Source organism: Roseibium sp. AWQ4_254 (assembly GCF_056161025.1).
Genome location: NZ_JBSWYH010000031.1, coordinates 1 through 56,865, shown reverse-complemented (window position 1 = coordinate 56,865; position 56,865 = coordinate 1). Strand labels below are relative to the sequence as shown.

Genomic DNA, 56,865 nt, shown 5'->3' with positions numbered 1-56,865 from the left:
CAGCTGGTCCAAAAGGTCTTTGTCGATGCTCATACGTGGGTCTCCTCATCTCAGAGCTACCACGCCAGGGCACAGAATTCCGGACAGTCTCATTTCGATCAGAGAATCGTTCGCTCGTGAACAGACCAAAAAGCTCTCGCCGCTGTAAGAGCGATCAGCTATGAGACCTCATGCGCCAACGGATAAGAAGCGGATGATCTTGTTGCAGATCTTGCCCTATATCCGTATTGCGCCTTGATCTGTGCTTCGCCGAAAAACCTCCAAAACCGGTCAGATCGGTCTCTATCAATTGTGGATGGTATTACTCCATCCCGGCATCCGGATCGGTGCGCGTCTCTTGCGCATGCAGGATGGCGGCTGCAAGGGTTTCCGCCTTCTCTGCCCCTGCCAGCACGAAACGGCCGTCAATAATGAAACAGGGTACGCCTGAGACGCCCATCTCCTGTGCCTTTGCGATTTGAGCCTCGGTCTTGTCCAGATCCGTGTCCATCTCCAGCAGCTGCTCGACCAGGTCCGACTGCATCCCGGCCTCTGCGGAAATCCGGACCAGGGTCTCCGCCTGTGTCAGATCTTCCCCTTTGACGAAATAGGCATGGAACAGCCGTTCCACCACATCATGTTGCACATCATCAGCACGGGACCACAGGATCAAACGGTGGCAGTCCAAGGTGTTGGGCGAGAGTTTGATGGCGTCGAAGGCGAAATCAATACCGTCCTCCCGGCCGGCCTCCCGGATCCGGCTGTAAACCTCTCTGGACTGGTCCGGTCCGCCGAATTTGTCGTTCAGATATTGCTGCCGGTCCTTGCCTGTGCGGGGCAGGGTGGCATTCAGCTGAAACGGGTGCCAGCGCACCTGCACAGGCACCTGAGGCAAGGATCTCAATGCCGCATCCAGCCGGCGTTTGCCGATATAGCACCAGGGACACATGACATCCGATACCACATCAACCGTCAGCGGAGGCGTTTCATTCATAGAAGATCCAAGCGTTGTTCACGGCCAAGCCCGTTGGCCAAAGTTATGATATTCCCCATTCTTGACCTTACCAAAGCCAACAGGAAACAGAGGTATCTTGCCAGCTAATGGTCCCGAACGGTATGGCTCAGGATCGAATGGATGCGTTTCTGGAGCCGCGCCGTGCCGGCTTCGTTCTTCAGAACGGCCACCGGCCCGACATCCTTCACCAGGCACACAAGATCCTCGTCCCTGCTTGTGGCATCCGCAATCGACAGCAATGTGGCATGAATCTCCTCAAGATCATCGTCTGAGGCCACTTCGATGCCGAAATTGTCCGGCTGAAGCCGCATCTCCCACAAGTCCAGCCCGCGCACAGCCAAAGCTTTGCTGCAAGTCTCAAGATAGCTTAAATAATCTTCCGCTTGAAGACCGCCTTCGGCAATTTGCCGGCGCAGCCAAACTTGACTTTCTGCCAGGACCTTGTCCGCCAGGCGGCGGCGTTTGCCGAATTTGATCGCTGCCGTGATCCGCTGCACCAGGGTTTCCGTGCGGTTATCGCCAACGAGAACATCGGAGGCACCGTTGCGGAACAAAAGCGCCGTGTCTTCCTCGCTCTCACAGACGGCCAGAACCGGCAACCCTGCAAAGCGCGCGTCCCGGCGGATCTGCTGGATCGCTTCAATGGCATCGTCAAACGACGCATCAATCACAACCGCGTCGAACGCCCGCATGGCCATGAATTCCACCGCCATCTTGCCATCAAACGCGCCAACCACCTCGACCTTCTGCGCCCCGGCATCTTGCCACTCCAAAAAGCGGCCACTGACCCCAACCACCATCAGGCTGCTGGTTCCCGAATGGTGCGGAGCAGATCCAAAGCCCGGGATGCGGCCGAAGATCGAGCGCCGCAGCTGCGCTTCCTCAGACCGCATCAGGGCGCGCTGATGAATACAGATAAGCATCAGTAAAACGTCATCCGGAACAACCCGGTCGATGATCGCCGTTGCCGACACTCCGTCAGGGAGAACATCCTGGCCATCGGTCAGAATGTAAAACGGCACCTCACAGGGCAGCCCGGAGGAGCAGGAAATCAGCCATTCAAAAAACGGGCCGCGGGCCTCCATCTCAAGCGAGGCGATATCGACGACGATGGCGGCAGGCAACGCTGTGGGCAGCTGGCTTTCCCGTTCATACATGTCAAGAAGCGAAATATCGAGATCTTCCGGCCCCCCGGATTGGATGCTGCGCCTGGGACGCCGCCCTGCATACCAGTAAGGTCCGCGCCACGACAGTGACGTTTCATAATCCATGCCCAATCCCCATAAGGCACCCGCTGTTTTCGATCCGCAAATGCGCAGTCCGCAAAGGAAGTTAAACAAAAGCCATTTAACGGACGCACCAAAAGGCTCAATATTGAAAATCAAACCTTTTGAATGGTCACATACCCCACCAGACCGTCCGAGCAGTCTAAAACATGATGCGTTCCTGTGAACGCAAAAAACGACACGAGCGCTTTGATCCTGATCACCTTTTTGTTGCCGGGCCGTTTCAGGCCGGCCAGATGCCAGGTTCAGGCGACTGCGGCCGGAAGTCTCTGCGTGCGCATCGTCAATTTATCCCGGCAAATGGTTCCGTCGGCATTGCGCGGCAAGGATTGCAGGATCAGTACCCGATGCGGGATCTTCGCAAGATCCACGCCCTCCGCATCCAGGTAGGCAAAAAACGAAGCCGCATCCGGCACATTGGTGCGCTCCGGCACAAGGGCCGCATACATGCGTGCACCCAGAACCGGATCTTCCACGATGAAGGCCGCAGCCTCGCGGATGCCCGGATAGCTTGAATAAATTACATCAATGGTTTCAAGATTGCCTGTTCCGAGCGCATAGACACCCGGAATGCCAAATCCGGCAATCCCCCCATCTACCCGTTCCACCTTGATATTGGTGTTCAAGAACCCGGTGCCTTCCCAGCGGACCCGGCGCTGATCCCCGTTCAGCGTATGCCATCCGACTTCCGGAACCATTGGTCCCTTGACAAGAAGGGTCTGAGTTGGATCGTCGCTCTCTCCGGTAACGTCAATTTCCAAAAGGGCTGGCCCGCTTTCACACCCGTTCGGCCCGCTATGCTTTCCCAGCGCAGTGGCCTTCATCTTGGCCGACGGTCCGCGCGCCTTGGCAACAAGGGCAAATTCGTCGGCAATCTGAACGTCCACCAGCCTGCGGCGCGCCACAAAGGTCGTCGGGTGGGGGGCCGAGATGTTCCAGGCAGCCAAAACCGCTGTATCCGAGCTTTCCAGTTTGCGGTCCAGCGTTTGAGCCAGCGGCCCCGGCGTCAGCACCACATCAGCTGCAATGTCGTTGGCATGAGCCGCCAGATTTGCCAGAGAGGTAGGATGGTGCAGATGAAGCGTGCTGCCGGTCATCAGGAACGGCACCAGTCCACCGCCAAGCCCGGTCAAGCCGCTCAGTGAATAGGGGAGCAGCAAGGAGCTACCATCCTGGATATGCGCTTCATTCACGATCATCTGGGACGCTGCCATCCAGTGATTGTGACACCGGCTGACAGGCACATTTTCCTCGCCGCTGCGGCTCCAGCAAATGGTTGCGGTATGATCCGCCGGATCGGGGCGCTGCTGCGGGGTGAAAACCAGATCGTCTCCCATTTCGGCGAGCATCGGCCCTAACTCGATCAAACCATCGGGCACTTCCTTGCCAAGGCCAAATACAAATCTCAGGGAAAAAAGCTCTGCTGCCACATCGCGTGCGGCGGCCCCCACATCCCGGGTTTCCACTCGGTCGGCAGCGATAAAGCCTTTCGCGCCGATGGAATTGAGAGCCTCGACAACATTTTTCTGGCGCCAATGCAGCGGCAGGGGAGAGATGATCAGGTCTGCCCGCAAGGCCGCAAGCACCGCCACAACCGTATCGACGGTGTTGGGCGCCTGCACACCGATGACATGGTCCGACGACAGCCCGACCGTGCTGAAAAAAGCGGCCAGCTTGTCGATTTCCAGATCGGCTTCCGCATAGGTCAGACGACGCGGCTCGCCGCCGGTCCATTTGGCCCTGTCGGGCGCATCCACCAACGCAAGCCGGTCAGGATGGGCCTGTGCAGTTTTTCGGAAGAGTTCGTCAAGCGGTACATCGGACCAGGCTCCGCTTTCGTGATACTCGTTGATCAGATGGTCTTGGGTGACTTTCATATCTTTCTTGGTCCATTGGTCCGATTATTGAGCGGTCGCTGACCACCAGGTGTCAAATTCGTGTCCGTAAAGGGAATGATGCTGCGGCGGCTGAACCCTTTTCCAGTGGGCGACCCAATCCGCAGACACATTATAAAGCGGCACCGCATAGGCGCCGGAAATCAGGACCCGGTCAAATGCCCTGACCGCGTCCACAAACGCTTCCCGGCTGCGTGCGCCGACAATCGCATCAATCAACGCATCAATGGCCGGTTCCCGGGCGCCAACAAAATTGAAGGACCCCTTGGCGTCCGCGGCTTTGGTGCTCCAGCGCCCATATTGCTCTGCGCCGGGAGAAAGAGACGCGTTCCAGGTGTTGAACACCATGTCGAACTCGCGCTTTGTCCGGCGGTCCTCAAATTGAGACGGGTCAACGCTGCGCACACTTGCCTTGATGCCGAGTAGCTCAACCGTCCGGCCATAGGCCAGGGCCAGCTTTTCCTCATCTTCATTTTTGGCAAGAATTTCAAAGGCCAGCTGTCGGCCAGTCGTGTCGTTGATAAGCTTGCGTTCCTTGAGGCTATATCCGGCGGCCTTGAACTGGGCGAGAGCGGCCCGTAGCACCTTGCGGTCCCGCCCGGAGCCATCCCCATCCGCCGGCCGCCAGGTTCCGGCCAGCACATCCGGATCGACCGCACCGGGGAAGGGAGCTAGCAACTCCATTTCCCGCTCGCTCGCCGGACGGCCAATCGAGGAGAGCTCGGAATGGTCCCAATAGCCGGCGGTCCGCGTGTAAAGGCCAAAATAGAGGTTGCGGTTCACCCACTTGAAATCGAACAGCATACGCAGGGCCTTGCGCACGCTTACATCGGAAAACTGTTCCTTGCGGGTGTTGAAGGCAATTCCCTGCATTGGCGCGGGCACGCCGCGCGGGATCTCCATCTTGACAACGTCGCCGGAGGTGGCCGCCGGAAAATCGAAACCCTTGGCCCATCTTGCCGGGTCCCGGAAATTCAACGCATCAATCAGCCCCTTCTTGAAAGCTTCCTGAAGGGTTGTCTCGTCCCGGTAATACTCGACCCGGATCTGATCGAAATTGTCGAAACCCGCTTTCACCGGCAGGTCTTTCGCCCAATAGTCCGGGTTTTTCTCGTAAATCACCTGACGGCCCGGCGTGATCTCCTTGAAGACATAGGGTCCGGATCCGATTGGCGGTATCAGGGAAGACTTGTCGAAATTTTCTGCATCCGTGTGCTTTTTGGAGAACACCGGCGCCAGAGCGATCAGCAGGGGAAGCTCCCGGTTGTCACCGTTTTCAAACACCAGCTTCAGGCGGTTGGGCGCAGTCACTTCCTTGGTTTTGATAGCTGCATACCAGTTCCGGTAGGGCGGACGTCCCTTGTCCCGGATGATGTCGAGGGAAAAAATGATATCGTCCACCGTCACAGGCGTTCCGTCGGAAAAGCGCGCATTTGGATTGAGTTCAAACTCTATCCAGTCCCGGCTTTCGGGCATGCGGACCCGTTGGGCAATCAGGCCATAAAGTGAAAACGGCTCCGCATAGGAGCGCACCATCAGGCTTTCCAGAATATTGTTGCCGAATAGCCGTTCCCGAATCCCTCTTGCGGAGGTCCAACCCCCTTGAACAATAAAGGAATTGAGGCTGTCGAAGGTGCCCTGGACACCAAGCGTCAAGATGCCCCCCTTGGGAGCGTCCGGATTGGCATAGGGAAAGGGTTCGTCAACGCCGAGGGCAGGGGATCCATGCATGGAAACTGCATGGGTCCAGGGAACGGTTTCATCGCTCGCCAGGGCCGGTCCGGCGCCCGCAAAAAGTCCCGCGCAGACGAGGGCAAGCCCCCGCAGCCCGAGGCGCAGGGGGCAGGTGTGAGAGGCTAAAAACGCTAACAAACGCATCACCATTGCCGGAAAGTTCCTTGATTCTCAGAGCCGAGGGTAACACAAGGCCAGCCCGAACGCGCCCGTAACAAGTGCCAAAGACCGAGATATTCAGATTTGAATCGAACCCGATCGATGCGTTGCAAATCGGTCACCCTCTCGCCTCAATTCGATGCGTTACCTGCGTTTTACGGATCTTAGGTTCGAACGGGCCTTGCGGATATGATCCGGATGGCTCAGAACAACGCGAAGATTTCGCATACGCACGATTGAGGACGTTTCGATGACGAGTGTTTTGAAAAGAGGATTGTTGGGATGCGCAACGGCGGCATTCGTAGCCTTGTCTTCTTTTGCAGCTGCTCCAGCAATCGCTCAGGAAGCTAAAAGCCCCTGGACGAAGGCATGTAACACCAATCCGAATACGAAGAAGGAAATCTGCTTCATTTCGATTGAGTTGCGCACCAATACCGGTCAGTTCCTGAGCAACATCGCAATTCAGGAAGTCGCCGGCGAAGCCCGTAAGAAGCTGCTCGTGGCCGTGCCCGTCGGTGTGTTGCTGCAGCCGGGACTGCGCATCCAGATCGATGACAGCAAGCCTGTGACAGCCAAATACAGCATCTGTGCACCCAATGCCTGTTACGCCGAAATGGCGATTGACGACACGTTCATCAATGCCATGAAACAGGGTGGTGAAATGCGGGTTGCGCCGTATAACCAGCAGGCCAAGGAAATCGTTTTCAAGATGACCCTGGTTGGCTTTACCAAGGTCTATGACGGTGCGCCGATGGATGTCGGCGAGCTGCAGAAGCGTCAGGAAGAACTGCAGAGCGAGTTGCAGAAACGGGCAGATGAAGCCCGCCAGAAGCTGATCGACGCGCAAAAAGCGAGCGAATAAACGCTTCGAAAGTGATGCGTTGGAGCAGTTCTCTTATCTAGGGGATTGCTCCTGACGCTTCGGATAAAACAAAAAGGCCGGAACAAAGTGTTCCGGCCTTTTGTGGTTCAAAGCGATGGTAACAGAGGGCAAAACGCGCGTCAGTGGATCTCGACGCTGCGCGGCAGATAGGACCCGTCAGTCTGTTCTTCAAAGATCTCTTCCACCTGCGGATGGCGCACGGGTTCTCCCGTCATGTCCGGCTCCAAATTCTGTTCGCTTACATAGGCGACATATTCCGTCTCCTCGTTTTCCGCGAGAAGATGATAAAAAGGCTGGTCGCGCACAGGCCGCACGTCCTCAGGAATGGCGTTCCACCATTCTTCCGTGTTGCTGAATGTCGGGTCAACATCGAAAATAACGCCCCGAAAGGGGTAAATCCGGTGCCGGACGACCTGACCAATTCTAAATTTTGCCGTTCGCATGGATACTTGTCCGCCTACTGCATGCAATGCCGGGATACCGTGTCAGCATCCTGCTTGCAAGCACTGTAAAGCAAAACACTATACAAGAGGCCTTGCGAAATTCTAAAACCTCTAGTGTGTGGCCGATTCGCCATCCTTGGCCTCAACCAGCTTAGCCAGATCAACAATCACCTTGGCCTGTTTCCAGGTGGCATCATCCTGCATCTTCCCGTCAATCATCACAGCACCCGTGCCATCGGGCATGGCATCAAGGATCTGCCGGGCAAAGGAAACTTCCTCCGGATCCGGCGAAAAGACATTTTTGGCAATCGCGATCTGACTGGGGTGCAGCGACCAGGCCCCCAGACATCCCATCAGGAACGCGTTGCGGAACTGGCCTTCGCAGGCATCCGGATCGGAAAAATCTCCAAAGGGCCCATAAAACGGCTTGAGGCCGAAAGACAGGCAGGCATCAACCATCTTGCCAACCGTGTAGTGCCAGAGGTCCTGCTGGTAATGTGTCCGGGCGCCGGACCCGTCCGCATCAGACAGAACCGCATAGTCGGGATGACCACCGCCGACGCGGGTCGTTTTCATCCCTCGGGAGGCGGCCAGATCCGCCGGCCCGAGGCTCATGCCATGCATGCGCGGGCTGGCTCCTGCAATGGCCTCGACGTTCTTCACCCCTTCGGCAGTCTCCAGAATGGCATGAATAAGAATCGGTTTTGACAAACCCGCCCGGGCTTCCAACTGGGCCAGAAGCTGATCAAGATAGTGAATGTCCCAGGGACCTTCCACCTTGGGCAGCATGACAACATCCAGCTTGGCGCCAACAGCCCCGACAATCTCCTGAATGTCGTCCAGAAACCAGGGGCTATTCAGGCAATTGACGCGGGTCCAGAGCCCGGTTCCGCCAAAGTCGTTTTCCCGCGCCATCTGAATGAAGCCTTGCCTTGCATCGGTTTTGGCATCCGCAGGGATGGCGTCTTCCAGATTGCCAAGCAAAACATCCACCTGATCGATCAGCGCCGGCACTTTCGAACGCATCTTCTCAATATGCGGTGGAACGAAATGGATCATCCGCTCAAGCGCAACTGGTATCTCGCGAAAGGGCTCAGGAGCCCCAATGGCCAGGGGTTTGTAAAATGCGCTCGGGGTTTTCATGAAACTGCCTTCCTCCTCCAAAACAGGCCAGCAGGCCCGTTCTAGCTATAGCGCTTATGCTGCGCTGCAACCATCCCCCGATAGGCGAATGCGGAAATGGGCTGCCGTTCAGGAAAGGCGGCTACGGGACTTGGCGGCCTCTCTTTGGGCCTGCCGTCGGGCAATGCTCTTGCCGGGCGGGGCCCACTTCTTGTGGATCCACATCCATTGGTCCGGATGCTCGCTGATCCAACCCTCGAAAATCTCGTGAAAGCGGGCTGTCGCGACCCGGATGTCCTCTTGCCGGTCGTCTGTCTTCGGCACGGTTATTGCCTTGGCCTCCACCCGGAAATGCACTCCCGTTGTGCGCACCACACGGCCGACGACGATGGGCACATCGCAGGCCCTTGCAAGGGACGCTGGAAAGGCATTCGCATAGGCCATCTGGCCAAAGAAAGGCACCTGAATACCGCGGGCTTCCCGAAGGTCGCCCATCATGGCAACGACTCCGCCATTTTTAAGGGTCGCCAGGATTTTCCGGGCAGCTTCATGCCCCTTCGACAACAGCCCCCCCTGATAAAGGTCTTCACGCAACTCCCGCAGCGCCTTGTCCGCTTCCGGATTGCGCAGGGCCTGATAGACACCGGTTATCTTGACGCCGCGCTCAACGGCGGGCTGCACACACAATTCCCAATTGCCGCTGTGAAACGATACCATAAGGCAACCATGTTTGCCTGCCAAAACATCCGAGGTGACCGCATCCGGCACTGCTTCAAAACGGTGCGGCTGCTTCAAAAGCCGGTCAATATGGAAAGTTTCCGCCGTAACCCGCCCGAGATTGTCCCACATGCCGCGCACAACCGCCTCGCGTTCCTGCGCGCTCATGGAGGGAAAAGCCAGTTCCAAATGCGCAAGTGCGCGCTTGTGACGGGCATTGAAGGGGGCAAACAGACGCCAGGCGCGCCCCATCAGAAAGGAGGCGACGTCAACAGGAATAAGCCGGAACAGAAAGATGGCTGTCTTAAGGGCAATGCCTTCCAGCCTGTTCTGAAACGCGAGGCGCTTTGGCTGCTGTAATTGTCTTTTTTTTCGCGTCATATCCCAACGGATGCTTTCAAAAACTGCGCACAAAGACCGGTTGTTGCGCTCCAAGGGAACGAGTGCGCCCACTTCCCCCCTTGCGGGACCCGTCCAGACCTGATTGGAATGCGAACCTGCTCAGTTGCTTCGCAAGACACGGGTCCCATATCCAAGCTCTCCGCGAGATGCAAGCATCTTGAGCTGGTCAAACCTCTTACTGACCATCACACGAGCTCTGGAAGTTGCATGCTGGACGTTATCTCTCTGGCTTTACCGTTTTTTGGAATGATCCTTTTAGGATTTGGCGCTGGAAAGCTGAAGGACCTGCCGGAATCCGGTCTGTCCTGGATGAATTTTTTCGTCGTCTATCTGGCATTGCCCGCCTTGTTTTTCCGGCTTTTGTCCGAAACCCCGTTTGAAGAATTGGCCAATGTGTCCTTCATTGCGGCCACCACCTTCACAACCTACATCGTATTCACGATTTCCTTTTGCATCGGAGTGATCGCCACCCGTGGCAGCATTGCAGAATCCACCATTTTAGGCATTGCCGGGGCATATTCGAATGTCGGCTATATGGGGCCAGGCCTGACGCTGGCGGTTCTGGGAGAACAAGCGACAGTCCCAACTGCCCTGATCCTGACGTTCGACAATGTGCTAATGTTCATTTTGGCGCCGTTGATGATGGCGCTTGCTGGGTCCAGAAATGCGTCTTTGTCCGCGACGTTCAAGCAGATCGCATTCAAGATCTTCACCCACCCGTTCATCCTTGCCACCATTGCCGGGGTCTCTGCGGCCGCCTTTCACCTGCGCCCGCCGGAGGCCATATCAACGCTGCTTCTATATCTGAGCAATGCGGCCGCGCCTTGTGCCCTCTTTGCCATGGGAGTGAATATTGCGCTGCGTCCCCTCGGACGCATCCCGGTGGAGCTGCCGATCGTGCTGAGCGTCAAACTGCTCCTGCATCCGATCCTGGTCTTCCTGCTGATGAGCTGGATCGGGGGCTTCGATCCGAACTGGATTGCAACGGCTGTGTTGATGTCGTGTCTGCCACCGGCCACCAACGTCTTCGTGCTCGCCCAGCAATATGGCACCTATATCCAGCGCGCTTCCAGCTTTGTGCTGATCGGAACGGCCGTCTCGATCGTCACCGTCACCGGCTTCATCTGGGCCATCACGACCGGCGTCCTGCCGATTCGCTAAAGGCCAACGGGCGGCCGTTAGCCGCCAGCGCCGAGGCGGGGAAGGGTCTGCCGCAACCCAGATCCCGGCGCCAGGCCCTCCCGCATCAGCAACCGGCGGAACGGCCCGACCCTGCCGGCCAGATACATGCCGGTGCTCCGCGCCAGTTGCACAGGCAGGAAGGGGGTCAAAAGCGACCGGTTCAATATGTCGACCCCGTTTGTCCTAACGCTTATATCGCGCCGACGCTTGTCTTCATAAGATGCCAGAACGGCCGGGGCTCCGGGATCCAGATCCCTCGACCGGGCCCGGGCAACGACCTCCACCACATCCAGAATATCCCGGATCGAGAGGTTGAGACCCTGCGCACCGATTGGCGGGAACACGTGGGCCGTTTCCCCGATCAGGACCAGCCGGGGGGCGGACAGCTTTGTGGCCGTCAAACCCGATAGCGGAAAGCTCTGCACATCCGACGCCAGCTTAAAGGCGCCAAGGACCGAATGGGCGCGTCTTTCAAGATCACGTTCCAGATCTGCAGGCACCATCTCCATTATCTTGCGGGCGCCTTCCGCGCTTTCAACGCAGACAATTGAAGACTTGCGGCCGGGAAGGGGCACAAGGGTAAAAGGGCCCGTTGGTGTGTGGAATTCGGTAGAGATCTGCTGATGGGGCAGGCGGTGTTCGACATTCAACACCACCGCGACCTGGGGGTAGGACCAGGTGCGTACCTCAATGCCCGCCGCCGCCCGCAACACGGACTTCCGGCCGTCTGCTGCGATAGCCAGACGCGCTTTGACCACCTTGCCGGACGCCGTTGTGATTTCGGCAAAGTCCTGAAGGTAACGCACGGACGCAGCCACATCGGTATGGATTGTCAAATTGGACTGGTGCGCGCTTCTTTCATCAAGAGCAGCATTCAGATCATTGTTCAAGATATTGAAACCAAACTCTTCAAGACCGAGTTCAGCCCCATCGAAAACAACTTCCGGCGCACGGAACAAACGCTGCGTGTCATCGATCATGCGCATCTTCTTCAGACTGGCTGTCTTTGCTTGCAGCCCGTCCCAGACACCAATTTCGTCAAGGAGCGCAATCGAATTTTGCCACAGGGCGGTTGTGCGCCCGTCAGTTTGCCCAACATCAGGCGCAACGAGACACACCGATGCGCCCAGTTGCGCCAGTTTCAAGGCTGCGATCCGTCCGGCCGGACCGCCCCCGACAACAACAATATCGTGGACGGTATCTTGGTTCTTCTTGGGCATGGCATTGACCTGAGTTGGGTGTATCCGTCAGAGACGTCTGTCCGGGAAAGTGCTCTTTTAGACCAGGAAATCAACGGGACCAAACCGCACAGGGGCGTCGTGGCGGAAAAACGGAGGGGATGCCCCGGTCCATGCGCCAGATCAAAGCCAGGCCTCAAAAAACATGCTTCGGTCTTGGCTTGCGCAGCACACCAGCCACGTCAGACAGACCAAAATGACTTTTGTTCCATCCGGTTTTGAAAAACCGGCCCCGCGCCGGACACGCTCCGAAACAGCTCAGGCCTGGAGTTTTCTGCTCCTTTTGGCTGGCGCCCTGTCGGTTCTTGGATGGTCCTACCTGGCCGCGATGATCGCCGACATGATCCCGTCCATGGATATGGCAGAAGCCGGCCCGGGCATGGGCCTCTTCAACACCTTCAACCTGTTCGATGGGGTGCCCGCAGAGGCACGGGCAGCGCTGGCAAGCCTGTGCCTGCCCACCAGTGCGACATTCGGCATGCCGTCCCAGGCCATGACTGGCCTCGACCTTCTGAAGGTCTTCCTCATGTGGGGGATGATGTCGATTGCCATGATGGTGCCGACTGCGTTGCCCATGCTGCGCGCCTATTTCAAGGCACTCGTGGCAAACGGGAACCCGGGCAAACAGGCACTGCTGCCATCCGCCGCGGCTTTGATCGGATATCTGACGGTCTGGCTGGGGTATGCCCTGGCCGCAACCTGCGCCCAATGGGCGCTTCATAAGGCCGGCGGCCTGACAGACATGATGGCCCCGGCCAGCCTCGCGCTGACAACATCGGTCCTGTTCGCCGCCGGGCTCTACCAGTTCACGCCGGCAAAACGGGCCTGCCTTGCAAGATGCTGGTATCCGCGCTGGGTCTTTGCCCACTCAGAAGACAGGACACCTGCCTCAGCTGGATATGCCGAAGGTCTCGTTCAGGGCTGGGCCTGTCTCGGCTGCTGCTGGGCGGTCATGACGGTCATGTTTGCTGTTGGTCTGATGAATGTGCTCTGGATCGCGATCCTCGGCCTGATAATGGCCCTTGAAAAGGCACTTACAAGCCGGGCCCTGCCGCTGGCGATCGGTATCTTTCTTCTGGTCTGGTCCGGATTTCTGGCCGCATCGATCTATTTCTGATCAAGACACCCTGTTTTCTTGCTGAATCACAAGAGGGGCTGTTTTTTAGGTTCACACTGTCATACGTTTGCAATATTAGTCCCCCTGCGCGGCAGCATGAAGCTTAGGCGGGGAAAAGCACATTTTGCTTGAAACCGGACACGAATACGACCTGCGCCGTGTTCTTTGAGTGTGAGGATACCTCGTGACGGACATTACCCCGGGCAAAACAGCGCCCGAACCCGCTCTGTTTCTGATCCATGTCCTTACGGCATCCGGCGCACCGATAGCGCTGGTCGCTCTCCTGGCGGGGGCTCAAGGAAATTGGGCTGAGATGTTCGCCTGGCTCGGCCTTGCCTTTTTTGTCGATGGAATTGACGGTCCGCTCGCCCGCCGTTTTAACATTGCCGAACGCCTGCCACGATGGTCTGGCGCCTCACTCGATTTTGTCATCGACTATGCCACCTATGTTTTCCTGCCGGCCTTTGCCCTGTCCTGGAGCCTGATGCTGACGCAGCCCTGGAACTGGATCTGCGGCGGTCTGGTCGTCTTCACCGGCGCGCTTTATTTCGCCGATAACGGCATGAAAACCCCGGACGGATCATTCAAGGGCTTTCCGGCTGGCTGGAACCTGGTTGTTTTCGGGCTGATGGTGATCTCCCCGTCCGAAGCCTTCACCATTGCGGCGGTCCTGCTCTGCTGTGCCTTGACCTTTGCCCCCGTGCGCTTTGTGCATCCGGTGCGTGTGCGCCGCTGGCGGATGGTAACGCTGCCGGTCACCTTGCTGTGGATGGGCCTTGCAGCGCTGGCGATTGTCAACGGCATGGTCTTGAGCGGCCCGTTGACGCTTCTGTTTACCCTGGCCAGCCTCTACCTCTTTTCGGTCTCTGCGGTCCAGCAGCTCATCGACCGGGTGGATTGAGGCGGACCGCTTTTTCTCAACATCAGATTTTAGGCACGGGGCTATTCGCCGCGGCCTGAACTTATTACTGTTCGGCAACGCTCAGGAGCCTGCGCCGCTCCAAAGACATCGATAGGTCACAAATAGAGGCAAAAAGCCTCCTGGAGGTTGGAATGATTCAGGCAATCTGTGTGCATGAGACGGGTGGCCCTGGCGTGATGCGCTGGGAACAGATTGAGGTCGGGCAGCCGGGCCCGGGAGAAGCGCGCATCCGCCACACGGCCATTGGCCTGAACTTTATCGACACCTATTTCCGCTCCGGGCTTTACCCGTCCCCGTCCGGCACGCCATTCACGCCGGGCAATGAAGGGGCGGGGATTGTTCAGACCGTGGGCGAGGGCGTTGACCATATCGCCCCCGGAGACAGGGTTGCCTATGTGGGCCCACTTGGGGCCTATGCCCAGGAGCGGCTCGTGCCTGCGGACCGCCTGGTGAAAGTCCCGGATGGCATCGATGACAAAACCGCCGCAGCCATGATGCTGAAGGGCATGACTGCCCAGTATCTTCTGCGCCAGACCTACAAGGTCGGCCCCGAAACAACCCTTTTGTTTCATGCTGCAGCAGGCGGCGTCGGCCTGATCGCCGGGCAATGGGCTGCCCATCTGGGAGCAACGGTGATCGGTACAGCAGGCTCTGAGGAAAAGATCGCGCTTGCCAAGGCCCATGGCTACCAGCACATGATCAACTACCGGACAGAGAACTTCGCCGACCGGGTCACGGAAATCACGGGCGGCAAGGGCTGTGACGTGGTCTATGACTCGGTCGGCAAGGACACCTATCCGGGATCTCTGGATTGCCTGAAACCGCGTGGCCTGTGGGTCAGTTTCGGTCAGTCCTCCGGCCCGATCGAGGATTTTAATCTTGGGCTCTTGGCCCAGAAAGGCTCTTTGTTCGCAACACGTCCGAGCCTTTTTTCCTATGCGGGAACCCGAGAGGAACTTGAGGCCTGCGCGCAGGACCTATTTGACGTTGTTCAAAAGGGCGTTGTTAAGATCGGGATCAATCAGGAATACCGGCTCGCGAATGCCGTTCAGGCCCATGAGGACCTGGAAGGCAGACGCACCACCGGAACAACTGTTTTGGTCCCCTAAAGGCCCGAAGGACCATGCTCTCGGCCCGCGTTCAGGACCTGTCACGCAATCTCTACAGCCCGGCCATGCGGTATTTCATGGCTGCGGCCCGGGCCGGGTCGATCCGCGCGGCTTCGCGCGAGCTGAATGTGGCGTCCTCGGCGGTCAACCGTCAGATCCTATGGCTGGAAGAAGCGCTCGGCCTGCAGCTCTTCGACCGGGTCGGACGCCGCATCCGCCTGTCCCAGGCCGGAGAGCTTCTGCTTGCCCATGTCCGGCGGACCTATTCGGACTTTGAAGGAACGGTTGCCGAACTCGACGCCCTGAAGGGCCTCAGGCGCGGCACCGTTTCGATCGCGGCCGTTGAAAGTGTCTCCGAAAAGCTGCTGCCCGCCGTGATCAGCGACTTCCGTAAAAGCTACCCAGGCATCCATGTCAATGTGACAATTGCTTCGGCGCAGGAGGCTGCCGCCAAGGTTGAGGCTGCCGAAGCCGATGTGGGCTTCACCTTTGATCCCCCGGAGACGTCAGCGCTGACGATAGCCTTTCAGCACGACCTCGTCATCGGCGCCCTGATGCGGCCCGATCACCCGCTGGCGGAGGCAAAGACGCTGAGCCTTGCCGACTGTCTGAAATACCCGGTGGCGCTGCCCTCGGAAGGCCTGTCCCTGCGCACCCGGCTTGACCTGGTGCGCGACCGAATACCGGGCGTGTCGAGAACCTATGTGGAAGCCAACTCCCTCCGGTTGATGCGCGCCCTGGCGCGGGAACAGGATGTCATCGGGTTTCAAACCCTGATCGGCTGCGAAGAGGACATTGCCACAAAGGCCCTGATCTTCAAGCCCTTGAACGATGCGCCGCTGCAGGCGGACAGACTGTGTGTTGTGACCTCGTCGTTGCGGGCGCTTGCCCTGGCGCCGGCCATGTTTTTCGACCACGCAGTGCTCGCCCTGAAAGACCACTTGCCTTGAATTGATGCCAAAATGGCAACATAACGACCGCAAATGAACGCTTTGGTTCTCGGCCGTTTTAAGGCACATTTTTCATGACAAGATGCAGCCAGGCGCTGCGTGAGGGAGATACTTGATGGGGCGTTTGACGACGCATGTACTGGACACTGCTCTCGGAAAGCCTGCACAGGGCCTGAAGATCGAGCTATGGGCCTTTACGGAAGAGCCGGCCTTACTGGCCACACACAAGACGAATGACGACGGCCGGGTCGACGGCCCTTTGCTGGAGGGCCAGGCCTTTCTGACCGGCACCTATGAATTGCGCTTTTTTGCCGGAGACTATCTCAAGATGACGGGGCAGGATCTGCCCGAGCCCCTGTTTCTGGACATCGTTCCGGTCCGCTTCGGCATTGCTCAGGCGGATAGCCATTACCACGTGCCTCTGCTTTTGTCGCCATTTAGCTATTCCACCTACCGGGGGAGCTGATTGATGCGCGACACGATCCGATTTTTGAAAGCTGGCCAGATCGTTGAACTGGAGTCTGTCGGCCCAACGGAAACCCTGCTGGATTACCTGCGTCTCCGGCGTGGCGAAACCGGAACCAAGGAGGGCTGCGGCGAAGGCGACTGCGGCGCCTGTACGGTTGCCCTGGGGCGGCTGATCGACGGCAAGCTGGTCTACCAGCCGGTCAACAGCTGCATCTTGCTTCTCGGCATGATCGATGGTGCGGAACTTGTCACCGTGGAAGATCTTGTTCAGGACGAGCGGCTGCATCCGGTTCAGGCGGCCATGGTGGATCTCCATGGCTCTCAATGCGGCTTTTGCACCCCCGGCTTCATCATGAGCCTGTTCACGCTCTACCATGCCGAAGGGGTCGAAAAGTCCCGCCGGGCGGTGACCGAATGGCTTGCAGGAAACCTGTGCCGCTGCACCGGCTACCGGCCCATCGTGGATGCCGCGATCCAGTCGTGCTTTGACATTGCCGATGATGCCTTTTCCTGGCGCTCTAACGAAACCCGGGAAAAGCTGCAACAATTGGCCGACAGCCGGGACATTTTCATCGGCACAGGCGACAGCTTCTTTTCTGCTCCGGCAACGCTGGACGGATTGGCAGCACTCTATGGACAGAACTCCGGAGCGACACTCGTGGCCGGTGCGACCGATGTGGGCCTATGGATCACCAAACATCTCAAGGACCTGCCCAAAACCATCTGGCTCGGGCGCATTGAAGGTCTTGACCGGGTGGAGGAAAGCCCGTCCGGTGTCCTGATGGGGGCAACAGCCACCTATGCCACAACGGAAGCCGCCATGTCCCGGCTGTCGCCCGACCTCGGCGACTTGTGGAAACGCATCGGATCCAAACAGGTCCGGGCCTCTGGCACCATTGGCGGGAATATCGCGAACGGGTCTCCGATCGGCGACACGCCGCCCGCTCTGATCGCCCTTGGAGCCACTCTGGAGCTTCAGGCACTTGATGGCTCACGCGCACTGCCGCTTGAAGACTTCTTCGTGGCCTATGGCCAGCAGGACCGCAGGGAGGGTGAATTCGTGACCGGGCTGTTCGTGCCGCGCCTCGCCGCGAACCAGGCCTTCCGCTGCTACAAGATTTCCAAACGCTTTGATCAAGACATTTCAGCGGTCATGGGTGCCTTCAAGATGACCCTTGAAGATGGCACCATCGTTGCTGCCCGCATTGCCTATGGCGGCATGGCAGGAACCCCTATGCGCGCAGCCCATGCGGAAAGAGCCTTGACCGGGGCAAGTCTGGAAGATCCCGCCACCTGGGGCGCGGCCATGCAGGCGCTTCTGTCCGATTTCAGACCATTAACCGACATGCGGGCCAGCGCGGAATACCGGATGGAAACCGCACGGGCCCTGCTGGCAAAGGCGCTGATGGAGATCAGCGGCACAGCGCCTGAAGATGTCCGTGTCCTGAAACAGCGGGGGGCAGGCCATGACCGCGCCGCTTGAGCCTGCTGTCACTGAGACCGCGTTGAAAGACCCGCCATTGAAACATGTGCGCAAGGCGCTGCCCCATGACAGCGCGGCAAAACATGTCACGGGCACGGCAACTTATATCGACGATATTGTGGAACCTTCCGGCACGCTTCATGTGGTGCCGGGCTGGGCCCGCAACGCTGTGCGCGGGGAAATCCGCTCGCTGGATCTTGAAGACGTCAAGGCAACGCCCGGTGTCGTGGCCGTTCTGACAAGCGCCGATATTCCCGGCACCAATGACTGTTCGTCAGCCTTCGGAGATGACCCTGTTCTGGCTGAGAACGAGATCCTCTTTTTCGGTCAGGTCATGTTTGCTGTTGTGGCGTCCTCCCGCGAAACCGCCCGTAAGGCAGCCTTGAAAGCCCGGATCGATGTTACGGCGCTGACGCCGATTTTGACCGCTGAGGATGCGGCAGCCTCAGACACAACGGTCCTGCCGGATTACCAATTCCGGCGCGGATCGCCGGAAACCGGACTGCAGGCGTCCGAAGAGGTTCTGAGCGGCAGCTTGCAGATCGGGGGCCAGGAACATTTCTATCTCGAAGGGCAGGTCGCCATGGCCATCCCTCAGGAAGATGGCGGCATGCTCGTGCATTCCTCCACACAGCACCCGACCGAGATACAGCACACGGTCGCCAAGGTCCTTGGGGTGCCGGATGCCGCCGTGACGGCGGAAGTACGCCGGATGGGCGGCGGCTTTGGCGGCAAGGAATCCCAGGCCAACCAATGGGCGGCCTTGGCGTCTCTTGCCGCGCGCAAGACCGGTAAGGCCTGCAAGCTGCGCCTTGACCGGGACGACGACATGATCATGACCGGCAAACGGCATGATTTCAGGGTCAATTGGAAGATCGGCCATGACGGTACGGGCAAAATCCGGGCGGTAGACATGGAGTTTCTGGCCAGATGCGGCTATTCCGCAGACCTTTCGCTTGGCGTCAATGACAGAACCATGTTCCACGCCGATTCCAGCTATTTCTACCCCGATGCCCTGATCCGCTCGCGGCGCCTGCGCACCGATACCTGTTCCAACACGGCCTTCCGTGGCTTCGGCGGCCCGCAAGGCATGCTGGCCGCAGAGCGGATGATCGATGCACTCGCCATACGCCTTGGCCGGGATCCGCTTGAGATCCGGAAACTGAATTTCTACGACGGGGAACACAACACCACGCCCTATGGTATGCCGGTTGAGGAATATGAGGTCATGCATGATCTCATCTCCAAACTGGAAACACGCTCAAACTACTGGGCCCGCCGGGAGGAGGTGGCTGCCTTCAACGCCTCCAGCGCAGTGCTCAAGAAAGGCTTGGCGCTGACGCCGGTCAAATTCGGCATTTCCTTCACGCTCAAACACCTGAACCAGGCCGGCGCGCTGGTGCATCTCTATACGGATGGCTCGGTTCACCTGAACCATGGCGGCACGGAAATGGGGCAGGGGCTGTATCAGAAGGTGGCCCAGGTCGTGGCCGAAGAATTCGGCGTTACTCTGGACAAGGTCAAAATCACGGCGACCAACACGTCGAAAGTGCCCAACACCGGCCCGACGGCCGCCTCTTCCGGCACCGATCTCAATGCCATGGCGGCCAAACGTGCCGCCGGTGAAATCAAGGGCCGCCTGATTTCCTTCCTGTGCGAACAGCACCAGTGCAGCGCCGATGTCATTCATTTCGGCGACAACAAAGTGCTGGTCGGAGAGAAGAGCTACACTCTGCCGGAAATCGCCAAACAGGCCCATATGGCACGCATCCAGCTCTCCCATGCCGGGTTCTATGCAACACCCGGCATCACCTGGGACCGGGACAGTGTCAGTGGCCGTCCGTTCTACTATTTCGCCTTTGGCGGTGCCTGCGCTGAAGTCACCATCGACACCATGACCGGTGAAATGACAGTGGACCGGGTAGATATCCTGCATGATGTTGGCCATTCCCTGAATCCGGCCATCGATCTTGGCCAGATCGAAGGCGGCTTTGTTCAGGGCATGGGGTGGCTGACGACGGAAGAACTGGTCTGGGATGAAAACGGCCGTCTGCGCACCCACGCACCGTCCACCTACAAGATCCCGGCGGCCTCCGACGTTCCGGACGATTTCACCGTTGAGCTTTATGAAGGCGACGGCAACCCCCAAGACACTGTCTACCGCTCCAAGGCGGTTGGCGAGCCGCCAGTCATGCTGGCAAATTCCGTCTTTTGCGCCATCACCGATGCCATCGCCAGCCTGAGGCCCGGAACGGTTCCGGCTCTGGACGCACCGGCAACGCCGGAAGCCATCATGCGGGCAGTTCAGGATATGCGCCGGAGACGGGAGGCCTGATGGCGGTTTGGGGTCACATTGCCGGATGCCTGGCCAAGGGGAGGGCCTGCGCCCTGGTGACCATCGTTGACGTTGATGGATCAACGCCCCGGGAAGCGGGAGCCCGCATGGTTGTGCGCCCGGATGGCGGGTTTTTCGGCACCATTGGCGGTGGCACCTTGGAATTTGAATCCATAAGAAAGGCCACAGCCGCTGCTGCAAAGGCTCAGCCAGGCCTTGATCTGCACTCCGTTTCACTCGGGCCGGATCTTGGCCAGTGCTGCGGCGGACGGGCGCGTATCGCAATTGAGGTCCTGACAGCCGATGCCCTTGAAAGCGCCCAGCTTTTCGCAGAACGTGAAGCATTGGGAACGCGTTTCGGAACCGTTACCGATCTGGTTGACGGGGTCCCCGCAGCTCGCGGTTTGTCAGAGACAGCTCCGGACCGTGCCTTTGCCCCGTTACGATCACCGGACGGCACGTTGATCCAGCTGTTGCAGCGTTTTGGGGAGGACCGCCAGCCTCTGGTCCTGTTCGGCGCCGGTCATGTGGGCAAGGCCCTGATCCTGGCCCTGGCGCCGCTGCCCTTTACCGTAACCTGGATCGACAGCCGGGCAGAGCAGTTTCCAGGACCGGTGCCCGCCAATGTCACCAAATGCTGCGTCGAAACACCCGCCAAAGCGCTGGACCGTGCCCCGGACGGCGCCTTTGTTCTGGCCATGACCCATTCCCACGCGCTGGATGAGGACATCATGGCGGCCGCATTGCTGTCGCAGCGCTTTGCCTATTGCGGCGTCATCGGGTCAAGAACCAAGAGGGCCCGTTTTCTGAAACGGCTGAAAACCCGGGGCCTGGACGAGACCCTGGTATCCTCCATGGCGTGCCCCGTTGGCAGACCCAGCATCCGGTCAAAGCATCCGGCCGCCATTGCTGCCGGTATCGCCTGTGATCTTCTAGAGCGCAGCGAAGCCGCTCATCAACAAGCCGTTGCGCCATCGGGGGTTGCACAAACATAACTCATGGTCAATAAGGCGGCATCCGCTCGGGGGACAGGTATTGGACACAGACGTTTCAGAACAGGCCGATAGCAGCATATCACCCGCGAGGGCCGCAGGCGAAGCCCTGCTTGAGGCTAAGGGGCTGACCAAACGGTTTGGCGACATTCTGGCCAATGACACGGTGGATCTTGTGATCAACAAGGGCGAAATCCACGCGCTTTTGGGGGAAAATGGCGCCGGAAAGTCCACTCTTGTCAAAATGTTCTACGGCTCCCTGGAGCCTGACGCGGGAAAGATTTCCTGGGCTGGCCGTGCAGCCGAAATCCCCAACCCGGCCGCCGCACGGGATCTTGGCATCGGTATGGTGTTCCAGCATTTCTCGCTGTTTGAAGCCCTGAGTGTTGTCGAAAACATTGCCCTTGCCCTGCCAAATCCGGGCAAGATGAGCAATCTGGCCAGGAGGGTCGAAGCTGTCTCGCGGGACTATGGGCTGCCGCTCAACCCCACCGACATCGTGGCCGATCTGCCGGTCGGCATCCGCCAGCGGATCGAGATTGTGCGCTGCCTGCTGCAGGACCCCCGCCTGATCATCATGGACGAACCGACCTCGGTTCTGACACCACAAGAAGCCGATCAGCTGTTTCTGACCTTGCAGCGTCTGGCTTCCGAAGGCTGCGCGGTGCTTTATATCAGCCACCGGCTGGAGGAAGTGCAGCGTATCTGCCACCATGCAACGATCCTGCGCCATGGCCAGGTGGTCAGCGAATGCGATCCGGCCAAAGAAACGCCCGCAACGCTGGCCAGCATGATGGTGGGCGCCGAAATTGCCTCGGTCAGTTCCAGGGACACCGCCCCTAATTCCGGCGAAACCCGGCTTTCCCTGCAGGGATTGAGCGCACCGGCGGCTACGCCCTTTGCCACACCGCTCACGAATATCTGCCTTGACCTGAAGGCCGGGGAAGTCGTCGCAGTCGCGGGAGTCGCGGGCAATGGCCAGGGCGAACTGTTTGACGCCATTTCCGGGGAAATGCCGGTCGCATCCAACATGATCCATCTGGACGGATCCGCCTGTGGCAAAAAATCCATAACCTGGCGCCGTCAGAACAATGCAGCCTTCGTGCCGGAAGAGCGGCTCGGCCACGGTGCGGTGCCGGGCATGAAACTCTCCCACAACGTTGTTCTGACCCGCCACAGCACCGGCGACGGCCTCAAGACCGGCGGCTTTGTGTCCGCCAGCCAAGCAGCCAAACTGGAGCAGCGGATCAAGCAGGCCTATGACGTGCGCATGTCGCATAGCGATCCGGAGGCACGGTCCCTGTCGGGCGGCAATCTACAGAAATTTGTTGTCGGCAGGGAACTGGACCGCAAGCCCGGTGTTCTTGTTGTCAACCAGCCGACCTGGGGCGTGGATGCGGGGGCGGCCGCCTTGATCCGGCAGGCCCTGATCGATCTGGCCCGCTCCGGGTCTGCCGTTCTCGTGATCAGTCAGGATCTGGACGAAATTTTCGAGATTGCGGACCGGATTGCCGTGATTTCGCGTGGATACCTGTCGGAGGCCGAACCTGCCTCCGGCATGACCCGTGAACGGGTGGGCCTGTTGATGGCCGGGGGCGCAGAAGCCCAAGAGGAGGTGGCCTGATGCGCCTGGAACTGGTCAAACGCAAGGAACACAGCCGCCTGATGACGCTCCTGTCGCCGCTGATTGCAGTTGCGCTGACCGCCCTGGCTGCTGCAATCATTTTCTCAATATCCGGCAATAATCCATTGATTGGACTTTATAAATTCTTTTTTGAACCCTTGACGCAAGCGTGGTCCCTTGAGGCGACCATCGACAAGGCAACCCCCTTGATCCTTATCGCTTGCGGACTGTCCGTCTGCTATCTCTCCAACAACTGGAACATTGGCGCGGAAGGCCAGTTTGTTGTCGGGGCCCTGTTCGGATCGGTACTACCGATCCTGTTTCCCTCCTTTGAAAACGCTGCAACCTTGCCACTGATGCTGGTCTTCGGTGCTCTTGGTGGCGCGCTCTGGGCGCTGATCCCGGCCTATTTGAAAATCCGCTTCAATACGAACGAGATCCTGACAAGCCTGATGCTGGTCTATGTGGCCGGTTTGCTTCTGGACTATCTGGTGCGCGGTCCCTGGCGGGATCCCGGCGGATATAATTTTCCAGAATCCCGGCTCTTTTCCAATGCCGCTACGCTGCCGGATCTCTTTGGCGGCGCCGTGAGCCTGTCGGCCCTGGTGACTGTCAGTGTCGTGATTGTGCTGGCGGTGGTGCTGGCCAGGACCCTTAAAGGGTTCGAAATCCGCGTCATGGGCGAGAGCCCCAGAGCCGGCAGCTTTGCAGGCTTCTCCGCCAAGCGCCTGACCCTGTTTTCCTTTGCGCTTGCAGGTGCTCTGGCGGGTCTTGCCGGCACAATGGAAGTCTCCGGCGCGCTGAACCAGCTGCTACCGACGATTTCACCCGGCTATGGCTTCACGGCAATTATCGTTGCCTTTCTGGGACGCCTCAATCCCGTCGGCATTCTGATTGCCGGATTCGTGCTCGCCCTGTCTTATATTGGCGGGGAGGGGGTGCAATCCTCCATGGGGGTGTCCAACGAGATCGCCAGCGTCATTCAGGGCCTGCTGCTGTTTTTCGTGCTTGCCTGCGATACGCTCATTTTGTACCGCATCCGTTTCGTGCATCGGCGCACGCAGTCCGGGGAGGCCACCCATGCTTGAAGCTGTTTTGCTGACGGTCATCACCGCCGCAACACCGCTCCTGATCGCCGCCATCGGGGAACTGGTGGTCGAACGGTCCGGTGTTCTCAATCTGGGCGTGGAAGGCATGATGATCATGGGCGCCGTGATCGGTTTTGCCGTCGCCAACCAGACCGGCTCCGGCACACTGGGGATCGTGGCGGCCATTGCAGCGGGTATGGCAATGTCTGCACTGTTCGGCTTTCTTGTTCTGGTGCTGGTGGCCAACCAGGTCGCAACCGGCCTTGCCCTGACAATCCTGGGCATTGGCCTGTCCGGGATGATCGGCGAGGCTTTTATCGGGGTGCCGGGCCTCAAACTACCGGATCTTTATATTCCTGGCCTGTCTGAACTTCCCTTTGTCGGCCCGGTCCTGTTCCAGCAGGACGTCATTGTCTATATCAGTTTTCTACTGGTCGCCCTGGTCGCCTATGGCCTGTTCCGTACGCGCTTTGGTCTGGTGCTGCGTGCGGTTGGCGACAACCATGGCTCTGCCCATGCACTTGGCTATTCAGTCATCAGCATCCGCTTTGCGGCCATCCTGTTCGGCGGCGCCTGCGCAGGACTGGCCGGAGCCTATCTTTCGCTGGCCTATACCCCTCAATGGGTGGAAAACATGACCGCCGGACGGGGCTGGATTGCGCTCGCCCTGGTCGTGTTTTCCTCCTGGCTGCCGCTGAGGGTCGTGATTGGTGCCTATCTGTTCGGCGCCGTCAGCGTGCTCAACCTCCATGCCCAGGCCCTGGAATTCGACATTCCCTCGCAACTGTTGTCGAGCTTGCCCTATCTTGCAACAATTCTAGTTCTTGTGCTGATTTCCGCAAACCGCAGACTGACGCTCGTGAATACACCCGCCTGTCTTGGCAAGCCCTTTGTACCTGACCGGTAAAAGCCCGCCTTCCGGTCCGGCCGGCTTCCAGAGGCGATCCTGGAGCGGCTCGAATTGAAGATCGCAAAAGAAAGACTGAACAACAGGGGAAACCAAATGAAGTCACTCTTGAAAGCAACCGCCGCCGCCTTGGCCTTTGCCGCTGCAGGGTCTGCGGCCCACGCAGCCGATGTGAAGGCCTGTTTCATTTATGTCGGTCCGGTCGGCGATTTCGGCTGGTCCTATCAGCATGACCAGGGCCGCCTTGATGTGGAGAAACACTTTGGCGACAAGGTCGAGACCGCCTATCTGGAATCCGTGCCGGAAGGGCCGGATGCCGAGCGGGCGATCGAGCGCTTTGCCCGCGAAGGCTGCAACATCATCTTCACCACTTCGTTTGGCTATATGAACCCGACGCTCAAGGTCGCAAAGAAGTTCCCGGACGTGAAATTTGAGCATGCGACCGGCTACAAGACAGCCAAGAATGTCGCGACCTACAACTCGAAATTCCATCAGGGCCGCTATATCATCGGCCAGATCGCCGCCAAACAGTCCAAGACTGGTGTTGCGGGCTATATCGGCTCTTTCCCAATCCCGGAAGTGGTCTCCGGCATCAATGCCTTCCTCCTGGGCGCTCAATCCGTCAATCCGGATTTCAAGGTCAAGGTTGTGTGGGTGAATTCCTGGTTTGATCCGGGCAAGGAAGCGGACGCGGCCAAGGCCCTCATCGATCAAGGCGCGGATATCATTTCCCAGCATACGGATTCCACAGCACCGCTTCAGGTGGCCCAGGAACGCGGCGTTCATGGGTTTGGCCAGGCGTCCGACATGATCAACTTCGCCAAGGATGCACAATATACAGCCATCATCGACGACTGGGGTCCCTATTACATCGAGCGCGTGCAGGAAGTGATCGACGGCACCTGGGAATCAAAGAGCACCTGGGCAGGTCTTGCTGAAGGCCACGTGGTCATGGCGCCTTACACGAACCTTCCGGCCGACGTCGTGGAAATGGCCAAGGCCACCGAAGCCAAGATCAAGGACGGCTGGGAGCCTTTCACCGGCCCAATCACCAAGCAAGACGGCACCGTGGCCGCTGAAGACGGCGTTACGCTGGACGATGGCGCAATCCTTGGAATGAACTGGTACGTTCAGGGCATCGACGACAAGCTGCCTGAATAAGCAGGTCACCGGTATGCGAGACCGGCCCGGCAACCGTTGCCGGGCCGGTCATAACTTTGAACGACAAAAGCCATTTGGCAGCAATTGGATGGCTTGCAAAGATAAGTAGAAAATCATATTTCTTCAAAGCGATAAATTTATTACACTCTTTGCATCACTTAGAAGCCACTCATTTCAAATTTGCGCGCGGTCTTGTGAAAGGGACACGCAGCATCCGTAACAGGATCATAGGTTGTGTTTGACAAAATCCCGGCAGTCCAAGCCACGCTGGCTGTTTTGTTGCTCACCCTCATAAGTGCACAGTACCAAGCACAGGCCCAGGATCTGGACAAGATTGTCCTGACCGTTTCCGGCAAACTCAAACAGGCCCATCCGATTGACTTGTCTCTCCGCATGCTGGAGCAGATGCCTCACAAAACGATTGTGACAACGACCCCTTGGCAAGACGGTCCCATTAGCTTTGAAGGCGTGCCCCTGGACGAGTTGATGCATCAGGCCGGAGCGGAAGGCACCGAGGCGGAATTCATCGCGCTCAACAACTATCGGTCCGTCCTGCCGATCCAGGACTTTAGTGCATTTGGTCCGATCCTTGCCTACAAGATGAATGGCTCTTACATGAAGATCCGGGACAAGGGGCCGCTCTTTGTCATTTACCCCTTTGATGACCGGCCCGAGCTGAAGACAGAGATCTATTTTTCCAGGTCTGTCTGGCAGGTCCGCTCAATCGTGATCGAGTGAAGCGACCATGAAACTTCGGCTTCATCCCTGGCACATGGTGTTTCTGGCCAGTTTTACGGTCACCATTTTAGTGTTCTGGACCTATTTTTACACGTCCTTCAGCCAGGACCGCACCCACAAACACTCGCTCGAATATGACACGGTCTGGTCGGCCGCCAACGGACGGAACGAATTCTCCAGATTTGCCGCTTCTGCCGCACGCTATCATCTCACCGGTGCACAGCGCGATCTGGAAGAGGCCGAGATCAACTATGAGATCCTGCTCGGGCGGTTGAATACCTGGGGATCCGGCGGCTTCAAAAGCCTGATTGCCAATTCGGACGGGCTGAACCGGGAATTCGAGGCGTTGAAAGACGCTGTTGCTTCTCTGGCCCCCATCGCCGAGACCCTCAAACAGGGAGATTCGGACGCCTTTGAGCAAACCATGCGCGGCATCCGCGACAAGGTAGATGTGATTGCCGGACGCTCCTATCAAACCAGTGTAGAGCGTTTTTCCGCAGAGCGGCGGACGATCCGGGATCAACTGATCACAGAAAAGCGTTTTGTGTTTGCGTTGCTGGTGCTGGCTACAGCCCTGATGGCGGTCATCATGCGCCAGAACTGGGGGCTAAGGCACGCCAATGACCGGATTGCGGGAGATGCGGAACGCCTGTCCTATGTGGCCAAACACGATGCCCTAACGGATATTGCCAACCGCTGCCTAGTCGAAGACCGGCTTAGGGAAGCCACCGATACCCTCGCGGACAGCGAGGTCCTTGTGGCGATCGCACTCGACCTGGACGGTTTCAAGACAATCAACGACACACTCGGCCATTCCGGCGGCGATGCGCTGCTCATTGCCCTGTCCAAGCGGCTGGTGGCCTTTACTCAGTCTCTTGCCGGTCACAACCTGGCCGCACGGGTCGGCGGCGATGAATTCCTGATCCTGCTTCGTTGCGCGAAAGTAGATCTGGCCCTGGAAGACACGATTGTTGCGCTTACCGAACTGTTCGCCAACTCGATTGAGACGCGGATCGGAAGTTTTCTCGTGGGCACCTCTATCGGCTATGCAACGGCCCACACAAGAGACGAGATCGGCAATGTTGTGCTCAACGCGGATCTGGCCCTGACACAGGCCAAGGCCGCCGGACGCGGCTCGGCCATCGCCTTTTCCGGCCCCATGCGGACCCAAATGGAACGCCGGCTGCGGATTGAACGCGATTTACCTGCAGCTCTCGAATGTGGCGACATCGAACCGCACTACCAGCTTCAATACAACATGATCACCGGTCAGCCGGTGGGGCTTGAAGCGCTGGCCCGATGGCATCATTTCGAGCTCGGCCCGATCTCTCCGGTCGAATTCATCCCGATTGCCGAAGCCAGCGGAGACATTCTGGCGCTTGGGCGTCTCATGCTGAAGAGCGCCTGCCGGGATGCGGCACTGCTGCCATCCGATATCAGCGTCGCGGTCAATTTTTCCATGATCCAGTTTCTCAATGACGACATGATCGATCTGGTCAAATCCGTCCTTGAAGAGAGCGGGCTGGCACCCCACCGGCTGAAACTGGAGGTCACCGAAAGCATCATCATGCGCAATGTCAAGACCGTATCCGAGATCCTGTCGCAGCTGCAGGCCCTCGGGGTCAGGATTTCGCTGGATGATTTTGGTACGGGCTATTCCGCCCTAAGCTACCTGTGCACCTTGAGTTGGGACGAAATCAAGATCGACCGGTCCTTTGTCCGGGCCTGCGAGGAATCGGCCAAAGCCGTCAACATTATCGGCGTCATGCAATCCATGGCGAACACAATGCAGGCGGAACTGGTCGTGGAGGGGCTTGAGACCCCGGAACAGGTTCTTCTGTTCAAGAAGCTTGGCTGCCTCTACGGGCAGGGGTTCCATTTTAACCGGCCAAGTCCCTTCCAGGATCTGAGCGAGACCCTGGAAGCCGCAAATTCAAACAAGACAGGCACAGCTCCAGAGCCCGAACCAGCGCTTTCCTGAGAACTCGACGCGCTCGAAACCGGCGCTTTGGGCGGATACCGCCCCAATGGGCCCTCAAACGACACAGGTATGGCTTGTCAGATCAGCGCCGGGACGCTTTGCGCACCCCTTTCTGAAGCTTTGACAGGACAAACGCCGCACATGCAGCCCCCGCCAGAAGCATGGCTCCATGAAAGGGCGAGGAAACAAGGTGCTGGACTGCGGCAGCCCAGCCGGTCAGATGCTCATGGGAACCAGCATGGGCAAAGGCGGGCGTTGACACTGCTGTCAGCGCCAGAAAGCTGAAAAGCCTTATCATTCGTCGATATCTCCTGCTTTGAGACGGGTTGCCAAAATCTCGATCAGATCGACATCGAGCCGTTCTGTCAGCGATACATAAGTGAATGTCATAGTTTCGCGCTCGCTCACCATGGTTCCCGGGAAGGGCATATAAACGAGTTCCCGGGATGCAAAGGCTGGCGACGCTGTGCCGATCTGCCAGTTCGAACTGATCCCGGCATCCACCAGATGCTGGATCAGGCCATCAGATCCGGGCCGGTGAAACGGCACCCCGGCAAGGCGCAGATAGCTTGTCTTGTCGGACGCTGAGCGGAAGCCGTCGATAAAGCTCGTTGCAAGGGCCTGCAGTTCATCCGCCCGTTCCGCGTCCGAGGCCCCATGAACATGGGAATGGAGATGATCCGGCCCCGCGTGATTGTGGCCATGCAGATGCATGTGGGGATCGTCATGAGGATGCGTATGGCTGTGGCTGTGGCTGTGGCTGTGGCTGTGAGGATGGTCGCTCATGGGATCACACAACCTCCGGACCGGCGGGAATGGTCACCGGTTTGTCGAGAATTGCCTTATGCGAACCCATCTTGCCATGGGAGACCAGCGTTCCGAGCACATCCACAATCACACGGGTGGCCAGAAGGGCGGTGATGTCCGAACAGTCGTAGGGCGGCGAGACTTCCACAACTTCCAGCCCGCAGATCCCTTCCTTGGCCACCAGCGAGACCAGCTCCAGGGCTTCGCGGGGCAGGAAGCCGCCCGGTTCCGGCCAGCCGGTTCCCGGAACAAAACCGCAGTCGACGCTGTCGATATCAAAGGAAATATAGACCGCATCCGCGTCTTTCCAGGCCAGCTCAAGCGCCCTGGCTGCCGTTTCAGCAAGGCCAAGCTCCTCCACATCGCGCATGGTGAAGATATTGGTGTTGCGCTCGCGGGCGACTTCCACTCCTTCACGCGGCACCTGCCAGCCGCCAATGCCGATCTGCACCAAATTGACCGCAGGAACATTGACCAGATCGGTCGCATGGAACCACGGGGTCGTGTGCATCCGCTCATCCAGATCCTTTTCCTGAATGTCGATATGCCGGTCGAAATGCACAATCCCGATCCGTTTCGAGGTGCATTGTGCAATGCCGCGCACACAGGGAAACCCAATGGAATGGTCTCCGCCGATCATGATCGGCAGCGCGCCGGAAGACGCCACATGGGAAACGGCCCTTGTGATCTGATCAAAGGTCTTCTCGATATTGGCAGGGATCGTGAAAATATCGCCGACATCGCAGAGCGTCATCTGCTCGCGCAGATCCACCCCCATTTCATAGTTATAGGGCGTATAAAGCGCGGAAATCTTGCGCACCCCTTGTGGCCCGAAGCGGGTGCCGGGCCGGTAAGTCGTGCCCCCGTCAAAGGGAATTCCGATGATTGCCGCATCATAGGCCCCGACTTGGGTCACATCTTCCACGTAAGGCGCCTTCAAAAAGGTGTTGATGCCGGCATAATGCGGCAACTCCCCGCGGGCAAAAGTCGGAATGGACTTGTCGGTGAGGCTGTCAGAACCGGTCAGCCCCATCCGGAGCGCCCAGGCTTTTTCCTTCTCCCAGGCAGCGGAGGGCAGGGCGCCTTCCTTTTCGGCGGCCTTCCAGCCCCTGAGTTGCAGCTTGTCGAAATCCGGATGGTGCTGGCGCCGGGAATGGCCCCTGCCGATTGAACCTGCGGCCATGTGCCCGGTGGAGCGGCCAAATCGATCGAAAATGTCCATGGTCGTTTTCCTCTGAAATATCCTAGTGTTTTGACGGGAACTGACCGCGCAGCGCGCCCGCAAGCTCCTCCGGAACCTGGTCCGGGCGACTCTTCTGCGGACTGAGTGCAAGGTCATAGGTGATGGTGGCGCCATAGGCCTGAGGCGCCTGTGGGTCGTGGCGGGTCTTGTCAAAAACCAACAGCCGCGTACCCAGCTTGAAAGCCTCGTGAATATCATGGGTGACCATGAAGACGGTCATGCCCGTTTCCTGCCACAGGCTGAGCAGGAGGTCGTGCATATCGAGCCGAATGCCCGGATCAAGCGCCCCGAAGGGTTCGTCCAGAAGAAGCACATCGGGCTTTTTGACCAGAGCCTGGGCAATGGCGAGCCGCTGTTGCATGCCACCAGACAGTTGCGCCGGGTATTTGGTGCTCGCGTCTGTCAAACCGATCCGCTCCAGAAGCTCATCAAGCTCAGAAAGCGCTTTTCGGCGGGCTGCCCCGAAGAACCGGCCGGTCAGCGGGGCGGTGGCAAATTCTGCCCCGAGGATCAGGTTTTCAGCAACCGACAGATGGGGAAAGACCGAGTATTTCTGAAACACAATGCCCCGGTCCGGGGTCGGTTCGCCAGGGAGCGGGGCGCCGTTCAAAAGGATATTGCCGCGGCTCGGGTGCTCCTGGGAGAGCAGCATGCGCAGAAAGGTGGATTTGCCGCAGCCCGAGGCGCCGACAATGGTGCAAAACGCCCCTTGTTCCACATTCAGGTCCACCCGCTCCAGGACAGGAATACCATCATAGTCTTTCCAGACATTGGCAAAGGACACGGCCGCAGGCTTGCTCACAGGCTGTCTCCTTCAAGATGTTTCCAGCTAAAGACGGCGCGTGACAGGCTGCGCAGCAGGTAGTCCATGGTAAATGCAAGCAGGGTTATCCAGGCGACATAGGGAAGAATGATGTCCATCGCCATATAGCGGCGCACCAGGAAAATCCGGTAGCCGAGCCCTTCTGTTGAAGCGATGGCTTCCGCCGACACCAGAAAGATCCAGGCCGGGATGAGGCCGATCCGCAGGGCAACAACAGCTGCGGGCAGCACATTAGGAATGATAACCCGTGCCGCGATCTGCCAGCTGGAAGCCCCCAGCGTCTCCGCCTTGATGACCAGTTCCCTTGGAATGTCCAGCGCCGCCTGGGCGAGGGACCGGGCCATGACCGGGGCGGTTCCCACCACAATCAGCCCGATTTTTGCCGCTTCTCCCAGCCCCAGCATAATGAACAGGATCGGCAGAACCGTGATAGGCGGGATCAGCGAAAAGGCCGAAATGAACGGGGCAAGCGCTGCCCGTCCATAGGGCAGGATCCCCATGATCAGACCGGTCAGGAGCGCGAGCCCGGTTGAAATAACAAGTCCGGCTGCAATCCGGGCAAGGCTCGCCAGCGTGTCCTTCCACAAGAGCAGCTCGCCGTTGCGCCGGTCCGGCTCAAACGCCATTTTGCCCATGGCGGCCATCATCTTTTCAAGGGAGGGCAGCAGCCTGTCCGACGGGTTTTCCGCCAGCCGGGCTTCACTGGCCACCGTATAGAGCACGATCACCAGAACAAAGGGCAGAAGGCCCAGTACCAGGGCGGTCACTCGGTCCGGTTTCCGGTTGATCAGGCGCATTGTTTCTCCGTTTCCAGATCATCGAGGGTCCGGCCTTCCTTCCAGGGATGTGTCGCATGCCGGACCACCCAGCGCCCGCCTTCGCGGCGGCACAGGCACAGCTCAAGCGCGGCGAGCCACATCAGGTGATCCCGGCTTTGCTCTTCAAGGCCCTCATATGCGTCGATGCCCGGAGGCGCTGGCGGCCTTTTGGTGAGGGCAACGGCGAAAGCACCCGACTGAAGAAAGAGGCCCGTTTCTGACAGGCGAAGGGCCGGGGCTGCACACCCGTCCGGTTTTGACCCGTCCACAAGGCTCCAGTGTTCCAGATAGTCTTCGGCAATCCCCATCTCGACAAGGAGTTTGCCGCTGTCAAACGCCATGCGCGCCACATCCAGGCCGGTGCCGGGTTTCAGATCATGCAGCCGCAACCAGGTGCAGATCCCGCCCTCAACACGGGTGATCCCGAAAAAAGCCTCCTGTCCGGCGAGAAAACGGAGCTGATCGTCGTCGCACGCCTTCAGCGAGGTGATGCCAGAAAAGTCGGGACGCTCCAGGGGGATGCGCAGATCCGCATGATAAAGGGCTGTCTGAAGCCAGAACACCCGGGCCGGGCGGTCATTGGTCAGGACACCGGGGCCACGCCGCTCCAGGAGCGTGCGTTTCCAGAGGCCTTGCCAGGCGAGCGGAAGCTCAGGCAAGGTCTCAAACATTGAGCGCTGCCTTCTGCCGGGCTTCCTGGCCAAAGGAGGACAGGGCCTTTGCTCCTTCGGGAAGCTGCATGCCACCGGATTTTTGTTTTTCAATCAGATAGGTAAAGCTCTGCATGGTCTGGGCCAGCAGGTGATCGCCCGCACGGATCGGCTCAAAGCGTGGTGCCTCATCCCCCTCCAGCAATTGCGGCAGAGGCGCAACCACCGTGTCATAGTCACAAGCAAAGAACAGGGGGAAGGAGTAGCGTTCCTCCTTGACCTTGCGCACCCGATGGGACGTGGCCACGAAACGCCCATTGGTCCACACTTCCATCATGTCGCCGATATTCACCACATAGGCATCGGGAAGCAGGGGCACGTCAATCCACTCCCCGGCACCATTCATGACTTCAAGGCCGGGGGCTGTCGGCAACAACAGGGTGAAACACTCATAATCGGTGTGGGCGCCAATGCCTTGCGAATCCTGTGCGTCCGGATTGAACGGATAGTGCAGCAGGCGCAGTTGGCTCGGTGGGCAGGTGACAAAGCTGTCGAAAAACGTTTCTTCCTGCCCGAGGGCGCGGGCAAACCCCTGCAGCAGGTGGCGCCCAAGATCAAACACCGCTTCGTAATAGGCATTGACGGTGTCCTGAAACCCCTCAAGCTCTGGCCATTGGTTGGGACCGACCATCGGCGTGCCAGCCGCCACCATGGCATGGTCCTTCGCGATGTCCGGTCCAAGGTCCAGAGCTTCTTTCAGATCCTTCTTGCCATCGGCCATCACCTCTTCACCCACCGGAACATAGCCCCTGTGGTTACAGGACTTGCCGATGTAAATCTCCATTTTCTCGTCAGCGGACAACGCAAAGAAGGCCTTCGTCTTCTCAAGAAGCGCCGCCCGCAGCTCCCGGCTCACCTTGTGGCCCGTGACATAGAGAAAGCCCACATCCCGTGCGGCCTCACCAAGGGCCTCCGCCACCTGCTGGCGTGCGGCAGGATCAGGCCCATACAATCCGGAAATATTGACGACGGGAAGTTCCTTGAACGCGCTTCGGGCTTTTGCAGGCATGGACAGCTCCTGACAGCTTCGGGAAGACCAAAAGAGATCTCTGCACGGCACGGCCAGCGCCGTGCAGAGGGAACCTGAGCGTTACAGCGCGCCTTTTGCGGCCATCTCGACAAAGCTGTTGTCGAAGCGCAGTTTCACATTGTTGGCATCGCCAAAGACGCTCTTGTCAGGAAATTCGACCCCGACAAATTCGGCGGATTGAGCACCTTCCCCGAGGATGCCGTGGTCAAACAGGAAGGTAGCGACGAAATTCATCGTCTCTTTCAGCTTGGGGTCGCTGGTGAACGCCAGCAGTTCCTCAGGCGTATAGAAGAGAGCGGTGGCCGCGAGCTGGGCCTTATACCCTTCCAGATCCGTGCCGGAGGCCTCGGCCATGGCTTCCAGAGCTGCCTTGCCTTCCGGCGTGTCCTGCGCCATCAGCGACAGCACTTCGAACCAGGCCCCGGCCAGCGCCTTGCCGAGGGCGGGATTGTCCTTCAGCGTGAGGGTATTGACCATCATGGCATCAATGATTTCGCCCGGGATCTGGGAACTGTCGAAGACCAGTGTGCCTTCTTTCGTGTTCAGGATTTCAGAGAGCATCGGGTTCCAGGTGGCAACGGCGGTGATTTCGGGATCATCATAGACCGCCACAATATCCGCATCGGATGTATTGACGATCTTCACGTCCTTTTCGCTCAAGCCAACGCTTTCCAGCGCCCGGACCAGAAAATAATGGGAAACGGACAGCTCCACCAGATTGACATTCTGCCCCTTGATCGAAGCAAGGTCGCCGCCATGTTTCAAGATCAGGCCGTCATTGCCGTTGGAATAGTCGCCTGCGATCAAAACCGTTGTGTCGATCCCGCTGCCTGCCGGAATGGACAGCGCATCCATGTTGGTCATGGCGCAGGCATCATAGGCACCGGCCGTATACTGGTTGATGGATTCAATATAATCGTTGAACTGCGTGATCTCTACGGAAATGCCGTATTTGTCGGCCCACTTTTTCATGATGCCGGACTCTTGCAGATAGCCCCAGGGCATCCAGCCGGCATAGATGGACCAACAGACCTTGAAATCTTTCTTTTCTTCGGCTTGGGCAGCCGGGGTCAGAAAGGGCAGGGTGAGGGCCGCTGCAAATAGGGTGGCTTTTGCAATCGATCTGAACATCTGTGCGCGTCTCCTGTCTTAAGCCCGGCAGAAAGAACCGGTTGAGCTTGCGTCATGAGTTTCTTGCGCACGGCCGGGAGCAGGTTCGCGCGCGCGAAACCTCGTGCAGTAATCTCCCGGGTTTTTGTCCCGCCGTGTCACCGGATATGATGCCCAAGCCTTGCGGCCCAAAAGGCCACGTCAGAGGCTTTGACTGTCCGGCTTGCACCTCTCGGTCCTGCGTCGTGTCCGACCGGATCCCTAGGCGCGCTGCACTCCTTCCTCTTTAGCAAGCAGGATGCCAGAATAAAAGAAGAGAATTTAAGTGTTTTCTTTCAATTGGATAAAGAAATTTTCAGTGCCGTACGCAAAAACCTCTGCGTCGGTCTGCTGCGCTGAAGTGATTAATAAAGAGGCGTGATTGACCAGTAAGCGATCACCTTCTGCAGCAGGTCCCATGGACCCCTAAGATTTTCTGAGGCCTTTGCGGCATCTGTCTACCGGAGCCCCCCTGTTCCGCAACACCGGCCAGGACGGGGCTCGGCAAACGGCCTTCTTTGCGGATATCCGGAGCCTGACTGTTCATCTGCACCGGTCCATCTGCAACAGCCTCAGACCTTGTCCGGAGCGTTAAACAGATCCACGAAAAAGTCGACCTGCTCCGGCACGAAGGCGTCACCGCGCCCACCGGCAATCGACTGGTCGAGGGCGGTCTTGGCTCCTTCTGCCATGATGGAGGTCACGCCCAGGCTTTCGGCCATGTCCATGTAATAGCCCAGGTCCTTACGTGCGTTGCGGATTGAAAAGGCAAGCATGTTCGGGTCACCGTCAATCGCAAAGGCCTTGATGAAATCCATCATACCGGAGCGCAGCGGTCCGGCAGACATGACGTCATAAAGCTTCTGGCGCTCCACCCCGGCCTTGTCAGCCATGGCAAAGGCTTCCGCCATGCCGTTGGCCACCGCCTGGGCAAAGAAATTGTTGATCAGCTTGATTGTGTGCCCAGTGCCAAGTGCGCCCAGATGGAACACATTTTCCCCCAGATCCTGCAGCACCGGCTCCACTTTCCGGTAGGCCGTTTCGTCCCCGGAACACATCAGGTTCAGCTTGCCTTCCAACGCATGGGACGGCGTACGGCCGATGGGACAATCGAGATAGACCGCCTGTGTCTTTTCAATATCAGCCCCGATGGCCTTGGTGGAGGCGGGCAGGGAGGTGCCGAAATCAATGACGATCTTGCCGGGCGCCAACCCGGCAATCAGACCCTCCGGCCCGTAGATGCGGCTTTCAACCGACGCGGACGTATCGACACATACCATCACGATGTCGCAGGCTCTGGCAATTTCGCGCGCCGTAGCGACTTCTTTCGCTCCCCGGGCCACCAGCGCGTCCACGCGCTCTCTTGACCGGTTGGCGACGAGTGTGAGCGGATACCCCTTGTCCAGAAGGCGGTTGCACATGGCAGCCCCCATGAGGCCGATGCCGATAAATCCGATTTTGGGCTGTGTCATGCCGAGTGTCCTCACCTTGCTCATTGGTTGTTTGCGTGCGTCACTGCACCTGATTTCAATATGTGATTCTGAGCTCAGCTTTCACAGGCTTTTCTCACCGCCTCAACCAGGCGCAAAGCCTCCAGCCCGTCCCGCCCGGAAACTTTGGCCGTTCGGATGTTTCCGCGCACCAGCTGCGCAAAATGGGTCAATTGATCCGTCAGAGGGTCCACCGTTTCAAACAGCACCGGCGCGCTCTTCAAGGGCCGGGACCAGTCGCCCTCCTTGCCCTCGGCATCGCTCCAGATCCGTAAATTGGGAAAGTCGAAACTTCCTTCCGTGCAGCCGATCCGCCAGGACGCCAAACCGGTTTCGGCGATAGTGGGATTTTCCCCGCTCGCGCCTTCAAAACTCCAGGGGGTCAGCGCCGCGTCACTCAACACAATGGTAGCCAGAACTCCACTTTCAAAACGCAGCAGGACGGCAGCGCTGTCTTCCACCGGCGTCTTGCGGATGCGACTGGACACCATGGCCTTGACCTCAAGAACCGGCCCGAACAGGCCCAGAAGAAGATCAGCCTCATGGATGAAATTGATCAAAAGCGGCCCACCGTTGCCATCCCGCCGCCAGGCGCCTTTTTCAAAATAACTTTCCGGCTTGCGGACCGCCCAGATCACAGACACCATCACCGGCTGGCCAAGGGCCTTTGTGGCAATCATCTCCCTGGCCTTGTCCACCACCGGGAGATAGCGCCTGTGGTGTCCGGCAAGCAAAGGCACTCCGGCCGTCTCAAAGGACTCTACGAGAGTTTCGGCATCTGCCACCGTGCCGGCAACCGGTTTTTCAACAAGCACCGCCCAGGATCTTTCAAGACAGGCAAGCCCGCTTGGCAAGTGGTCCGCATTCGGGGTCGCAATCAGGGCCGCCTCGCAGGTCTCCTTGGGCACATCCGCGAGACGGACCGCCCATTGACAGCCAAGCTCCGTAGCCAGTGCCTGGCGGCCGGGATCCGGGTCGACAATCCAGACAAGTTCAATCTCCGGATGGGCGGCTGCCTTTCTGGCATGCCGCTCACCGACCAGACCTGCGCCAAGCACGGCGACGCGCAGGGGCGTATTTGTTTTCAGGGCCATTGTTGGTTCAGGCACAATAGGGCGCGTCATTGCCCCAGCGGTGTTGCGGGATGTGGTCTGTATGGGCGAGGCGGTGGCGGGTGTCTTCCCACATGGCCTTCCAGGCCCGCCAATCCTTCAGCTCAGTCCCGGGCCGCTGCCGGGAGCGGGCAACAAACTCCGGAAAATGACTGCGTCCCGAGGGCTGTCCGGTCACATGATAGCGAAGATCGAACGACCAGCGGTATCCCTGACTGGTATTGGCAAGAGATCCATGGGGCGTCAGCGGGTGAAATAGGACGGCCCCACCGGCTTTGACAGGAGCAGGCACGGCTGTTTCCCTGGGACGGTAGGCATCGGCAATGCCGACCTGAGATTTCAGGCAATGGGGCAGCATTCCCCGATACCGGCCCGGGGCCACCTGAAGACAGCCATTTTCAACAGTCGCATCGGTGATCGCCAGCCAGACAGTGACAAAGGTCGTGCCGTCCGCTTCCTCAAGCGTCACCCCCTGGTCCTGATGCCAGTCAGTCGCGACCACATGAGCCCGGCTCTCAGAGGCATCCACCGCACTTTGTGGCGGCTTGATCCGCACATGCTGGATCGGGTTGGAGGAAATCTCAGGTCCGATCAGCGCTTCGACACAGTCCAGAATGTTGCCGTTGGTCGCCATGGCGAACACGGCTGGCCCGAAATGCATCGGCGTGTCCACGGTGATCCCGTCATGGGGCAGGCTGATATCGAAAGGCTGGTACCAGTCAAAACCGCCCCGGTAACACCGGTCCAGCTTGTCCCAGAACCCTGCTTCGGTGCCAAGTGGCGGCACCTTGCCCTGCCGCTGCCAACGGCCATAGAGCTGATCCATCAGGTCCGCATATTCCTTCCGGATGGCGGAAAGCGCAGCCTCATCCAGAAGATTTTCGACCACCAAATAGCCCTCTTCGTGGAAGCGTTCGATATCGCCTTGGGTCAGCATGACACATCACCTCATAGCAGCAGAGTCACGATTGTCGGCCAGATCAGCAGCACAGCAAGGGCAATGAGCTGAACCCCGATGAAGGGCAGAAAGCCCCGGAAAATGTCGGTCAGGGAGATATGCGGCGGTGCCACCGATTTCAGATAGAACGCGGCCGGTCCGAAGGGCGGAGACAGGAAACTGACCTGCATGTTCATGCAGAACAGGACCCCGAACCAGATGGCCACATGCTGCGGCGACAGCTGACCGATAAAGCCGATCTCCTCGATCGGCAGACGCTTCACGATCGGGAGGAATACCGGAATGATCAGAAGCACGATCCCAACCCAGTCCATGAAGGCGCCCATGAACAGCAGGATCACCATCATGGTCAGGATCACAAGCATGGTCGGCATTTCCGCCCCAATGATCAGCTGGGCAATATAGGTCGGGCCGCCTGCCAAGGTGTAGGCCCCGGCCAGGGTCGCCGCTCCGATCGTAACCCAAATGATCGTGCCGGTGGAGCGCAGCGTGCGCATCATAGACACCCAGAGCAGATCCACCGAGGCTTCGCCGCGGAACAGGGCTATGCAGAAGACGGCGACCGCGCCCATCCCGGCCGCTTCTGTGATCCCCGTGACCCCGCCATAGATGGAACCAAGCACAATGCCGATCACCGCAAGTGGCGGCACCAGCCCCTTGCCGTGTTCCCATCCGGCGGCCGTGCGTTTGCGCCCGGCCACAAGAAAGATCAGCGCCAGGGCCAGGACACCGATCCCGGCCAGCAAAGGCAGGTCGGACACCATGCCAAAGGGAGGAGGATCGAAATCCTCAACACTCGCATCATTGCGCCCAAGCGCTGTCAGAAACGCAATCCGCGCAATCATCAGGGCGATGACACCAGAAATTACCAGCCCGAGAAAGCCTGCAAACATCAACAGCTTTTCCCCCCCATCGGGGTCACCTTCACGGGGTTCCGGCAAGGGCGCCTGGGACGGGTCCATTTGGGTGCGGACCACGATATAGAGCATGATGAAACTGGCGAGCATGAAACCGGGAATGAACGCGCCGGTGAAAAGCGCCTTGATCGAAGTTTCCGTGATCAGGCCATAGATGATCAGAACAATGGAGGGCGGGATCATTGTGCCCAATGAGCCGGAGGCACAAATGGTGCCGATGGCCAGGTTCTGATTGTAGCCAAGGCGCAGCATCTGGGGCAGGGCAATAAGGCCCAGCAGCACCACTTCCCCACCGATAATTCCGGACATGGCGGCCATCAGCACGGCCATGATGGAGGTTACGATGGCAACGCCGCCCCGGGCCCGGCTCAGCCAGAAATCGAGACTGTCATACATCTGCTTGGCAATGCCGGACCGCTCCAGGAGAGCCGCCATGAAAATGAACAGCGGTACCGAAATGAGTACATATTCGGTCATCAGGTCGAAGATCTTCTGGGTCAGAAGATACAGCGGCCCTGTTCCGGGATTGCTGGTCAAAAGCCCGGTACCAAAACTGGAAGGATCGGTCAGAAGTGTGGGTTCGAACTTCATGATCATGACCAGCGCGGCCAGAATGGCGGACGCAAAACCAAGCGGCATTCCGATGCCCAGCAGGAAGAGAAGCCCGAAAACCAGGACTATTGAAATCGTGCCGACATCCATCAGTTCGCACCTACACTTTTCTTGATTGCTGCAAGTTCTTCCTCGTCGATGAGATCGTTCTCGTCATGATCGGAAGACTGTTTGTTCCAGTCGGCGATAAGATTGGCGACGGCCTGAAGGGCAACCAGCACAACCACGATCAGGATCATTGGCTGAATGGTCGCGGGAATGGGAGGATCAAAGGCCGTACCGAACATTTCCCAGCGGTGGAACTTGATGGCAAAGACCTGTTTGTAGCTGCCATAGACCATCAGGAACGCAAACAGACACAAAAGCGTCACCGAAATGACGTCACAGGCATGGCGCAACGGCCGGGGCAGAATGTCATAAAGGATGAAAATGCGGATGTGGCAGCGCTGTTGCATCGCATAGACACCAGAGAGCAGGAACACGAATCCGGCGATCCAGAGTGTCAGTTCATTCGCCCACAGGGTTGGCGCTTCGACCACATAGCGCATGAACACTTCATAGAGCATCACAAGCGTCATGATGATGATGAGAAGCATGGTGACCCGACCCAGGAAGAGCGCAAAACGGTCAAAAACCGTATAGTCGGGATATTCCATCTGGGCGTGGACCAGAGTGCGCATGCCCAGCAGAAAAATGACCGGTGCGAGCAGAAGTGCAGCCCAATCGATGATGTCCATAGTGCCTCCGAAAAGGCCGGGAAGACCGGAAGAGACATCCTTGCGCTCGCGCAATTCGGTAATCTGCGCCGTCATGCTGTCATTGGCATGCGGGAAGAAATCGAGAATATACGCCGGGCCATGCCAGATGATCCACCCAGCACAGAAAACGAACGCGACGGGGATCGCCCATTCGCGCAGACCGCCAGGTTTTTGGCTTGTCATCGAACTTCCTCCCATCAGGACACTGTGTAATGCGCAAAAAATCCCGGGTTGGGATCTTCGGGACCGGCAGCACGTCCCCGGTTGCGGTTCACCGGATCGGCCAGATCCTGCGGCGCACGCTGTAACGCGACGGCCATTCCCGCCACCAGACAAGCCGTCCGGCGCCAGCGGATCTGCCGAGATGATCCGTGCTCTTCCCGCGCCTCAAACGGCAGCACGTGGCTTGTGACGGATGCGAGTTTCATGGTGCAAAAAGTAGCGTTGAACGAAGCGGCAGGAACCCAGGTTCCTGCCGCCTTCTGGTTTCGAACGCCGCAGGGGCTTACTTCATTGCGCCAAGGTTCCGCAGGAAGGCCAGATGGCTCTCCAGCAGGGACTTGGCTTCCGGCGTGGTTGCGAACTCAACCCAGGCTTCCTGAACTGCCTGACGGTAAACAGCCATGTCCTCATCAGACCAGGTGTTCAGCTTGATGCCTTTTTCCCGGAGTTCCTTGGCCGTCTGGGCATTCTTGACTTCGTTGATAGTGGAGTTTTTAAGGCCAAGCGCCTGCATGCCGACTTTCAGAATTGCCTTGTGGTGCTCAGGCATGGCATCCCAGACATCCTTGCGGCAGGCCAGATGGTCGGCCGGCATGGAGTGGAAACCGGGATAGTTGGTTTCCGTGGCAATGTCGTAAAGGCCAAGACCCACATTGTTGGTCAGATTGGCCGCATCGGCGCCATCAATAATGCCAGTTTCAAGCGCAGTGAAGATCTCGTTGAAATCCATCACGATCGGCGAAGCACCAAGCTTTTCGAAGATCAGCGTGATCACGCCCGGGGGAGAGCGGAACTTCCAGTTTTTCAGATCCTTCACACCGGAAAAAGGTTTGGTGGAGGACAGCGATTCAGGCCCCGGAATCCACCAGCCCACAAACTCCATGTTGTTGGCGTTGTACAGCTCATTCAGCTTTTCATAGCCGCCGCCATGAAGCAGCCAGGCATATTGCTGGTAGGGGTTCTGATAGCCGCCGGTCAGATCGCCGGCAAACTGGAAGGCCGGATTTTTGCCGGTCTGATAGGCACCGCCAGTCATGTCGCAATCAAGAATGCCGGTCGCTGCCGCATCGAAGGTTTCAGCGGACTTGACCACCGAAGACGCGAAGAACATCTCGATTTCGATTTCTCCATTGGACATGGTGGTCACGTCATCAATGAATTCCTGGGCCATCTTGCCCGACAGGGTTTCTGTCGAGAAATGGGTCTGAATGCGCAGTTTTGTCTTGTCGGCCGCAAAAGCGTCTGTCGTGCCGCCCATGGACAGGGCAAGGCCCGCCATGGCAACGCCGGCAAGCATGGATCTGTTCAAGGTCTTGAGCATACGTGTTCCTCCCGGTTGCTCGAAGATTGGCGACGGTCCTCCATCGGCAATCCTGTTTGCTGGCCCATTTTCTAGGGTCTCCAGCCATTTCATCCATCTTGACAATGCCAGTGATGGATTGATCTTCTCCTGTCGGAACGCCCCTTCCACGGACCGTCCCGGTTCTTCTGCTCTTCCGGCTAAGCCGCCCCCCGGGCATCCCGGGTTAGTAAATCCTCAGCCTCCAGCTTTTCCCAGTCAAACGTCACGCCAATGCCCGGCGCGCCGGGTGCGACCGCGCGGCCATTTTCCAGCACAAGCGGGCGCATCGTATACTGGTCAATCGGGAAAGAGTGCACTTCCAGCCAGCCATCGCTGCCAAGCCCTGATAGAAGACTGACATGAAGCTCCTGCATGCCGTGGCTGCAGACCGGAACCTGCGTTTGTGACGCCAGTTCCGCTGCTTGCAGGAACCCAGTAATCCCGCCGCAATTGGAAGCATCTGGCTGGATATAACTCAAATCGGACTGATCAAGCGCGTAGCCGAATTCAAAGATCGTATGGAGATTTTCACCCATTGCGAGCGGCATGCCGGTGGCTGCAGCAATCTTTGCATACCCCTGATAATCATCGGGAAGGGTCGGCTCTTCGAACCAAAGGATGTCATAGGGCTTGAACGCATTGGCCGCTTCGATGGCCTGATCCACGCTCATGGAATAATTGGCATCCACCATGAATTCTATGTCCGGACCGATCAGTTCGCGCACCGCTGCGATCCGTTCCACATCTTCGGCCAGGGTGGGCTGGCCGATCTTGATCTTGATGCCTCTGGCACCTCGCGCGAGATACCCGCGAATGCTGTCCAGAAGCTTGGGCAGCGGAAAGGCCAGATCAATGCCGCCGAAATAAGCATTGCAGGTGGTCCCGGCACCGCCAGCCAGCTTCCAGAGCGGTGCGTCCGCCTCTTTGCCCCTGAGATCCCAAAGAGCAATGTCAACGGCGGAAATTGCAAAGGAGGCGATACCGCCCCGGGCCACATAATGCACGTGCCATTGCATTGCCTCATAGAGCGCTTCGACATTCGTAGCATCCCGGCCGACCAGCATCGGTGACAGGTCATGTTCAATCATGGCTGCAATCGCCCGGCCGCCCTTGCCGCCGGTATAGGTATAGCCCGTCCCCTGACGACCATCGGCAAGCATCACCGTTGCCGTCACTAGCTCGAAATGGGTGTGGTCGCCATGTTTGGCGTCTACCAGCACTTCAACAAGCGGAATATGAAAAAGCCGGACGGAAATTCCGGAGATTGCTGTCAAGGACCCCTCCCAAGATGCCAAGACCAGTTTGGAAACAACGCTTTGGTATGACCAAGCGCGCTGAGCAGACCTTGAATTGCGGTTCAAGTCAAGGCCGTTTCCTTGCTGTTTTGTTAAATCGATTGAATAAAAGTGACAAGCTATTGATTTACTGAATTTATTACACTTCTCGGAACTTCCTCACGTAAAGACTTGCCAGGAATTGCCTCTGGACTTAGCATCTCCAGCGAATATCTCCTGACTTTTGGTATGACCAAATTCACCCATTGGCGAACATGGCCCTTGACGATCGACCCGAGACCACCGGACAGGCCCGCGCCTCAGACGCTGTTGTTGCAGATCTGGAAGCGCGGATCTCCTCCGGCCTGCTGGCCTCAGGTCAGCCACTGCCGGCAGAGCGGGATCTGATGGAGGAGTTCGGCACGTCCCGGACCGTGGTCCGTGAAGCCATTTCCACACTCGCCAACCGCGGCTTGATCGAACTGCGCCCAAGATACCGTCCCAGAGTGCGCAAACCGGATTACGGCACCCTGATCGACGCCACCGGCACAATCGTCCGCACGCTCCTGCATGAGCCGGACGGGGTACAGAATCTTTATCAGAGCCGTGTCTTTATCGAACGGGGACTGGTGCGCGATGCAGCCCTGACGGCGACCAAGGACGATATTGCCGACCTGAAAGCCGCGCTGATTGCCAATGAAGCCGCAATCTATGCGTCAGAGGAGTTTTTCCGCACCGATATCGCGTTTCACGGGGTCCTCTACCGCATGAACGGCAACCCGGTCTTCCCCGCGATCCATGAAGGGTTCACGTCGTGGCTGTCGCCCCAGTGGCGCAAGTTGGACCGCAACATCGTCCATAATGAAACAGTCTATGCCGCCCACAAGTCCATATACGACGCTATTTTGGAACGGGATCCGGCGAGGGCAGAGGAGGCCCTGGTCGAGCATCTGCGCGTGGCCTGGGCCTATGTGGAGGAAACTTTTTGAGCCGGGCACCTGAATAAGTGACGGCCAAAGGCGCTGACTTACATACCAGAGAAGGGCAGCGGGTGTCTTCCGGACCCGCCCGGCCAGAGCACCAATCACGCGCGCTGGCTTGAAATCCCGCAAGACCAGGGCTGGCCGCACCGGGTGTGGCCAGGTTTTGCCAGGTGAAAACGGGAGGAATATACATGAAAACGATTGGGGTTATCGGACTGGGCGACATGGGCTCTGGGCTTGCCAAGAACCTGATTGCAAACGGCTTTCACACAAGAGGGTTTGATCTGTCCAATGCCCGCATGGCGGCCTTTGAAGCCTTGGGCGGCATGCCTGCAGAAAATGCAGGTGAAGCGGGCAGGGGAGCAGACGCTGTTTTTGTGATGGTCATGAACGGCGCCCAGGTCCAAAATGTCCTGTTTGGCGAAACCGGGCTTGTGAACACGATGCCCCCGGGAAGCGCGGTCCTGCTCACCGCTACCATCAAACCAAGCGAAGCCCGTTCCCTGGGCGAGGACCTTGTCGGGACCGGAATTCACCTCATCGACAGTCCTGTTTCCGGCGGATTTCCCGGCGCCCAAAGCGGTACGCTGACCATGATGGCAGCCGCCCCTGCAACGGTTCTGACCCGCTTTGCCCCCGTTATGGAGGCTGTTTCGGCCCATATCCACCGGGTAGGAACGTCACCCGGCGACGGGCAAACGGTCAAAGCCTGCCTTCAGTCCCTGATCGGGTCCCAGTTTGCCGCAACCTTCGAAGCTGCAGCACTCGCTGCCAAGGCTGGCGTGCCGGGGCAGGTGATCCTCGATGTCTTTTCCACCTCATCTGCAGGCTGCGGTATCGTCAACAATGCCCTTGAAAAGATCATTGACCGGCAATTTGAAGGCACCGGCAGTCACATCGACACCATGCACAAGGACCTGACAATTTCTCTGAACCTGGGGGAAGAGCTCGGCGTGCCGTTGCACACGGCCGCCGCCGCCATGCAGATCTTTCACGCGGGCCGGACCAAATATCCGCAGGGAGACAACTGGGTCTGCACACGGGTGATTGAGGAGATCATCGGCGCTGAACTTCACCGGACAGGGGCCAAACGCGCATGAAACTCGGAGTTATCTGTGACGGCATCAGCCGCGATCTCGCCCATGCCCTGAAGGTCATGAACGGAGCCGGACTCGACTATGCGGAGCTGCAATTTGTGGATGACAAGGAAGTCGGAGATCATTCAAGCGAGGAGACCGCCGCCATCAAGGCACTTCTCAAACAGCATGGCAAAAAAGTCAGCTGCCTGTCCCGGCATGTGTTTGCAGGCATGACAACCACCAACCGGCCTGGCGATGCGCTGCATAGCCAGCACATGGACGCACTCAAGCGGGTCATCGCGATGGCCCAGATGCTGGAGGCGCCTCTCGTGCGGATCATGACCAACAAGAAAGAACAGATCCTTTGGGGCAGGGGCGGGGCCGAGGTTTGGAATGTTGCCAACGGCGCCTGGGATGCCACACTGGCTCTGATCGAACCGGCCATCCGTCTTGCCCGCGCAGAAGGCATCGCGCTCGCGGTGGAGACCGGCAACGGCACCATGGTCAATTCAAGTTATACGGCCCGCAAATTGATCGACGATCTTCAGGCCCGTGACTGCCTCAAGGTTCTGTGGGACCCGGCCAACAACTGCTGGTGCCATGAAGAGGCCTATCCGGACGGCTACGAGACCCTGCGCGGCGGTTATCTTGGCCATATCCATATCAAGGACGTAAAAGTGGACACGCCGAGGGCCACACTGGAAGTGCGCCCCTTGGGAGAGGGGCAACTTTCAGATCAGCTGCCTCAAATCGCCGGGGCACTCCGCAGGGATGGCTATGATGGGGTGATCTCCCTTGAAAGCGTCTATCATCCGGGCAATGGCGACTTCGAAGCGGGCTTCCGCCAATGCCTTCCCCGGTTCAAGGCACTTTTTGGAGACACGTCCCCCAAGCCACGCGCCTAAAACAGCAGAACAGGGTCGTTCAAAGGCCCTTTTCCTTGAGCCAGGCTGTCACAAGTTCGGTCAGGCGATCGCCGGAAAAGGAGGGAAAGTGCCCCCCGTGCACAATACGGACAGGGAGGCTGGCCAACCGCTCCATGGACCGGACATAGTCCTGAGCATCGGCATGATAGGTGTCTTCGATCAACGGACCATCATAAAGGATATCTCCTGAGATCAAGATACCCGTCGCCGCTTCCCAAAGCGCGATCCCGCCAGGGCTGTGACCGGGTGTGTGGATCACCTGAAAAACACGGTCGCCCAGATCAATGATGTCTCCATCCTCCAAAATCCGCGTCGCAGGCGCGGCTTTGACGGCATAGCTGGTGGAGCTGTAGGGCACCTCCGGCAAGGCATCGAAAATTGCGTCGGTCACATAAGGATCAGCGAGCGTGTTCTGCCGTGTTGGATGCGCCAGAAGATCCGCCTCGGCAGAATGACACAGGCGGCAGGGAAACTCGTGATGGCAGCCGATATGGTCAAAATGAGTGTGGCTGGCGACAGCATCCAGAGGCCGCTCGCTCACAAGGGGCACCCATTGCCTTAAAGACACAACCCCCATGCCGCTGTCCACCATGAGGTCCCGGTCCCGTCCGCGCACATGCCATATGTTGCAGCGGTAGAACTCCTGGATATGGGGCTCGTCTATCCAGGTGATGCCGTCACCTGCGCTGCGCAGGCGGTACCAGTCCCGGGGAGGGATGCGTTTCATGTCACGTCTCCGGCAGAAAAACTGGGTTTGTACCGTAAAGGGAAACGTCTTGCCCAACAGCTGGAACCTGCCCCTGAGGCAAATGGGCGGTCAGGGTCAGGTCAGGGGCGGCGGCGGGGGCAAACCGGCACCTGTGATGGGCTCCGAAAAACCCTGTTTCAATCAACCGGGCCGGGCCAAGATCAATGTCCCCCTCCAGGCCGATATTTTCCGGACGCAGGCACAAGAGCCCGTTTTGCGGTGCCAGATCCAGCGCCCCCAGCGGAGAGGTTACCCCGCCTTGTGCCGCCACGACCGGGATGCGGTTCATTTCACCCATGAAATTTGCGGCAAACAGGGTCCGGGGCGTGAGATAAACCTCTTCTGGCGTACCACAATGTTCGATATGCCCGTGGTTCATCACAACGATCCGGTCCGCGATTGCCATCGCTTCTTCCTGGTCATGCGTCACATGAACAAAGGTCGTGCCGACCCGCCGCTGGATGGCTTTCAGCTCGTCCTGCATCTGACGGCGCAGCTTTAGGTCCAGCGCCCCCAGGGGTTCGTCCAACAACAACACATCCGGCTCCACCGCCAGCGCTCTTGCCAGGGCCACTCGTTGTCTCTGGCCACCCGACAATTCGTGCGGTTTGCGGCCGGCCTTGTCTGCCAGACCGACCATATCGAGCATCTCCATCGCGCGGCTGATGCGCGCGCGCCGGTTGACCCCGCGCATGCGCAGCCCAAAGGACACATTATCGCGCAGGCTCATATGCGGGAACAGGGCATAGTCCTGAAACATGGTGGTTGTCGGCCGGTCTTTTGGGGCCACATGGGTCATGTCACGCCCACCGATCAGAAGCTGGCCTTCGCTTGGTGTCAAAAACCCGCCAATGATCGACAAAAGCGTGGTCTTGCCACAGCCGGAGGGCCCGAGCAGCACGACGAACTCTCCCGCGTTTATCTCAAGATCGATCTGATGCAGCGCTGTAAAGCTGTGAAACCGGTGTTTGACGGATTTGATGTGCAGATCAGCGGTCATGTCGACCCCTTCCGGAAAAAGGTGACTTCCAGCACCAGAACAAACAGGACAGAGACAAGGAACACAAGCGAGCCAACCGCATTGGTTGCCGGCGACAGGCCTGAGCGCAGCATTGACCAGATTTCCACGGGCAAGGTCACGTCAAAACGGGTGAGCAGAAAGGCGATGATGAATTCATCCCAGGAGAAGGTGAATGCCAGGAAAAACGCCGCCCCAAGCGCCGGCAGCAACATGGGCGCGGCCACGAACCACAAGGTCTGGACTTCTGAGGCTCCCAGATCCCGCGCGGCTTTCAGGGCGTTTTTCTGGTGGTCGCCGATCGCAGCATAAAGGATCGCAAAACACAGAGGCAGATTGATCACCACATGGCCGATCCCGGTCGCCAGAAGCGAGGGGCGGATGCCGATGCTGTTGAACATCTGCAAAAGACCAAGGGCAATGATCAGATAGCTCACCGTCATGGGTGCAATCAGAAGGCTGCGCATCAGCGCAGATCCAGGAAGCACCACCCGCGCAAGACCGGAGGCTGCGAGAAATCCCAGCACCAGTGCCACGAACGCTGACACGAATGCGACAGCCAGAGAATTGACAAGCGCTTCCATCATGGCACGGTCCCCGAGGACCTGTGCGTACCATTTCAGCGTTGCCCCTTTGAAAGGCGGCACCGGCAGGCGCCCGTCCTGAAAAGAGAACACCACCAGCACGACAACCGGCAGCAGGATGAACACAAAAACCGCCGCAAGATAGGCCCAGGACAGAATGGAGGAACCGCGCATCAGACCCGCTCCATCTTCAGCCAGCGCGCTGTCACCAGATAGGCGACACTCACAATCGCCATCAGGACAATGGACAAGGCGGAGGCCATGGGAAAGTCGCCGCGCCGTCCAAGCTGCAGCATGATCAGCTGGGGGATGGTCAGCTCGTTGTTTCCACCCAGGATCTGAGGTGTGATGTAATCGCCGATACACAAAACAAAGGTGAGAAACGCACCGGTGACCACGCCCGGCAGGGTCAATGGCAAGATCACAAACCAGATCACCTTCCATCTGGACGCTCCGAGATCTTCGGCAGCCCGGGCATAATTCGGCGACAGCTGGATCAGGTTTGAATAGATCGTGAGGGTGAGCAGCATGACAAAGAAGTGCACAAATCCGGTCACCGTGGCCGCGCGCGTAGCCATGATCTGGACCGGTTCAGCCAAAACCCCGAGCCCGACCAGCGTGTTCATGACCACCCCCTTTTCGCCCAGGACCAAAGCCCAGGAGTAGGAGCGCACCACATAGGAGGTCCAGAACGGCAAAACCGCCAGAAGCAGCACCAGACGCCGCCAGCGTTCTGGCACCCTTGTGGCAATGATCCAGGCAAAGGGCCAGGCCAAAAGCACTGAGATCACGGTCACAAGCGCTGTGACTTCGAGGGAAACGGCAATTCCCTTACGCAGCGGCGGGTCGGAAAAGATTTTGATGTAGTTGCCCAGATCAAATCCCTGCACCACGGTGCGCCCCTCCATGTGGGCAAGGCTGATCAGGATCATCGCCCCGAAGGGCAAAATGAAAAACACCAGAGTCCACAAAAGGGCAGGGGCGGCAAGCACCGCACCCTGACGTTTTTCCTGTGCTTCAATACTCACACCAGACCTCAGTTCTGAAGCATGTCGGTCCAAAGGTCCTGCATTGCGGCATCCGTGTCCGCATCCGGCACCGGATAGAGCTGGGCTCGGGACAGATAGTCTGCCTGATCGTCCCAGCGCAGGATTGCCTTTTGTTCAGAGGTCAGCACATTTCCCGCTGCTTTGTTGGCGGGCATGCCCCAATAGCAGGACGAGGTTGCCAGACGGGCCTGTCCTTCAGGCGAAGTGATGTATTTGATGAATTCAGCGGCAAGCTCCGGTTCCGCGCTTCCTTCCACCACGCCAATCGACTGCGCCCAAAGCAGGCCGCCTTCCTTGGGGATGGTCCAGTCCAGATCCGGGTTCTCGGCATTCAACACGGCGGTCAGCCACTCGCCACCACCAATCACGATATCAACCTCACCGGTGGCCAGGGCCGTCTGGCTCGCCACCACATCGGACACCTGTTTGGAGGCGGTTTTGAGTTCCATCAACGGCGTCTTGATCGTGGGCAGCGTTTGAGCATTCAGGTCTGCCGTGGCAACCCCCGCTTCCAGCCCAACCAGCCCCATGACCGGAAGATAGTAGTCATAGATCGCAATCCGGTTATCATATTTGCCGGACCACAGCGCATCCAGACTGGTCATATCCTCTGGATCAACGGCAGACTTGTTGTAGGCGATTGTGTTGTAGCCGAACTTCTCAACGGCGGCATAGACTGTGCCATCCACCGTAACATGATCCTTGAAGAGCACTTCGGGAAAATAGTCCCCGGTCGGTGCAGTCCCTTCAGGCAACGGCGCCAGAAATCCGCGCTCCACAGCCCGGCCCACATCCACCGCATCAATCACAAGGATGTCCCAGTCCCCAGGCCGGGATTGTTCCAGAAGGGTCAGGCCAGCAGCAGTGCCTTCGTATTCCTTCACATTCACACGCACATCATGAGCCTTTTCGAAAGGCTCCAGCAGCGCCGGATCGGCATGGTCACACCAGATCAGGGCATTGAGGTCCTTGGCCTGGGCCGTCGTGGCCAGTCCGGCCATCAGAGCGGCCGCGGCGCAACTCAGCTTGAAAGTCATGTTCGTCTCCGGTTGGTAAAATTGCAGTATTTTTATTTTCTGTAGAAAAAAGTTGAACGCATTCACTTTTAGAGTCAATGCTATTTTTCAGCGAGGAATGAGGTGCTTATGGCAGGACTGCGCGAACAACAGAAAGCGACCAGAAGGCGGGCACTTTTGGAGGCAGCAAGCCTGCTTTTTAAGCAGAGCGGCTATGAAGCGGCTACGATTGGTGAAATCGCTGAAAAGGCGGACATCTCGGTCGGCGCCTTTTACAACTACTTCACCAGCAAGGCTGATGTGCTTCTGGCGATTGTTTCCATGGAAGTGGAAGAAGTCCTGCACCAGGGCGAAGCTATGCTGGAGAGCAACCACACCACTGCGCCGGAGGCCATTTGCCAGCTCGCCTCCATCTACAATGAGCACTGTCTCGTCTACCTGACGAAGGAAATGTGGCGCTCTGCCATGGCCCTCGCAATCCAGCACCCTGAAACACCTTTTTCCCACCGCTACAGGATGCTCGACACGGAACTGACCAAGCAAATGACAAAGCTGCTTGTCGTCTTGCAGGGGCAAGGTCTCTTGCGCCCGGAGATCGAACCGGAAGCCTTCGGAGAGGTGCTCTTTTTGAGCTTGAACGGGCTCTTTATCGAGTTCACCGTGAAAGAAGACATGACACTTGACACCTTCAGTCAGGCCTTCGCCCGTCATGTGAAAGCGGTTTGCGCCTGATCAGGTCCGTTCAGATTCGGCAAGTCATGCCGCCAGTCTGCTATAAACGGCACATGAACCGGGCCCGAAACTATGCTTTCCGCAAGCTGAAAAAGGACGATTTTCCTCTGCTGAATACGTGGCAGGCACATCCACACGTCCGTCAGTGGTGGGACAGGCAAGAGCCCTACTCGGACGAAGAAATGGCCGACCCGCGCGTAGCCCGCTGGATCGTCTCCTATGACGCACGCCCCTTTGCCTTCATGCAGGACTATTGTGTGCATGGCTGGGACAGCCACCACTTCGCCGGGTTGCCAAAAGGATCGCGCGGCATCGATCAATATATCGGCGAGCCGGACCTGCTCGGCCAGGGGCATGGCACGGCCTTTATCTCCGCCCGGCTGACGTACCTGTTCGAAGACGGTGCCCCGGTGATCGGAGTGGACCCGCATCCTAACAATACCAGGGCAATTGCGGTCTACCGCAAACTGGGGTTTGAACCGTCCGGACCACCAGCGGAAACCGCATGGGGCCGGATCCTGCCAATGCTCGCCAAACGTTAAGCCAATCGCCAGAGCCCTCAGCCGTCCGCCTTTCCAAGCCGCTTGATCTCGGCCTCGAGCGCGGCAATGCGCTCTTCGCGCTGCGCAACGGCGAACGCCAGCTCCGCAGCATCGACCATCTGCAGAATGTGTTGCGGGCAGTTCACATCCCAGGCAGATAGGTCAAACAGGATCGCACGTTCAGCTCTTCCCCGGCCATCTTCAGGCCGGAGGCTGTCGAGCAGCGCATGATCCTCCTCGATCACCTTCGCGCGCCCCCAGAGTTTCACCCGCCGAGGCTGCGCATAATCGATCAGGAAGCGGATGCACCTGCTGCCCGTGATCTCGAACGTCCTGAAGGCCTATCCGCAAATCGATGTCCGGCTGTCCCAGGCCGACCGGTCCGTCAGCCTGCAGGAAGAGCATATTGATGCCGCCATAGGCATCGGCCATCTGCCCGAAAGCGACCTGCGAGCCTGGCTTGTTGGACATGTGCGCTGGGTTTGCTGAGCATCCACCAGATATTTGACCAGCAGGTACGCCCCTCAAAAAGCCGAAGACCTCTCCCGGCACGACTGGATTTCCTTCTCCGGTCTCATGGCGTCAGACAAGTGGCGTTTCGGGGAAGGGGTCTCCGAACGGTGGGTGCCCGTTCACGCGCGGATGATCGTGAATAACGCCAATGCCGCCAGTGAAGCCGCCGCCACCGGTCTCCGGGTCGCCCGTGTGCTGTCCTATCAGGTCGCAGACGCCGTTGCGGAGGGGCCCTTGAGATTATCCTAAAGGAAGAGGAAACCGCGCCCCTTCCGGTCAATATCCTGTACGCGGCAGGTCTCATGCCACAAAAAATACGCGTCTTCGTGGATTTTGCCGCCCCGCACCTTGAGACGGCCTTGCACCGCGCCACATTCTAGGTGTGAGGGCTCCTTGCAAGAGACTTTGGGGAACGGTCTCACATAACGCCCTAATGATTGGGGACTGCAGAACAGTTGGACCCGTAATGCTGAAAGACAAGAAATCCGAAACCGATGCGGAAAAACAAAAGGCCCTGATACGCCGGCTTGTAACCGAGGTAAGCCGCGACAACCCGGACCTCTACTACCAGCCGACCAGCCTTGTTGCGCGGCTGATCCAGACCCACATCGCCGAGGGCCACACGCTGAACGGCGAAGACCGGATGCTGATGCAACGCCTGACAACCCGCGACCTGGAAGTCCTGCTCAGCTTGCATTGAGACAAGGCACGTCAAAGACGCAGGCGCTTTGGTCGGGGCAATTTTTCCGATCGCCTTCCTGCGCGGCCATCACTGGTCAGGCGCAATCTTGAGCAGACAACACTAAAGACAATCAGCAACCCGTTTGGCACGAGATTATAGCCCATGCCCCTCCGGTACAAACTGTGACCTATGTCTCCGGATCGCACAATGAGGAAAATGGCGGTGAGGGTGTCCGCCATTCATTCGTCACAACTCGTATCATCTAGAAAAATTAGCTGAAGCTTTTCAATGAACTCCTTCTAATTGGTGAATTATGTTGTCACCGTCTGTATCAGTCGTTAACATCTTTTTTGATGGGTGTAAAAACGGGTAAAGAGGTTGCCACGCAAAGCTCGAGAACTGTCCGCCATTGAAGTCAAACGACTTAGACATGATGGCACCAACGGAAACAAACTTCATTTTGTCGGTGGAGTCTCGGGGCTCGCATTACAACTTCTGCCAACAGGCGGAAAAACCTGGTTTTTGCGAACAACCATAGGGAACAAGCGACGAGACGTAGGGCTTGGTGGCTATCCTGAGATATCGTTGTCGGTTGCGCGCGAACGCGCTCGTGAGGCAAAGAATCTTGTTCGACAAGGTGTCGATCCGATCGAACATCGACGGGAATTAAAGTCGGATTTAATCGCTGCACAGAAAAGAAGCCTGGCTTTCTCGGATGCCGTAAAACGATACCTTGAGGCGAAAGCATCGGAGCTGAAGAACCAGAAACATAAAGATCAATGGGCGAGTACTCTCAAAAAATATGCAGAACCAGAACTTGGTCATTTGCTTGTCTCTGACATCACAACACAGGACATTTTGAGAACGATTCAGCCCATCTGGCACAATAAGACTGAGACGGCTTCTCGCCTAAGAGGTAGGATCGAAGCTGTCATTTCCTGGGCAACTGTTGCTGGCCACCGCAGTGGTGATAACCCTGCAAGGTGGGCAGGTAACCTTAAGGAATTGCTCCCGTCGCCTCGAAAAATTGCGCAGTCCGGTCATTGGCCGGCCCTGGACATTGGTGATGTGTCTGCTTGGTTTGCAAAACTGAGAGAAATGGACGGCATGGGAGCTCGCGCACTAGAGTTTCTAACGCTCTGTGCATCAAGATCCGGTGAAGTGCGTGACGCGACCTGGCAAGAGATCAATCTTGAAAAACGTATATGGGTCGTTCCCCCAAACCGCATGAAAAGTGGCCGTGAACACCGAGTGCCGCTGACTGACGAAGCGCTTAAGCTACTTGAAGCCCTGCCAAGACTTGAAAACTCTCCCTTCGTTTTTCATTCCGCTCGAGGCGGAGCACTGTCAGACATGTCGGTATCCGCCGTGATGCGCCGCATGCAGGAAAACGCGTTGGTTCAAGGCCAAGTTGGGTGGCTTGATGCCAAGAGCGGAAGGCCCGCAGTTCCGCATGGGATTAGGTCCACCTTCAGAGATTGGGCGGCAGAAAATGGATATCCAAGAGAGATTGCAGAGATTGCTCTTGCCCACGCCGTCGGCAGCGAGGTGCAACGTGCTTACCGAAGGTCGGATTTGATAGAACGACGACGATCGATGATGAAAAGTTGGGCAAACTTTTTGTCGACCGGCCGAACCTCTTACATTCACTCGCTTGAAATCGCGAAAAATGCCTGACAAGAAAAACCCTTTCCCGCGAGATGTTTTCGACCCTTTCGAACAGTTTTTGGAAGAGGGGGGAGATTGGAACCCTGCCATGCCACCATCTCAAGTCTGGGGAGTTTGGGAAGTCGTAAGAGCACACTTTCCGGAACTCGAACCTGAAACGATCTGTTACAAAATTTATTCTGCAGCAGAACTCGTTGAAGAATGTGATGCAGACATTTGCCAGGCATGTTCAGACACAGCTGTGTTTGAATCTGAAAAAGTCGGCGAGGCAATTAAACTAAGCCGTAGTTTTTACAACGTTTGGGGGGCGGCAAACATCTTTCGCAAGAAGCTGGCTGCTATCGAGTCTGGCAACGCATCGAAATGGCGTTTTGCGGCCAATAATACGAATCGAAGGATGGAGATGATCGAACTCGCCGCAGAAAATGACCTCGCTGAGGAAAGAGACATCACACTTGCTGACGCCGTCATAGAAGCTATCGGACCCACCGAAGATTCTCTTCAGAAAAACAGCGAGTTTTGGAAGCAAAAAACAAAGGTGATAGAGGCCGCTCTGAACGGATTGAAAAAGGGTGGACGTCAGACGAATTCGCATAGAGATGAAGCGGTTCGCGCCGCAGTTGAGTTACGGGAAACACTCACTGGCCATAAGGCAACCCAACCTGCCCACGAACTCGCCACTTCAGAGAGAAAGACATCCATGACTTCTTTCGTGCAGGACGTCATTGCGATTTACAAAGACTACGGAATGTCAGGTGCAGTTTCGATAAACTCTGGTGCCTATTGGAGACGCATCCTGAAAAATCGTTAGATTTTTCCAAATTTTGGGGTTTCAAAACCAGCATTTTCCAAAGTTTGAGGTTTCTGGGGCGGGCTTCATACGTTCTTTGCTGAATGGTGTCTTCATCTGAAGTTGGAGTTTCAAATGAAGACAGATACCTATTTGTCCGACGTGGACTTGTCCAAGCGATGGGGCGTTGCGCGCCCAACGGTATGGCGCTGGCATAAGGAAGACAAATCATTTCCCCGTTGCGTAAAACGTGTCCGTCCGGTGAAGCCGGTCTTCATGGCGGCGACGCGCTCTGTTACGCTGCTTTTGCAGCGTAACACCAAGGCATGAGTTCGTTGAT

At 58.0% G+C, this 56,865-nt stretch carries 54 protein-coding genes and 1 pseudogene; 26 read left to right on the top strand and 29 right to left on the bottom strand.

All coding sequences use genetic code 11. The features are described 5' to 3' along the window. Positions 1-301: 301 nt before the first annotated feature. The 4 genes from ACXAIC_RS20600 to ACXAIC_RS20585 form a co-directional block, all read right to left on the bottom strand. On the bottom strand, positions 302-973 hold the full coding sequence (locus ACXAIC_RS20600) for a DsbA family oxidoreductase (protein WP_475184648.1): 672 nt from the start codon (positions 971-973) through the stop codon (positions 302-304). A gap of 104 nt (positions 974-1,077) precedes the next feature. Next, positions 1,078-2,265: a PleD family two-component system response regulator gene (locus ACXAIC_RS20595; protein WP_475184644.1), complete on the bottom strand. Its 1,188-nt coding sequence runs from the start codon at positions 2,263-2,265 to the stop codon at positions 1,078-1,080. 260 nt (positions 2,266-2,525) lie between these two features. Beyond that, positions 2,526-4,157 carry an AMP-binding protein gene (locus tag ACXAIC_RS20590; protein WP_475184640.1) on the bottom strand — a complete coding sequence of 544 codons (1,632 nt, stop codon included), beginning with the start codon at positions 4,155-4,157 and terminating at the stop codon, positions 2,526-2,528. Between the two features lie 24 nt (positions 4,158-4,181). Next, entirely contained in the window at positions 4,182-6,053 is a 1,872-nt protein-coding gene (locus tag ACXAIC_RS20585; RefSeq protein ID WP_475184635.1) for an extracellular solute-binding protein, read from the bottom strand. A gap of 265 nt (positions 6,054-6,318) precedes the next feature. Between ACXAIC_RS20585 and ACXAIC_RS20580 the strand changes: the two genes are divergently transcribed. Beyond that, positions 6,319-6,930: an invasion associated locus B family protein gene (locus ACXAIC_RS20580; protein WP_475184631.1), complete on the top strand. Its 612-nt coding sequence runs from the start codon at positions 6,319-6,321 to the stop codon at positions 6,928-6,930. A gap of 140 nt (positions 6,931-7,070) precedes the next feature. Here ACXAIC_RS20580 and hspQ read toward each other — a convergent pair whose 3' ends face one another. The 3 genes from hspQ to ACXAIC_RS20565 form a co-directional block, all read right to left on the bottom strand. Beyond that, complete coding sequence (gene hspQ / locus ACXAIC_RS20575; RefSeq protein WP_029065428.1) at positions 7,071-7,394, bottom strand: heat shock protein HspQ; 324 nt, start codon at positions 7,392-7,394, stop codon at positions 7,071-7,073. A gap of 111 nt (positions 7,395-7,505) precedes the next feature. Next, positions 7,506-8,537 (bottom strand): HpcH/HpaI aldolase/citrate lyase family protein, encoded by a 1,032-nt coding sequence (locus ACXAIC_RS20570; RefSeq protein ID WP_475184624.1) that lies wholly within the window; start codon positions 8,535-8,537, stop codon positions 7,506-7,508. Positions 8,538-8,645: 108 nt separating this feature from the next. Further along, on the bottom strand, positions 8,646-9,614 hold the full coding sequence (locus ACXAIC_RS20565; protein ID WP_475184621.1) for a lysophospholipid acyltransferase family protein: 969 nt from the start codon (positions 9,612-9,614) through the stop codon (positions 8,646-8,648). Between the two features lie 228 nt (positions 9,615-9,842). On the opposite strand from ACXAIC_RS20565, the gene ACXAIC_RS20560 reads away from it, so the two are divergent. Then, positions 9,843-10,796: an AEC family transporter gene (locus ACXAIC_RS20560; RefSeq protein ID WP_475184618.1), complete on the top strand. Its 954-nt coding sequence runs from the start codon at positions 9,843-9,845 to the stop codon at positions 10,794-10,796. 17 nt (positions 10,797-10,813) lie between these two features. On the opposite strand, the gene ACXAIC_RS20555 is transcribed toward ACXAIC_RS20560, so the two are convergent. Continuing rightward, a complete protein-coding gene (locus ACXAIC_RS20555; RefSeq protein WP_475184614.1) occupies positions 10,814-12,037 on the bottom strand; it encodes a UbiH/UbiF family hydroxylase in 1,224 nt (407 codons plus the stop codon). A 214-nt stretch (positions 12,038-12,251) separates the two neighbouring features. On the opposite strand from ACXAIC_RS20555, the gene ACXAIC_RS20550 reads away from it, so the two are divergent. From ACXAIC_RS20550 to ACXAIC_RS20485, 14 genes are all read left to right on the top strand, one after another. Then, entirely contained in the window at positions 12,252-13,172 is a 921-nt protein-coding gene (locus ACXAIC_RS20550) for a DUF2182 domain-containing protein (protein ID WP_475184610.1), read from the top strand. 184 nt (positions 13,173-13,356) lie between these two features. Next, complete coding sequence (locus ACXAIC_RS20545; RefSeq protein WP_475184604.1) at positions 13,357-14,073, top strand: CDP-alcohol phosphatidyltransferase family protein; 717 nt, start codon at positions 13,357-13,359, stop codon at positions 14,071-14,073. 152 nt (positions 14,074-14,225) lie between these two features. Further along, complete coding sequence (locus tag ACXAIC_RS20540) at positions 14,226-15,203, top strand: quinone oxidoreductase family protein (protein ID WP_475184596.1); 978 nt, start codon at positions 14,226-14,228, stop codon at positions 15,201-15,203. A gap of 14 nt (positions 15,204-15,217) precedes the next feature. Beyond that, entirely contained in the window at positions 15,218-16,153 is a 936-nt protein-coding gene (locus ACXAIC_RS20535) for a LysR family transcriptional regulator (RefSeq protein WP_475184591.1), read from the top strand. A gap of 115 nt (positions 16,154-16,268) precedes the next feature. After that, positions 16,269-16,619: a hydroxyisourate hydrolase gene (uraH, locus tag ACXAIC_RS20530; RefSeq protein ID WP_475184586.1), complete on the top strand. Its 351-nt coding sequence runs from the start codon at positions 16,269-16,271 to the stop codon at positions 16,617-16,619. A 3-nt stretch (positions 16,620-16,622) separates the two neighbouring features. Next, on the top strand, positions 16,623-18,104 hold the full coding sequence (xdhA, locus tag ACXAIC_RS20525) for a xanthine dehydrogenase small subunit (RefSeq protein ID WP_475184581.1): 1,482 nt from the start codon (positions 16,623-16,625) through the stop codon (positions 18,102-18,104). Continuing rightward, positions 18,088-20,439 (top strand): xanthine dehydrogenase molybdopterin binding subunit, encoded by a 2,352-nt coding sequence (gene xdhB / locus ACXAIC_RS20520; protein ID WP_475184576.1) that lies wholly within the window; start codon positions 18,088-18,090, stop codon positions 20,437-20,439. The genes xdhA and xdhB overlap by 17 nt, the downstream gene beginning before the upstream one ends. Beyond that, the gene (gene xdhC, locus ACXAIC_RS20515; protein WP_475184574.1) at positions 20,439-21,434 is read left to right on the top strand and encodes a xanthine dehydrogenase accessory protein XdhC; all 996 of its coding nucleotides are present in this window, start codon (positions 20,439-20,441) and stop codon (positions 21,432-21,434) included. Before xdhB ends, xdhC begins: the two co-directional genes overlap by 1 nt. A 76-nt stretch (positions 21,435-21,510) precedes the next feature. Next, complete coding sequence (locus ACXAIC_RS20510) at positions 21,511-23,055, top strand: ABC transporter ATP-binding protein (RefSeq protein WP_475184661.1); 1,545 nt, start codon at positions 21,511-21,513, stop codon at positions 23,053-23,055. After that, complete coding sequence (locus ACXAIC_RS20505; RefSeq protein ID WP_475184569.1) at positions 23,055-24,143, top strand: ABC transporter permease; 1,089 nt, start codon at positions 23,055-23,057, stop codon at positions 24,141-24,143. The genes ACXAIC_RS20510 and ACXAIC_RS20505 overlap by 1 nt, the downstream gene beginning before the upstream one ends. Next, positions 24,136-25,050, top strand: coding sequence for an ABC transporter permease (locus ACXAIC_RS20500; protein ID WP_475184565.1), 915 nt, complete (start codon positions 24,136-24,138; stop codon positions 25,048-25,050). Before ACXAIC_RS20505 ends, ACXAIC_RS20500 begins: the two co-directional genes overlap by 8 nt. A 96-nt stretch (positions 25,051-25,146) precedes the next feature. Then, entirely contained in the window at positions 25,147-26,211 is a 1,065-nt protein-coding gene (locus tag ACXAIC_RS20495; RefSeq protein WP_475184562.1) for a BMP family ABC transporter substrate-binding protein, read from the top strand. A 234-nt stretch (positions 26,212-26,445) separates the two neighbouring features. Next, a complete protein-coding gene (locus ACXAIC_RS20490) occupies positions 26,446-26,949 on the top strand; it encodes a putative pterin-binding protein (RefSeq protein WP_475184556.1) in 504 nt (167 codons plus the stop codon). 7 nt (positions 26,950-26,956) lie between these two features. Beyond that, positions 26,957-28,930 carry a putative bifunctional diguanylate cyclase/phosphodiesterase gene (locus ACXAIC_RS20485; protein WP_475184552.1) on the top strand — a complete coding sequence of 658 codons (1,974 nt, stop codon included), beginning with the start codon at positions 26,957-26,959 and terminating at the stop codon, positions 28,928-28,930. 82 nt (positions 28,931-29,012) lie between these two features. On the opposite strand, the gene ACXAIC_RS20480 is transcribed toward ACXAIC_RS20485, so the two are convergent. From ACXAIC_RS20480 to ACXAIC_RS20410, 15 genes are all read right to left on the bottom strand, one after another. Next, positions 29,013-29,228: a hypothetical protein gene (locus ACXAIC_RS20480; protein WP_475184547.1), complete on the bottom strand. Its 216-nt coding sequence runs from the start codon at positions 29,226-29,228 to the stop codon at positions 29,013-29,015. Further along, positions 29,225-29,716 (bottom strand): hypothetical protein, encoded by a 492-nt coding sequence (locus ACXAIC_RS20475; protein WP_475184545.1) that lies wholly within the window; start codon positions 29,714-29,716, stop codon positions 29,225-29,227. Before ACXAIC_RS20475 ends, ACXAIC_RS20480 begins: the two co-directional genes overlap by 4 nt. Positions 29,717-29,720: 4 nt before the next feature. Beyond that, complete coding sequence (locus ACXAIC_RS20470; protein WP_475184658.1) at positions 29,721-30,920, bottom strand: agmatinase family protein; 1,200 nt, start codon at positions 30,918-30,920, stop codon at positions 29,721-29,723. Positions 30,921-30,981: 61 nt separating this feature from the next. Then, positions 30,982-31,782, bottom strand: a complete 801-nt coding sequence (locus ACXAIC_RS20465; RefSeq protein WP_475184542.1) for an ABC transporter ATP-binding protein — start codon at positions 31,780-31,782, stop codon at positions 30,982-30,984. Continuing rightward, positions 31,779-32,600: an ABC transporter permease gene (locus ACXAIC_RS20460; RefSeq protein ID WP_475184539.1), complete on the bottom strand. Its 822-nt coding sequence runs from the start codon at positions 32,598-32,600 to the stop codon at positions 31,779-31,781. Before ACXAIC_RS20460 ends, ACXAIC_RS20465 begins: the two co-directional genes overlap by 4 nt. Next, complete coding sequence (locus tag ACXAIC_RS20455) at positions 32,591-33,292, bottom strand: hypothetical protein (RefSeq protein ID WP_475184536.1); 702 nt, start codon at positions 33,290-33,292, stop codon at positions 32,591-32,593. Before ACXAIC_RS20455 ends, ACXAIC_RS20460 begins: the two co-directional genes overlap by 10 nt. Beyond that, positions 33,285-34,340 (bottom strand): isopenicillin N synthase family dioxygenase, encoded by a 1,056-nt coding sequence (locus ACXAIC_RS20450; protein ID WP_475184532.1) that lies wholly within the window; start codon positions 34,338-34,340, stop codon positions 33,285-33,287. Before ACXAIC_RS20450 ends, ACXAIC_RS20455 begins: the two co-directional genes overlap by 8 nt. 81 nt (positions 34,341-34,421) lie before the next feature. Then, positions 34,422-35,492 (bottom strand): putative urea ABC transporter substrate-binding protein, encoded by a 1,071-nt coding sequence (locus ACXAIC_RS20445; protein WP_475184527.1) that lies wholly within the window; start codon positions 35,490-35,492, stop codon positions 34,422-34,424. 590 nt (positions 35,493-36,082) lie between these two features. Next, on the bottom strand, positions 36,083-36,982 hold the full coding sequence (locus ACXAIC_RS20440; protein ID WP_475184525.1) for an NAD(P)-dependent oxidoreductase: 900 nt from the start codon (positions 36,980-36,982) through the stop codon (positions 36,083-36,085). Positions 36,983-37,056: 74 nt separating this feature from the next. Then, positions 37,057-38,094: a Gfo/Idh/MocA family protein gene (locus ACXAIC_RS20435; protein ID WP_475184520.1), complete on the bottom strand. Its 1,038-nt coding sequence runs from the start codon at positions 38,092-38,094 to the stop codon at positions 37,057-37,059. Between the two features lie 7 nt (positions 38,095-38,101). Further along, positions 38,102-39,049, bottom strand: coding sequence for a phytanoyl-CoA dioxygenase family protein (locus tag ACXAIC_RS20430; protein WP_475184515.1), 948 nt, complete (start codon positions 39,047-39,049; stop codon positions 38,102-38,104). 11 nt (positions 39,050-39,060) lie between these two features. Next, complete coding sequence (locus tag ACXAIC_RS20425) at positions 39,061-40,689, bottom strand: TRAP transporter large permease (RefSeq protein WP_475184509.1); 1,629 nt, start codon at positions 40,687-40,689, stop codon at positions 39,061-39,063. After that, complete coding sequence (locus tag ACXAIC_RS20420) at positions 40,689-41,540, bottom strand: TRAP transporter small permease subunit (protein ID WP_475184506.1); 852 nt, start codon at positions 41,538-41,540, stop codon at positions 40,689-40,691. Before ACXAIC_RS20420 ends, ACXAIC_RS20425 begins: the two co-directional genes overlap by 1 nt. Positions 41,541-41,862: 322 nt before the next feature. Beyond that, positions 41,863-42,900, bottom strand: coding sequence for a TRAP transporter substrate-binding protein (locus ACXAIC_RS20415; protein ID WP_475184501.1), 1,038 nt, complete (start codon positions 42,898-42,900; stop codon positions 41,863-41,865). 179 nt (positions 42,901-43,079) lie between these two features. Further along, positions 43,080-44,195, bottom strand: a complete 1,116-nt coding sequence (locus ACXAIC_RS20410) for a mandelate racemase/muconate lactonizing enzyme family protein (protein ID WP_475184496.1) — start codon at positions 44,193-44,195, stop codon at positions 43,080-43,082. A 275-nt stretch (positions 44,196-44,470) separates the two neighbouring features. On the opposite strand from ACXAIC_RS20410, the gene ACXAIC_RS20405 reads away from it, so the two are divergent. From ACXAIC_RS20405 to ACXAIC_RS20395, 3 genes are all read left to right on the top strand, one after another. Continuing rightward, positions 44,471-45,184 (top strand): FCD domain-containing protein, encoded by a 714-nt coding sequence (locus ACXAIC_RS20405; protein WP_475184491.1) that lies wholly within the window; start codon positions 44,471-44,473, stop codon positions 45,182-45,184. Positions 45,185-45,369: 185 nt separating this feature from the next. After that, complete coding sequence (locus ACXAIC_RS20400) at positions 45,370-46,278, top strand: NAD(P)-dependent oxidoreductase (protein WP_475184488.1); 909 nt, start codon at positions 45,370-45,372, stop codon at positions 46,276-46,278. Continuing rightward, positions 46,275-47,162: a sugar phosphate isomerase/epimerase family protein gene (locus ACXAIC_RS20395; protein WP_475184485.1), complete on the top strand. Its 888-nt coding sequence runs from the start codon at positions 46,275-46,277 to the stop codon at positions 47,160-47,162. Before ACXAIC_RS20400 ends, ACXAIC_RS20395 begins: the two co-directional genes overlap by 4 nt. 19 nt (positions 47,163-47,181) lie before the next feature. Here the strand turns inward: ACXAIC_RS20395 and ACXAIC_RS20390 are convergent, their stop codons facing one another. From ACXAIC_RS20390 to ACXAIC_RS20370, 5 genes are all read right to left on the bottom strand, one after another. After that, positions 47,182-47,910, bottom strand: coding sequence for an MBL fold metallo-hydrolase (locus ACXAIC_RS20390; protein WP_475184481.1), 729 nt, complete (start codon positions 47,908-47,910; stop codon positions 47,182-47,184). Between the two features lies 1 nt (position 47,911). After that, on the bottom strand, positions 47,912-48,931 hold the full coding sequence (locus tag ACXAIC_RS20385; RefSeq protein WP_475184479.1) for an ABC transporter ATP-binding protein: 1,020 nt from the start codon (positions 48,929-48,931) through the stop codon (positions 47,912-47,914). Further along, the gene (locus ACXAIC_RS20380; protein ID WP_475184475.1) at positions 48,928-49,707 is read right to left on the bottom strand and encodes an ABC transporter permease; all 780 of its coding nucleotides are present in this window, start codon (positions 49,705-49,707) and stop codon (positions 48,928-48,930) included. Before ACXAIC_RS20380 ends, ACXAIC_RS20385 begins: the two co-directional genes overlap by 4 nt. Then, a complete protein-coding gene (locus ACXAIC_RS20375; protein WP_475184654.1) occupies positions 49,707-50,465 on the bottom strand; it encodes an ABC transporter permease in 759 nt (252 codons plus the stop codon). The genes ACXAIC_RS20380 and ACXAIC_RS20375 overlap by 1 nt, the downstream gene beginning before the upstream one ends. Positions 50,466-50,569: 104 nt before the next feature. Beyond that, positions 50,570-51,619, bottom strand: a complete 1,050-nt coding sequence (locus ACXAIC_RS20370) for an extracellular solute-binding protein (RefSeq protein WP_475184472.1) — start codon at positions 51,617-51,619, stop codon at positions 50,570-50,572. A gap of 108 nt (positions 51,620-51,727) precedes the next feature. Between ACXAIC_RS20370 and ACXAIC_RS20365 the strand changes: the two genes are divergently transcribed. After that, positions 51,728-52,330 (top strand): TetR/AcrR family transcriptional regulator, encoded by a 603-nt coding sequence (locus ACXAIC_RS20365; protein WP_475184469.1) that lies wholly within the window; start codon positions 51,728-51,730, stop codon positions 52,328-52,330. Positions 52,331-52,356: 26 nt separating this feature from the next. After that, positions 52,357-52,872 (top strand): GNAT family N-acetyltransferase, encoded by a 516-nt coding sequence (locus ACXAIC_RS20360; RefSeq protein WP_475184466.1) that lies wholly within the window; start codon positions 52,357-52,359, stop codon positions 52,870-52,872. A 17-nt stretch (positions 52,873-52,889) separates the two neighbouring features. Here the strand turns inward: ACXAIC_RS20360 and ACXAIC_RS20355 are convergent, their stop codons facing one another. Further along, the gene (locus ACXAIC_RS20355; RefSeq protein ID WP_475184462.1) at positions 52,890-53,141 is read right to left on the bottom strand and encodes a hypothetical protein; all 252 of its coding nucleotides are present in this window, start codon (positions 53,139-53,141) and stop codon (positions 52,890-52,892) included. A 34-nt stretch (positions 53,142-53,175) separates the two neighbouring features. Here ACXAIC_RS20355 and ACXAIC_RS20350 point away from each other — a divergent pair. The 5 genes and pseudogenes from ACXAIC_RS20350 to ACXAIC_RS20330 all read left to right on the top strand — a co-directional run bounded on the left by ACXAIC_RS20350 (position 53,176) and on the right by ACXAIC_RS20330 (position 56,855). Continuing rightward, a pseudogene (locus ACXAIC_RS20350) lies at positions 53,176-53,634 on the top strand (LysR substrate-binding domain-containing protein). A gap of 217 nt (positions 53,635-53,851) precedes the next feature. Then, positions 53,852-54,085, top strand: coding sequence for a hypothetical protein (locus ACXAIC_RS20345; RefSeq protein ID WP_475184458.1), 234 nt, complete (start codon positions 53,852-53,854; stop codon positions 54,083-54,085). A 360-nt stretch (positions 54,086-54,445) separates the two neighbouring features. After that, the gene (locus ACXAIC_RS20340; RefSeq protein ID WP_475184456.1) at positions 54,446-55,744 is read left to right on the top strand and encodes a tyrosine-type recombinase/integrase; all 1,299 of its coding nucleotides are present in this window, start codon (positions 54,446-54,448) and stop codon (positions 55,742-55,744) included. Further along, positions 55,737-56,546, top strand: coding sequence for a hypothetical protein (locus ACXAIC_RS20335; RefSeq protein WP_475184452.1), 810 nt, complete (start codon positions 55,737-55,739; stop codon positions 56,544-56,546). Before ACXAIC_RS20340 ends, ACXAIC_RS20335 begins: the two co-directional genes overlap by 8 nt. A gap of 114 nt (positions 56,547-56,660) precedes the next feature. Beyond that, positions 56,661-56,855, top strand: coding sequence for a hypothetical protein (locus ACXAIC_RS20330; RefSeq protein ID WP_475184449.1), 195 nt, complete (start codon positions 56,661-56,663; stop codon positions 56,853-56,855). The last annotated feature ends 10 nt before the right edge of the window (positions 56,856-56,865 follow it).

What these genes read in the sequence shown, in the direction of transcription:
- ACXAIC_RS20600 (WP_475184648.1), bottom strand. Translation starts at nt 973, where the DNA reads ATGAATGAAACGCCTCCGCTGACGGTTGATGTGGTATCGGATGTCATG.
- ACXAIC_RS20595 (WP_475184644.1), bottom strand. Translation starts at nt 2,265, where the DNA reads ATGGATTATGAAACGTCACTGTCGTGGCGCGGACCTTACTGGTATGCA.
- ACXAIC_RS20590 (WP_475184640.1), bottom strand. Translation starts at nt 4,157, where the DNA reads ATGAAAGTCACCCAAGACCATCTGATCAACGAGTATCACGAAAGCGGA.
- ACXAIC_RS20585 (WP_475184635.1), bottom strand. Translation starts at nt 6,053, where the DNA reads ATGCGTTTGTTAGCGTTTTTAGCCTCTCACACCTGCCCCCTGCGCCTC.
- ACXAIC_RS20580 (WP_475184631.1), top strand. Translation starts at nt 6,319, where the DNA reads ATGACGAGTGTTTTGAAAAGAGGATTGTTGGGATGCGCAACGGCGGCA.
- hspQ (WP_029065428.1), bottom strand. Translation starts at nt 7,394, where the DNA reads ATGCGAACGGCAAAATTTAGAATTGGTCAGGTCGTCCGGCACCGGATT.
- ACXAIC_RS20570 (WP_475184624.1), bottom strand. Translation starts at nt 8,537, where the DNA reads ATGAAAACCCCGAGCGCATTTTACAAACCCCTGGCCATTGGGGCTCCT.
- ACXAIC_RS20565 (WP_475184621.1), bottom strand. Translation starts at nt 9,614, where the DNA reads ATGACGCGAAAAAAAAGACAATTACAGCAGCCAAAGCGCCTCGCGTTT.
- ACXAIC_RS20560 (WP_475184618.1), top strand. Translation starts at nt 9,843, where the DNA reads ATGCTGGACGTTATCTCTCTGGCTTTACCGTTTTTTGGAATGATCCTT.
- ACXAIC_RS20555 (WP_475184614.1), bottom strand. Translation starts at nt 12,037, where the DNA reads ATGCCCAAGAAGAACCAAGATACCGTCCACGATATTGTTGTTGTCGGG.
- ACXAIC_RS20550 (WP_475184610.1), top strand. Translation starts at nt 12,252, where the DNA reads ATGACTTTTGTTCCATCCGGTTTTGAAAAACCGGCCCCGCGCCGGACA.
- ACXAIC_RS20540 (WP_475184596.1), top strand. Translation starts at nt 14,226, where the DNA reads ATGATTCAGGCAATCTGTGTGCATGAGACGGGTGGCCCTGGCGTGATG.
- ACXAIC_RS20535 (WP_475184591.1), top strand. Translation starts at nt 15,218, where the DNA reads ATGCTCTCGGCCCGCGTTCAGGACCTGTCACGCAATCTCTACAGCCCG.
- uraH (WP_475184586.1), top strand. Translation starts at nt 16,269, where the DNA reads ATGGGGCGTTTGACGACGCATGTACTGGACACTGCTCTCGGAAAGCCT.
- xdhA (WP_475184581.1), top strand. Translation starts at nt 16,623, where the DNA reads ATGCGCGACACGATCCGATTTTTGAAAGCTGGCCAGATCGTTGAACTG.
- xdhB (WP_475184576.1), top strand. Translation starts at nt 18,088, where the DNA reads ATGACCGCGCCGCTTGAGCCTGCTGTCACTGAGACCGCGTTGAAAGAC.
- xdhC (WP_475184574.1), top strand. Translation starts at nt 20,439, where the DNA reads ATGGCGGTTTGGGGTCACATTGCCGGATGCCTGGCCAAGGGGAGGGCC.
- ACXAIC_RS20505 (WP_475184569.1), top strand. Translation starts at nt 23,055, where the DNA reads ATGCGCCTGGAACTGGTCAAACGCAAGGAACACAGCCGCCTGATGACG.
- ACXAIC_RS20500 (WP_475184565.1), top strand. Translation starts at nt 24,136, where the DNA reads ATGCTTGAAGCTGTTTTGCTGACGGTCATCACCGCCGCAACACCGCTC.
- ACXAIC_RS20495 (WP_475184562.1), top strand. Translation starts at nt 25,147, where the DNA reads ATGAAGTCACTCTTGAAAGCAACCGCCGCCGCCTTGGCCTTTGCCGCT.
- ACXAIC_RS20485 (WP_475184552.1), top strand. Translation starts at nt 26,957, where the DNA reads ATGAAACTTCGGCTTCATCCCTGGCACATGGTGTTTCTGGCCAGTTTT.
- ACXAIC_RS20480 (WP_475184547.1), bottom strand. Translation starts at nt 29,228, where the DNA reads ATGATAAGGCTTTTCAGCTTTCTGGCGCTGACAGCAGTGTCAACGCCC.
- ACXAIC_RS20475 (WP_475184545.1), bottom strand. Translation starts at nt 29,716, where the DNA reads ATGAGCGACCATCCTCACAGCCACAGCCACAGCCACAGCCACAGCCAT.
- ACXAIC_RS20470 (WP_475184658.1), bottom strand. Translation starts at nt 30,920, where the DNA reads ATGGCCGCAGGTTCAATCGGCAGGGGCCATTCCCGGCGCCAGCACCAT.
- ACXAIC_RS20460 (WP_475184539.1), bottom strand. Translation starts at nt 32,600, where the DNA reads ATGCGCCTGATCAACCGGAAACCGGACCGAGTGACCGCCCTGGTACTG.
- ACXAIC_RS20455 (WP_475184536.1), bottom strand. Translation starts at nt 33,292, where the DNA reads ATGTTTGAGACCTTGCCTGAGCTTCCGCTCGCCTGGCAAGGCCTCTGG.
- ACXAIC_RS20450 (WP_475184532.1), bottom strand. Translation starts at nt 34,340, where the DNA reads ATGCCTGCAAAAGCCCGAAGCGCGTTCAAGGAACTTCCCGTCGTCAAT.
- ACXAIC_RS20445 (WP_475184527.1), bottom strand. Translation starts at nt 35,492, where the DNA reads ATGTTCAGATCGATTGCAAAAGCCACCCTATTTGCAGCGGCCCTCACC.
- ACXAIC_RS20440 (WP_475184525.1), bottom strand. Translation starts at nt 36,982, where the DNA reads ATGACACAGCCCAAAATCGGATTTATCGGCATCGGCCTCATGGGGGCT.
- ACXAIC_RS20435 (WP_475184520.1), bottom strand. Translation starts at nt 38,094, where the DNA reads ATGGCCCTGAAAACAAATACGCCCCTGCGCGTCGCCGTGCTTGGCGCA.
- ACXAIC_RS20430 (WP_475184515.1), bottom strand. Translation starts at nt 39,049, where the DNA reads ATGCTGACCCAAGGCGATATCGAACGCTTCCACGAAGAGGGCTATTTG.
- ACXAIC_RS20425 (WP_475184509.1), bottom strand. Translation starts at nt 40,689, where the DNA reads ATGGATGTCGGCACGATTTCAATAGTCCTGGTTTTCGGGCTTCTCTTC.
- ACXAIC_RS20420 (WP_475184506.1), bottom strand. Translation starts at nt 41,540, where the DNA reads ATGACAAGCCAAAAACCTGGCGGTCTGCGCGAATGGGCGATCCCCGTC.
- ACXAIC_RS20415 (WP_475184501.1), bottom strand. Translation starts at nt 42,900, where the DNA reads ATGCTCAAGACCTTGAACAGATCCATGCTTGCCGGCGTTGCCATGGCG.
- ACXAIC_RS20405 (WP_475184491.1), top strand. Translation starts at nt 44,471, where the DNA reads ATGGCCCTTGACGATCGACCCGAGACCACCGGACAGGCCCGCGCCTCA.
- ACXAIC_RS20400 (WP_475184488.1), top strand. Translation starts at nt 45,370, where the DNA reads ATGAAAACGATTGGGGTTATCGGACTGGGCGACATGGGCTCTGGGCTT.
- ACXAIC_RS20395 (WP_475184485.1), top strand. Translation starts at nt 46,275, where the DNA reads ATGAAACTCGGAGTTATCTGTGACGGCATCAGCCGCGATCTCGCCCAT.
- ACXAIC_RS20390 (WP_475184481.1), bottom strand. Translation starts at nt 47,910, where the DNA reads ATGAAACGCATCCCTCCCCGGGACTGGTACCGCCTGCGCAGCGCAGGT.
- ACXAIC_RS20385 (WP_475184479.1), bottom strand. Translation starts at nt 48,931, where the DNA reads ATGACCGCTGATCTGCACATCAAATCCGTCAAACACCGGTTTCACAGC.
- ACXAIC_RS20380 (WP_475184475.1), bottom strand. Translation starts at nt 49,707, where the DNA reads ATGCGCGGTTCCTCCATTCTGTCCTGGGCCTATCTTGCGGCGGTTTTT.
- ACXAIC_RS20375 (WP_475184654.1), bottom strand. Translation starts at nt 50,465, where the DNA reads ATGATCCTGATCAGCCTTGCCCACATGGAGGGGCGCACCGTGGTGCAG.
- ACXAIC_RS20370 (WP_475184472.1), bottom strand. Translation starts at nt 51,619, where the DNA reads ATGACTTTCAAGCTGAGTTGCGCCGCGGCCGCTCTGATGGCCGGACTG.
- ACXAIC_RS20365 (WP_475184469.1), top strand. Translation starts at nt 51,728, where the DNA reads ATGGCAGGACTGCGCGAACAACAGAAAGCGACCAGAAGGCGGGCACTT.
- ACXAIC_RS20360 (WP_475184466.1), top strand. Translation starts at nt 52,357, where the DNA reads ATGCCGCCAGTCTGCTATAAACGGCACATGAACCGGGCCCGAAACTAT.
- ACXAIC_RS20345 (WP_475184458.1), top strand. Translation starts at nt 53,852, where the DNA reads ATGCTGAAAGACAAGAAATCCGAAACCGATGCGGAAAAACAAAAGGCC.
- ACXAIC_RS20335 (WP_475184452.1), top strand. Translation starts at nt 55,737, where the DNA reads ATGCCTGACAAGAAAAACCCTTTCCCGCGAGATGTTTTCGACCCTTTC.
- ACXAIC_RS20330 (WP_475184449.1), top strand. Translation starts at nt 56,661, where the DNA reads ATGAAGACAGATACCTATTTGTCCGACGTGGACTTGTCCAAGCGATGG.